We start from the raw sequence: 54,908 nt of genomic DNA on the forward strand, positions 1-54,908 counted from the left end.
ATGCTCGGCACTACAGGTGATCTATCGGTAATGCCTCTGCCGAGCGTGGCTCGGCACTACGGGTGATCTACCGGTAAGACCCTTGCCGAGCATGGCTCGGCACTACAGCGCGCGTAGCAGCAGCGCCACCATCGCCGGTACGGCCTGGACGTAGAAAATGCGCGGGCTGACGCTGTATGCGCCATAGGCGCCGGCCAGTACCACGCAGACCAGCGAGAACGTCACCAGCACCGGCTGCCCCAGCACCAGCCCGGCGACGATGCCGGCGGCAAGGAAGCCGTTGTAAAGCCCCTGATTTGCCGCCAACACCCGCGTGGCCTGTGCCTTCTCCGGCGTGTTGCGGAAGGTCTTCAAACCCAGCGGCTTGGTCCACAGGAACATTTCCAATACCAGGAAATACATATGCAACGCTGCCACCAGCAGCGTCACCAGCACTCCAGACAAAGCCAATACGCTCATCGGCATCTCTTCCTGAAAGCACAGCGGCAAACCCGCCGCAGGGAACAACTCAGCGATCGTGCGGCAGCTTCTTCTCTTCGCGCAATACGCCCAGCGCCGACAACGTCATCAGCACCGCCACGGCCGCACCGCCAACGAACACCGCTTTGGACCCAAACAGCGACAAGCCCTTGTGCACCCATGCAAAGGTCAGGTCAGCGCCGCGGTAAAGCACTGTATCGATGGCCGCACCCGCCTTGTAGCGCCATTGCCGGTCCACGCGTGTATAGATGGTCTCGCGTGCCGGCTTGCCTAGTGAGAACTCGCTGGCGCGCGTCAGCACCTGCACCACCGCCACCATCAGCGGAAACGGCGACGCCGCCAATACCGAGAACCCGACAATGATTGCCAACCCCGGGATCAGCAACGCTGGGGCCACGCCATAGCGTGACAGCAACCAGCGGGTCAGCCCCAGCTGGATAACCAGGGTCAGCGCGTTCACTGCCAGGTCGATGCGCGAATAGAACGCGGTGCTTGCGGCCGGGTCGGTGATCAGGCGGCGCGCGATAGCAGCCTGTTCGTTGTACAGCATGGTGCCTATGCCCACGCCGAACACCACCATCAGCGCCAGCCAACGCAGCAGCGGTTCGCGCGCGATCAGCCTCAGCCCATCGAACACACTGCCGCCCATCGGCTGTTCGCCGTCGACCAGTTGCTGCTCGCGTTCACGCTGCACCGCCCACGGCCGCAGCCGCCAGATGCAGAACAGGCAGATCGACAGGAAACCGGCCGACACCAGCATCAGATTGGCGATGCCCACCCGTTGCACCAGCGAGCTGGTGATGATCGGCCCGAGGAATGCACCTACCGTTCCGGCCGCACCGATGTAGCCGTAGTACGCCCGTGCCTGCGCATTGGAGAACACGTCAGCCATGAAGCTCCAGAACACCGCTACCGCGAACAGGTTGAAAACGGTGATCCAGAAGAAGAACGCCATGCCCCGCCCCGGCACGCCGGCATTGAACATCGCGTAGAAGACCAACAGGGTGAAAATGAAGAAGCCATATACCAGCGGCAGGAACACCCGTCGCGGGTAGCGGCTGACCAGCCAGCCATACAGCGGCTGCAGCACCAGCATGATCAGGAACACACAGGAAAACAGGAACTGCAGGGTGAAGTCCTTCAGCGGCATGCCGTGCGCTGCGAACCAGGCAATCAACCCGGGCGGGAACAAGGTGTCCATGTTGGACGAAGCCGCCATCGCCTCGCGCACCGGGCGCAGCACGTAGTAACCGCTGAGCAGGCAGAAGAAGTACAGGAACGACCACCACAGCGGCGGTGAGCCGCGCAGCGTGTGCAGCAGGGACCGTGCACCGGATCCGCGCGTAGCGGTCATGCGGCACCCCGGCACTGCGGGTGGCGAGAGGACGGCGGCATCGGAAACTCCGGGGGTTCGGCGGAGCGCGTACGTTATCTAATGCACTGCAACATCGCCAGTGCGCCAGGGCTTACTCCCACACAACGAGCCGTTCTATCCTCAAGTATGGGAAAGGGGAAAGCCGTGAAGGAATTTGACTACATCATCGTCGGCGCGGGCTCGGCCGGCTGCGTGCTGGCCAACCGGCTCAGTGCCGACCCGCAACTGCGAGTGCTGCTGATCGAAGCCGGGCCACGCGACTGGCACCCCTTCATCCATATGCCGGCCGGCATCGCCCGGCTGGTCAACAACCGCCGCGTCAACTGGAGCTACGACACCGAGCCCGAGCCGGCGCTGGGAAATCGGCGCCTGTGGTGGCCGCGCGGCAAGGTGCTTGGCGGTTCGAGCTCGATCAACGCGATGTGCTACGTGCGTGGCGTGCCCGGCGACTACGACCGTTGGGCGCAGGCCGGCGCCAGCGGCTGGAACTGGGACAGCGTGCTGCCGTGGTTCCGTCACAGCGAAGGCAACGCGCGCGGTGCCGATGCGCTGCACGGCGCCGCCGGTCCCTTGCAGGTGTCCGACCTGCGTTACGTCAATCCGCTCAGCCATGCCTTCATCGAGGCCGGGCAGCAGGCCGGCCATGCCCACAACAGCGACTTCAACGGCGTCCAGCACCAAGGTGTCGGCCTGTACCAGGTCACGCAGAAGAATGGTGCACGTTGCTCCTCAGCGGCCGCGTATCTCGCCCCAGTGCGCGCGCGTGCCAATCTGCAGGTACTCACCGGAGCCTTGGTGGAACGGCTGCAGATCGACGCAGGGCGCGTTAACGGCGTGCACCTGCGCGTGGGCGGCAAACGCGAGCAGTTCCGCGCCGCCGCCGAAGTACTGCTCAGTGCCGGCGCGATCAACTCACCGCAGTTGCTGATGCTGTCCGGCATTGGTCCGGCCGATGCGCTGCGCGCGCATGGCATCGACGTCCAGCTGGACCAACCCGGTGTCGGCGCCAACCTGCAGGACCATCTGGATATCTGCACGCTGTACCGCAGCGTGCCCGGCGTCAGCTATGACCGCGCCAGCGAAGTGATGATCGGCCTGAACTACTTCCTGCGCGGCCATCAGGGCGCCGGCAGCAGCAACGTGGCCGAGGCCGGTGGCTTCGCGCGCTCGCGCTTTGCGCCGGACGAACGTGCCGACATCCAGTTCCACTTCGTCCCGGCGATGCTGGACAACCATGGCCGCAACCGCCTGCCCGGCGACGGCTACACCTTGCACGCCTGCTACCTGCATCCGCGCAGCCGCGGCCATATCGGCCTGCACAGCGCCGACCCGGCCGCGCCGGCGCGCATCCACGCCAATTACCTGAGCGATGCCGAAGGCTTCGATATGAAGATGATGGTCGAGGCCGCGCGGTTGAGCCGCGACATCCTGCAGCAATCGGCATTTACCCACTGGCGCAAGGCACCGCTGTTCCCGGCCGATGAGCACCTGGACGACGCCGGTCTGGAAGCCTTCATCCGCGCCAAGGCCGAGACCATCTACCACCCGATCGGCAGCTGCCGGATGGGCAGTGACGATGCTGCGGTGGTCGACCCGCAGCTGCGGCTGCGCGGCATCGATGGCCTGCGGGTGGTCGACGCCTCGGTGATGCCCACCTTGGTCAGTGGCAACACCAATGCACCGACCATCATGATCGCCGAGCGTGCGGCGAGCTTGATCCTGGGCTAGACAACCGGCTTGCTGAGGCGGAAAAGCAATCAATCCCCACACGCAGCGCTGCTATGGGCTGCCCGCAGAGAAACAGGCGAAAGCGGGAACACCCCGGCCTCAGGCCACCTGCAGCATCGCTGGCAACGGGCAATGCAAGGTGGCGCAGATGGTGCGCAGCAACTCGGCCTCGGCGACATTGACGCGTTGATTGTGGCTGACCGTTGCGGTCACCGCTTCCACCAGCAGCTGCTTGGCCAAGGGATCCATCGAATCCAGTGGCCCCCACACCGCGTCCAGAGCCAGCACGCCGTTGACGGGCGGCGCGTAAGGCAGGTGGCCCTGCGGCAGGATCCGCTGCAGGCCGGCGAGGTAGGCACGGCGTGCGGAGGCTTCATCGCCGGGGTTGCCGGCGCGCGCAACCACGGCCAGCAGCGTGGCGAACTCCTTCTGCACGCTGGTGGTCTTGCGGCGTCCGAAGTGCAGATGGCGCGAAGGATCCAACGCCGCCTGCACCTGCACCAGCAACAGCCGCGACAGACAATATTCGAACAGTGAGATGCGGCCGTCCGCATGCGTCAGTGCTTCAATGCAGCGCATGAACGCATCCAGTTGCGGCCGCGGCAGGCTGCGCAGGGTCGGGAACGCCAGCGCCGCCAATGGCAGCCGCAGCGCCGCCTGCAGATCGCGCAACGGCCCCGCCGCCAGCTGCATCACGCTGTCGGCCATCGCCTCACCCAACTGCATACGCACGGCCTCGCGCTGCTGCGCGGCAACCGTTGCATCGGCATCCAGCAGCATCGCCAGCAACAAGGGCTGTGCCGCAGCACGGTCGCCGGCCAGCGCGCGCAGCGGCGCAGGCAGACTGCCGGCAAGGCGTACCGCCTGCTGGTAGTCATCGTCGGCCGGCGTGGCCACCTGCGCGGCCACCTGCGCCGGGTCCACGCGCAGCTGCCGCGGCGTCCCCGGCATGGACGGCAACAGCGCATCCACGCTGACCGCGTCATGCCCGGCCAGGCCCATGACGCGATCTTCGGACAGGCCATCCGGCGGTGCACTGAACCAGCTACCGCGCAGTGTCTGCAGCTGCTCGGCGCGGAACCCGGGCTGCAGGCGCTGGATGCGTTCCAGCAAGGGCGGATGCGTGGCGAACCAGCTGGACAGACGCAGCCCTTCGCCAAACAGCATATGGCTGACCTCCTCGGCACCGGCACGGTCGGCCAGGTGCGAGCCCTCGTCCAGCCCGCCGATCTTTTTCAACGCACCGGCCAAGCCTTCGGTCTGGCGGGTGAACTGTACCGCCGAGGCATCGGCCAGGATTTCGCGCTGACGCGACACCGCCGCCTTGATCAGGCGCCCGAAGAACACCCCGATGCTGCCGATGGCAATGCCTGCCAGCGCCATCGCCAGCACCACCAACACCGGCGCGCCGACGCGCCCAAGCCGCACCCGGCTGCCGCCGCCCATATGCATCAGCATCCGCTTGCCGATCACGCTGAGCATGAGGATGCCGAACAGCACGCCCATCAGGCGGATGTTCAAGCGCATGTCGCCATTGAGGATGTGGCTGAATTCATGTGCGATCACCCCCTGCAGCTCGTCGCGGTTGAGCCGCTGCAAGGCGCCGCGGGTCACCGCGATGGTCGCGTCGGCCGGCGAATAGCCGGCAGCGAAGGCGTTGATGCCGGCGTCCTGTTCCAATACATACAGGCGCGGCATAGGCACGCCGGAGGCGATGGCGATCTCCTCCACCACGTTGCGCAGGCGTCGCAAGGCAGGGTCGCGGGTATCGGCGGCAACTTCGGTTCCGCCCAGCTGCACGGCTACCACCTCGCCGCCAGCGCGCAGCGAACGGATGCGGTAAAGCGACGCCAAGCCGATCACCGCCAGCGTCAGCAGGCTGCTCCACAGCACCATGCGCGGGCTGCCGGTGCTGAACCACACCAGCACATCCACCATCACCACGATGGCGGTCACCGCCAACGCGAACAACAGCACCAGCCGCGCGGAATTACGCCGCGCCTGTGCCTGGTGTTCGAAGAAGTTCATCCCGCGCCCCCGGTTACGCCCGCGTCAGAGTCAGAACTGCACCTTGGGCGCCTCACGCACCTGCTCGCGCTTCTCCACCGGGATGTCCAGCAAGGCTGCGGTCGAGAAGTTGAACATGTCGGCAAATACATTGGCCGGGAAGGTCTCGCGGCGATTGTTGTAGCCCATCACCGCATCGTTGTAGGCCTGCCGCGCGAACGCCACCTTGTTCTCGGTGCTGGCGAGCTCTTCGCTGAGCTGCATCATGTTCTGGTTGGCTTTCAGCTCCGGGTAGGCCTCGGCCACCGCCATCAAGCGGCCCAACACGCCATTCAACTGCCCCTGCGAGGCAGCCAGCTGCGCCATTGCCGCCGCATCGCCCGGATCGGCCTTGGCTGCGGCCAAACCTGACTGCGCGGCACTGCGCGCGGCGATCACCGCCTCAAGCGTCTGCCGCTCATGGCCCATATAGGCCTTGGCGGTCTCCACCAGGTTCGGAATCAGGTCAAAACGCCGCTGCAACTGCACGTCGATCTGCGCAAATGCGTTCTTGTAGCCGTTGCGCGCCCGTACCAGCCCGTTGTAGATCCCCACGCCCGCCGCGACAACTGCGACAACCACCACAAGAAAGATCAGCAATATCAACGCGATGCCCATTCATTCTCTCCCCGTTTGTGCATTGATGAAAAGCGGCGCTAGAATCGCCGACAGCAGTAGCTTACAGGCACCGATCACGATGAAAGACAAGAGCACGCGCCGGTACATTCGTCCGGTGGCATCGGGATTGCTGGGGGTGTTGATGCCCTTCGCATTGTCGTCTACCGCGCAGACTCCAACCCACACCACCCTGCCAGCTGCCGCACCGGCCGCCGCAGCGTTGCCGGTGAACCTGGAGAACGCGCCCAGCCAGTCGCCGACGCAACCGATGCCTTATCGCACCGCGCTGCGCCCGGACCAGGTGCAAGCGTTGCCGGCCGACTTCAATGTCGCCGCCATCGAATCACTGGCCGAACAGCTGACCTACGGCAACCGCGTGCCCGGCATGGCGATGGCCATCGTCCAGAACGGGCGGGTGCTGTCGGCACGTGGCTATGGCGTTACCGACATCAGCAACCCGCAGGAAGTGGACGCGCATACCGTGTTCCGGCTTGCTTCGCTGTCCAAGGCCTTTGCCGGCACCATGGCCGGGCTGCTGGTCAACGATGGCACGCTGCGCTGGGACAGCAAGGTCACCGATTACGTGCCCGGCTTCCGCCTGTCCACCCCTGAAGCGACCGACAAACTCACCGTCGCCGACGTACTCAGCCAGCGTGTCGGCCTGACCAGCAATGCCTATGACCGCGATGTCGAGGCCAATGCCGACTATTACTCGCTGACCCAGAAGCTGGCCAGCGCGCCGCTCAAGTGTGCGCCGGGCGAATGCTATTCCTATCAGAACGTCGCCTTCAGCCTGGTCGGCGATGTGGTGTTCGCGGCCTCGGGCAGCTTCTATGAGCAGGCTGTCGAGAAGCGCATCCTCAAACCACTGGGCATGAATGACGCCAGCCTCGGCCTGGCCGGCATCCAGGCCAGCTCGCGCTGGGCGCGCCCGCATGTGCGCAGCCGCAACGGCTGGGTGTCGCTGACGCCCAAGCCCACCTACTACCGCGTCGCGCCTGCCGCCGGCGTCAACGCCAGCGCCAGCGACATGGCGCAATGGCTGCTGGCCCACACCGGCCATCGTCCGGATGTGTTGCCTGCTCCGTTGCTGGCAACGCTGCACGCGCCCTTGATCAACACCCCCGGCGAAATGCGTTCGGGCTGGCGCCACCAGCGCCTTGATTCGGCAGGCTACGCGCTGGGTTGGCGGGTGTTCGATTACTCCGGCCACCAGGTGGTCTTCCACGCCGGTGCGGTACAGGGCTATCGCGGCCTGGTGGCGCTGCTGCCGGAACGCGACCTGGGCATCGCCATCATGTGGAACGGCGAGAGCAGCCTGCCCAGCGGCATGATGCCGACCATCCTGGATCGTGCGATTGGTTTGCCGACGCAGCGCTGGCTGGATGTGGATACCGATTTTGGCAGCGACAACCTGATGGCCGAAGATGCCGCGCCGGCGCGCGGCGGCAAGAAGGGCGCGTCCTCCGACCGCGCGGTGGCCTCACCGCACTGAGTCGCAGCGCGGTTCTGCGCTAGCACCCGAAAGGCGGCCGATGGCCGCCTTTCTTTTTGCATTGGCCGCTGTGTAATGCGTGCAGCTCTGTAGTGCCGAGCCATGCTCGGCAAGGGCAGTCCCCGCCACCCCAAACCACCAGCACCAACCTTGTGGGAGCGGCATCAGCCGCGAAGCTGGCGATGCTTGAGCGGCCCTGATGATCTGGTCGCAGGGAATCGGGGCGAACAGGCCGGACCCTTCCACAAACAGATATCGACTGGTCGGATAAGCAATTGGCTTCGCGGCTTACGCCGCTCCCACAAAAGCGGCGGCGTTGCCTGGTCGGATGCTTGGTCGGCTTCGCGGCTTACGCCGCTCCTACAAAAGGCGGCGTTGCCTGGTCGGATGCTTGGGCGGCTTCGCGGCTTACACCGCTCCCACAAAAGAGGCGCCGCTGTTTGGTCGGATGCTTGGTCGGCTTCGCGGCTTACGCCGCTCCCACAAAAGGCGGTGGTGCCTGGTCGGATGCGCCACTGGCTTCGCGGCTTGCACCGCTCCTAACAAGGCGGTCTCGCAGCCGTGTAGTGCCGAGCCATGCTCGGCAAGGGCAGTACCCGTACCACCATGACGCCAGCACCGACCTTGTGGGAGCGGCGTCAGCCGCGAAGCTCGCGATGCTTGAGCGGCCCTGATGATCTGGTCGCAGGAATCGGGTCGAACAGGCAGGGCCTTCTACGAACAGATATCGCCTGGTCTGATTCGCCACTGGCTTCGCGGCTTACGCCGCTCCCACAAAAGAAGCGGCGGTGCCTGGTCGGATGCGCCGCTGGTTTCGCGGCTTACGCCGCTCCTACAAAAGAGGCGGCGTTGTTTGGTCGGATGCGCCACTGGCTTCGCGGCTTACGCCGCTCCCACAAAAGGCTGGCTTGCCTGGTCTGATGCGTGGGCGGCTTCGCGGCTTGCGCCGCTCCCATGTTGGTTGCCCCCCCGATTGGTGCCCTTCCCGCCCGGCGGGCGCGCATAAAAAAACTCCCTCCCCGCTGGGCAGTCGGGGAAGGAGTTTCAGGTACAGCTAGTGGAGCTGGATCAGATCAGCGGCGCCGGGGTGGCCGGCAGCGCAACCGGAGCGGCCTTCTTCTTACGAGCGGCCGGCTTCTTCTTCGCAGCAACCTTCTTGGCAGCCGGCTTCTTGGCGGCAACCTTCTTGGCAGTCTTCTTAACGACCTTCTTGGCAGTTGCCTTCTTGGCAACCTTCTTTACGGCCTTCTTGACTACCTTCTTGGCGGCTTTCTTGGCAGTTGCCTTTTTGGCAACCTTCTTTACGGCCTTCTTGGCAGTTGCCTTCTTGGCAACCTTCTTTACGGTCTTCTTGGCAGTTGCCTTCTTGGCAACCTTCTTCACGGCCTTCTTGGCAGTTGCCTTCTTGGCAACCTTCTTCACGGCCTTCTTGGCAGTTGCCTTCTTTGCAACCTTCTTCACTGCCTTCTTGGCGGTTGCCTTCTTGGCAACGGCCTTCTTGGCGACCTTCTTCACTGCCTTCTTGGCGGTTGCCTTCTTGGCAACCTTCTTCACGGCAGCCTTCTTGGCGACTTTCTTTACCGCCTTCTTGGCGGCCGGCTTTTTAGCAGCTTTCTTCGTAGCCATGGTTTGTTCCTCGTCAGTGATCTATGGAATTGAAATGCCCAGTTGAAGCAAATCCGCGGTGTTCGGCGGAGGACCGACGACGCGTCTAGCGCATCGTGACGGATACAGAAACACCCGCGACGGTTCCCGCTGCGGGTGCCTTATTGAAATCAGGGGGGTGTTTCGCGGAAGGAAGCGGCTCCTGCTCCACCATCAAGAGAATCCTGGCGGACGTCCAAGTTGTGCTTCGCGTCTGAATGTTGATCCGGCTCACTCGCTTCCGCAGGAAAGGTCTGCTGGGCGAAACCTAATCACGGTTTTTTTTACTGTCAACTATCTTTCCAAAATATTTTTCGGAAGCCTTCAGGCTTCTGCACCCGCGTGCTCGCCGCCGGCGCCGGTCTTTGCTCGCCGGCAACACAGCTGCAACGCCCGTCCAAAAAAACACAAAGTAAAAAAACATCGGTAAAAGCGCACTATTCTTTTCAACGCCTGCCACATGCCACCGTGTTGGCACTACACCAGGCGCATCTCAAAGCATGCGACCGACGACCACCAACGGCCGGTTCCGACACCCGAAAAAAAGTTTGCCAAAGGCTGCGCTTTGCATCGGCGTTGGATCAATTTGCGCAAACTTTTTGAACCGTTTCGCAGTTCGCAACGATGTCCACCGACACCACTTCGCACCCGCCGAGCAACTGTCGCGCCGCTCTCATGCCGTCCCTCATCACCGCCGATCATCACCTGATGCTGACATCGACACAAAAAAAAACGGCCGCTGATGGCGGCCGTTTTTCCGAAGACGACAGGACTCAGTGGTCCTCGTTCTCCAGCATCTCGGCGTAGTCGTCCGGGCCGAGCAGCTCGTTCAACTGTTCCGGTTCGGACAGCTCCACCACGTACAGCCAGCCGTCGCCGTAGGCATCTTCGTTGATGGTTTCCGGCTTGTCGGTCACCGCTTCGTTGACTTCGACAACGGTGCCGGACACCGGGCTGTAGACGTCGGAGGCAGCCTTCACCGACTCGACCACCGCTGCGCCAACGCCAGCCTGCACGCTGTCACCGACAGCCGGCAGTTCGACGTAGACCAGGTCACCCAGCAAACCTTGGGCATGGTCGGAAATACCAACGGTGACGCGGCCATTGCCTTCGACACGGGCCCATTCGTGGGACTTGAGGAACTTGAGGTCGCCAGGGATCTCGCTCATGGAACTACTCCGAAAAAAACGGTGGTCGGGAAGAAGCGCTAGTTTAACGAACCGGAAGCGAGGTCGCTTCCGGCCCGGTCGAGCAGGTCAAAGATTGATACCGGCCTGTGCCTGGCCGTCACGCACAAACGGAAACTTCACGATACGCACCGGCACTTCCTTGCCGCGGATATCCACGCGCACCTCGCCCGGTGCACCGGCGGGAACGCGTGCGAAGGCGATTGCCTTGCCCAGCGTCGGCGAAAAAGTGCCGGACAGGATCTCGCCCTCGCCATTGGCGGTGAGCACCTTCTGGCCGTGGCGCAGCACGCCCTTCTCGTCCATCACCAGGCCGATCATCTGCCGCGCATTGCCGGCAGCCTTCTGTGCCTCCAGTACCGGGCGACCAGTGAAGTCGCGCGCGGTGCCATCGGCCTGATCATCCAGGGCAACCGTCCACGCCAATGCCGCTTCGTACGGGGTGATGGTTTCGTCCATGTCCTGGCCGTAAAGATTCATGCCGGCTTCCAGGCGCAGCGTATCGCGCGCGCCCAGACCCGCCGGCTTTACACCGGCAGCCAGCAATGCATTCCAGAACGCGACCACGGCCGTCTGCGGCAGCAATACTTCGTAGCCGTCTTCGCCGGTGTAACCGGTGCGCGCAACAAACAGTGGCACGCCATCGGTGGAGGTCACATCCAGGCCGGCAAAGCGCGCCAGCTTGTCCAGCGCGGCACGATCATCGGCCGCCACCAGGCCGGCGACCAGCGCACGCGCCTGCGGACCCTGCACGGCGATGATGGCCAGGTCTTCGCGCTCGATCACTTCCACGCCGAAGGCTTCGGCATGCTGACGGATCCAGGCCAGGTCTTTTTCGCGGGTGGAGGCATTGACCACCATGCGGAACATGTCATCGGCCAGGAAGTAGACGATCAGGTCGTCGATCACCCCGCCCTGCGCATTGAGCATGCACGAGTACAGGGCCTTGCCCTTCACCTTGAGCTTGTCGATGGAGTTGGCCAGCAGCTGGCGCAGGAACTCGCGGGTACGCGCGCCCTTCAGATCGACCACAGTCATATGGCTGACGTCGAACATGCCGGCGGCATTGCGGACCAGATGATGCTCATCGATCTGCGAGCCGTAGTGGATCGGCATGTCCCAGCCGCCAAAGTCGACCATCTTGGCGCCGAGTGAGCGGTGGGTTTCGTTGAGCAGGGTTTTCAGGGTCATGGCCGTTCCACACAAAGGGGTCCGCCATTATCCCAGATGGTCACTTTTAAAACCTGCGGCACTGCCACAACGGCAGTGCCGCGCCGGCCTTCAGACCGGCTGCACCTTGAGCGTCATGCCGTCCACGGCGACCACCCGCACCGCACTGCCCTGCGGCAGATCCGGGCCGGCCACCACCCAGAACGCATCATCCACCTTGGCCCGGCCAATGCCGGCGTTGATGGCCTGGTCCAGCGTCACCACGCGCCCCACCAGTTGTTCGGCACGGCGGTTGAGCAGGGGTTGATCGCTGGGCCGCGCCCGCTGACGGAACCAGGTGCGGTAGACCTGAATTGAGACGAAACTCAGCACCACGAACAGAACCACCTGCAGCAGCAGGGTCATGCCATCGATGGCCCAGACGGTGAGGAACACCGCCGCGGCGGCGATGCCCATCCACAACATGAAGGCGCCCGGCACCAGCGCCTCGGCAGCGAACAGCAGCACCGCCAGCGCGGCCCAGATGATTACTTCCCAGCGCATGGCTCAGCGCCCAAGTGGCGGCGGGTTGCCGCGTGCGGGCTGCCTGGTCTCGCCTTGTTTGGCAAATGCTTCCTTGGCCAATTCAGCAATGCCGGCAATGGAGCCGATCACGGCACTGGTTTCCATCGGCATCAGCACCAGCTTCTGGTTGGGCGAGTTGGCCAGCTCACTGAAGGCTTCCACGTACTTCTGTGCGATGAAGTAGTTGATCGCCTGCACGCTGCCATTGGCGATGGCATCGGAGACCATGGTGGTCGCCCTGGCCTCGGCTTCGGCCAGCCGCTCACGGGCTTCGGCATCGCGGAACGCAGCTTCCTTGCGGCCCTCCGCTTCCAGCACCGCCGCCTGCTTCTGGCCCTCGGCACGCAGGATCTCCGATTGGCGGATGCCTTCGGATTCCAGCACTGCGGCGCGCTTGTTCTGCTCGGCCATTTTCTGCTGCTGCATCGACTGCACCAGGTTGGCCGGCGGCTGGATGTCCTTGATCTCGATGCGGGTGACCTTCACCCCCCACGGATTGGTCGCGTGGTCGACCACGTTGAGCAGCTTGGCGTTGATGGTTTCGCGCTGGCTCAGTGATTCGTCCAGGTCCATCGAGCCGATCACGGTGCGGATATTGGTCTGCACCAGCGCGATCATCGCCACTTCCAGGTTGGCCACTTCATAGGCCGCCTTGGCCGCGTCCAGTACCTGGAAGAACACCACGCCATCCACGCGCACGACCGCGTTGTCCTTGGTGATCACATCCTGGCTGGGCACCTCCAGCACCTGCTCCATCATGTTCACCTTGCGGCCGACGCCATACACAATCGGAAACAGGAAATGCAGGCCCGGGCTCATCGTATGCGTGTACTTGCCGAAGCGTTCCACCGTCCATTCGTAGCCCTGCGGCACCATCCGCACCGTCTTGAACAACACGATGACACCAGCGATGACCACCACCAGCGCCAACACCCCGGTTCCGCTGCCCATTGCCCACTCCTCGTGATGATGGATGGGCCGAGTATAGCCACAGCCCCGAGACGGCCAGGTGTGCGCCTACAGGCGCACCCGCCCACGCAGAATGTCGACGAACATCACCCAGTCGCCGGCAAATGAATAGAAGGGATGTCGGAAGGTGGCCGGCCGGTTCTTCTCGAAGAAAAAGTGCCCGACCCAGGCAAAGCCATAACCGCATACCAGCGCCAGCCACAACCAGCGGCCGTGGCCACTCCACAGCGCCATTGCCACGCAGGCCAGCACGCCCCAGCTACCGATGAAATGCAGGCGGCGGCTGATGTGGTTGCTGTGTTCGCTCAGGTAGTACGGATAGAACTGGCGGAAGCTGCTGAAACGCGACATGGCCGGCAACCTGGTGCGGATGCGGACAGCATAGGTGTTTCAGTTGCTGCGTGGGGCGAACATGATCACCGCCATGCCGAGCAGGCACAGGCCGCCGCCTAGCAGGTCCCAACGGGTGGGTTTGACCGAATCCACCAGCCACAACCACAACAGCGCCATGCACACGTACACGCCGCCGTAAGCGGCATAGACGCGGCCGCTGGCGGCGGGATGCAGGGTCAGCAACCATGCGAACAAGGCCAGGCTGGCGGCGGCCGGCAGCAGCAGCCACGGGCTGCCCTGCTGCCGCAGCCATAACCAGGGCAGGTAGCAGCCGACGATTTCCGCCAACGCGGTAAGCAGGAACAAGGCGAAGGTTTTCACCGCGCCGCGTCCTTTTCCTGCTGCTTCACCGCCTGCCAAAGTGCTTCCTGCGCGGCCAGATCCAGCGCCGGCATCGGCGTTGCCTGGGCCGCTGCCAAGGCTTCCATCGCACGGAAGCGACGCTCGAACTTGTGGTTGGCGTGGCGCAAGGCGGTGCCGACATCCACCTTGGCGTGACGCGCCAGGTTGGCGCAGACAAACAGCACATCGCCCAATTCTTCCTGCAGCCGCGCCTGGTTGTCCTGGCCATTGGCGGCGATCTCGAACTCGGCCTGCAGCTCGTCGATTTCCTCACGCAGCTTGGCCAGTACCGGCGCAGGGCTGGGCCAGTCAAAGCCGGTGCGCGCGGCGCGCGACTGCAGCTTGGTGGCACGCAGCCACTCCGGCAGACCGCGTGAGATACCCGCCAATGCCGAGCCGTCCTGCTCACCCTTGGCCGCACGTTCGCTGCGCTTGATCGCATCCCAGTTGGCCAGCACTTCGTCCGAATCGCTGACCTCGGTGTCGCCGAAGATATGCGGATGGCGGCGGATCATCTTGTTGCTGATCGACGCCACCACATCGCCGAAATCGAAGGCGCCCTGCTCGCTGGCCATCTGCGCATGGAACACCACCTGCAGCAGCAGGTCGCCGAGTTCGTCCTTCAACTCCGGCAGGTCGTTGCGATCGATCGCGTCGGCGACCTCGTAGGCCTCCTCCACCGTATACGGCGCAATGCTGGCGAAATCCTGCTCCAGGTCCCATGGGCAACCGCCCTGGGGATCGCGCAGCCGCGCCATGATCTGCAACAGCGTCTGGATATCGTTCAACTCGGACATGCGCACACCTTCTTCATGACGACGCCGGCAGACGCCGGCGTTGGGGGTTTGTTGATCAGCGGCTGAGCGCAGCCATTACAGCCCGGCCACCCAGTCCTGCCACGGCAGCGAGGCATCGCCCAGTGCGACAAAGTCGCCATTGAGCAGACGCGGCCGCTGGTTGTAGGCAAACGGCACACCGTCATCGGCAGCCAGCACCACCCCGCCTGCCGCTTCCAGCACACACTGGCCGGCAGCCGTATCCCATTCACTGGTTGGCCCAAGACGCGGGTACACGTCCAGCGTGCCCTCGGCGATGCGGCAGAACTTGAGCGACGAGCCCTGCGCAACCAGCTCGATCTCGCCCATGCGTGCCAGCAAGGCCGCGGTACGCGCACTGGCATGCGAGCGGCTGGCCGCCACCCGCAACGGCGACGCCGGCGGCACCCGGGTGCTGATCGCTTCCTGCTGCTGGCCCGTGCGACGCCATGCCTTGCCACCGCGCTCGGCGTGCCAGATGACCTCGGTCACCGGCGCCTGCACTACGCCAAACACCGACACGCCGTGCTCGATCAGCGCGATGTTGACGCTGAATTCGCCATTGCGCTTGATGAACTCGCGGGTGCCATCCAGCGGATCCACCAACCAGTAACGCTGCCACTTGCGCCGCGTCTCCCAGGGCAACTGCGCCGACTCTTCGGACAGCACCGGGATATCCGGGGTCAGCCCGGTCAGGCCGTGCACGATCAAACGATGCGCGGCCAGATCGGCGGTGGTCACCGGGCTGTCGTCGGCCTTGTGTTCGATATCGAAGCCGCTGGCGTAAACCTGCATGATCGCCGCGCCAGCCTGCCGGGCGATCTGCAGCACGCCTTCGCGCAGCGCCTCATCGATTGAAGCATTCATGCGCCACCTCGCAGCCACTCACGGGCAATGAACAGGGCCGCCAACGAGCGTCCTTCGGAGAAATCCTCGCGCAGCATCAGCTGGTCCAGCGCGGCCAGCTTCCATGGCACCACTTCCAGCTCCTCGGGCTCATCGCCGGGCAGGCGCTGAGGATACAGATCGCGCGCCACCACCAAGGTCGACTGGTGACTCATATAAGTAGGTGCCAAGGTCAGGCTGCGCAGCGCATCCAGTCTGCGCGCGCCATAACCGGCTTCTTCCTTGAGCTCGCGGTCGGCCGCTTCGATCGGCGTTTCGCCCTCATCGATACGGCCCTTGACCAGGCCCAGCTCGTAGCGATGCAGGCCGGCTGCGTATTCACGCACCAGCAGAACGGTCTCATCGTCGAGCATCGGCACCACCACCACCGCGCCGTGACCACCGCTGACCAGGCGCTGGAAGTGCCGGCGCTCGCCGTTGGAAAACTCCAGATCCAGCTGTTGTTGGCGGAACGGACCGATATGTTCTTCGACCACGTTGTGGATCTGTGGAAGCCGGCGACTCATGCGCCGCTCCGGGCAAAAGGACGGTAGACCGATAGAATGCGCATTGGCAGATACGTTTTCATGACGTTGAAATGCTAGCAGACCCAGCCGCCCCCCATGCGGCACCGCCTTTGCGAGATCACCGATGCGTCTTACCCGTTGCCCGATTGAACTGCCACTTGCCGCCGGCCAGACCCTGTCCCTCCCCGAAGAGGTGGCCAATCACCTGGTGCGGGTAATGCGCCTGCGCGAGGGTGACGGCTGCGTTCTTTTCAATGGCGATGGCCATGACTATGCGGCCACGCTCAGCGCCATCAGCAAGCGCGAGGTGCAGGTACATATCGACAGCGCGCAGGCCATCGACAATGAATCACCGCTGGCCATCACCTTGCTGCAGGGCATCGCCCGCGGCGAGAAAATGGACCTGATCCTGCAGAAAGCCACCGAACTGGGGGTCAGTCGCATCATCCCGGTCAATGCCGAGCGCACCGAAGTAAAGCTGGACGCGGCCCGTGCGGAGAAGCGCATCGCCCATTGGCGCAATGTCGTCGGCTCGGCCTGCGGGCAATCCGGGCGTGCCCGCATTCCGTCGATTGGCAGCCCGCAGGCGCTGGCCGCCGCTGTCGCCGCGCTGCCGGAGCAGACCCTGCGGCTGACCCTGGATCCATTGGGCGAACATCGCCTGGCCTCGTTGCCGGACGCACCTGCCAACGGCGTGGTCATCGCGATTGGCCCGGAAGGCGGCTGGTCACCACGCGACCGCCAGCAACTGGCCGAGGCGGGCTTCCAGGGCCTGCAGCTGGGCCCACGCATCCTGCGCACCGAGACCGCAGGCCTGGCCGCCATAGCCGCCCTGCAGGCGCGCCTGGGCGACCTATAGCGCCCAGCCATGCTTGGCTGGGGCGTTACCACGGCAACCCACAGAACCCACAGAACCCCCCGTGGGGGAGCGGCGTCAGCCGCGAGGCTGGGGATGGTTGCACCACCAAGATGCCTGCAATCTGATGGACTACGGGCTTCGCGGCTGACGCCGCTCCCACAACATGCAGCGCCGCCGGTTTCAGGACTGCCGGGAAGGCCTCTGCCGAGCATGGCTCGGCACTACCGGTGCATCTGCCACTGCGCGGGCCTGTAGCGCCGGGCATGGCTCGGCTCTACCGTGCAGGGTGGATCAGCCTGCGGCTTCGGCCAGGGCCAGGATCACTGCGCTTTCAACGGCGTCCAGATCCGGCAGCAGGGCGCTCTGCTCGCCCAGCAGCACGCGCATATGCACGCCTACCGGCAGGCTCTCTTCCGAGGCGTCGGCCAGCAGGCCGTCACGCGGTACCGCGATCAACTGCGGGAAGGACTGGGTCAGCAAGGCGAAATAAGGCAGGTCCGGGTTGCCACCCAGGGCCTTGAGCACCACCACCTTGTTGTTGCTGCCGACCATTTCGTGGCCGTGGCCACTGAGCCCGGCATAGGACAGCAACGGCACGCTCCAGCCGTGCCATGCGATCTGCCCGACCAGCCAGGCCGGCGCATTGGCAATCGGCTCGACCGCCACGCGGGACATCATTTCCGCCACCGTCGCGTTGGGCAACAGCACGCGCTCGGTACCGGCCTGTATCAGTACCCCACGGACTTCATCGTTGTTTGCGTAGCTCATCGTCAGTTCCTGGGTCGCGCTGCGGTCACGCCGCGCAATGCACAGCCAATTCGGCGGCGAGATATTCCGGATCACCGGCGCTCATGCCAGCAACAGCCAGCTGGCTGGCAGCGGCCGGGTCATAGCAACCCTCACCGATCTGCCCCGCCACCCAGCCACCCTTGCCGGCGAAGTCCAGCACCGGCGCGACCATCGCCACATCGGCACCACTGAGCATCAGCACCGCGCTGCGGTCCGCTTGCAGCGCCTGCAGCAGATCGTTGGCGTCGGCGCAGAAACGCAGGCCGCCAGCAGCTGATTCGACGCCAATGACATCGGGAAGAATATAGACCTCGCCCGGGTTCAGGCTCTGGCCGGGATCGGCCAGGCTGACCGGCAGCGGCGTTGCCCGTGCCATCTGCTTGACCAGGTTGGCGTAACGGCCACCGTCCAGTCGCAGCTGCACCAGCACCGGGCGCGAAAAATCTTCCGGCAGGCCGGCCAGCACGCGGCGCACCGCATCCGGGCCGCCAATACCGGCAATCAACAACACCGCGCCATTGCCCTCGGCAGCGCCCTCATCGAGGTCTACCAGCGACAGCTCGCTGTTGAGCAGACTGGCCAATGCCGGCGGCGGCTCAGCGGCTACCGGCGCGGCGGGCGCGGTCTCGTAGCCATCCTCGTCCAGCAAGGACCAGCTGCTGAAATCACCGATCGGCGCTGCGGCCGCCTTGCCCGCAGGCTCGACCGAAGCCGTAACCGGTTCCGGCGGCAGCGGCGGAGGCAGGGTTTCGACGGACGACGGCTGTGCGGCACCGGCAATCAGTTCCTCGAACGACAGCACTTCGGCATGCGGTTCACGCGCACTTGCCGGTGCCTCGTAGATTTCATCGGCGGGCAGGTCATAGGCCTGCACCTGCGCCTCATCCAGATGGAACTGCAGCGGCGCATCCACATGGCCATCGGCCGGACGCGGCGGCAGGCCGGGTTGCAGAGTGTTTGCCGGCTCGGCGTCTTCATGCTCAAGGCCCGGCGGCAGCACGTTGCCATGGCCCTGCAGCTTGGCGGCCAGGTGACGGATCCAACGCTGCGCCTCCCAGCCTTCGCGACGCGCGGCCAGTTCGGCTTCCTCGAACAACAAGGACAGTTCCGGGGTTTCCAGTACCGATTCCAGCCGTTCCAGCGCGTCCTCGACCGCCGGCTCCAGCGCGACCAGCACCACCTGCGGCGCAGCCGAGACCAGCGAAGCCGGCTCCAGCTGGTTGGGGTCTTCCTCCAGCACGATGCGGCCACCGGCAGCGATCAGTGCTTCGCGCAGGCGATCGCGGGCGGCGCCAGCACGGGCCAGCAGGGCAACGGGCTTGGCAGTGTCGTCAGTCGCGTGCACGGGCGATCCCCAGCAGGTCATAGACATTGCGCATCAAATCCAACTCCTGGTACGGCTTGCCGAGATAGCGTTGCACGCCGATCTCGAATGCGCGCTGGCGATGCTTGTCGCCACTGCGCGAGGTGATCATCACGATCGGGATGTCCTTGTAACGCGGATCGGCACGCATCGCGGTGGCCAGCTCGTAGCCGTCCATGCGCGGCATTTCGATATCCAGCAGCATCAGGTCCGGGATGCGTTCTTCCAGCTGCTCCAGCGCTTCCACGCCGTCGCGCGCGGCGACCACCTCCAGGTTGTGACGTTCCAGCACGCGGCTGGTGACCTTGCGCATGGTCAGCGAATCGTCGACCACCATCACCAGCGGCACATGGCGCTGGCTGCTGGCCTCGATCACTTCCACCGTCTGCTGCGGCTGGGTCAGATGACGACGCACCAGCGGTGCCACGTCCAGGATCACCACCACATTGCCTTCGCCGGTGATGGTGGCGCCGTAGATACCCGGCACCGACGCGATCTGCAGGCCGACCGGCTTGACCACGACTTCGCGGTTGCCCAGCACCTGGTCGATCGCCACCGCCGCACGCAGGTCGCCGGAGCGCACCAGCAGCAACGGAATCTCGGTCTGGCCTTCGGCCTTGGCCGCCACCTGACCCACCAGGTTGCCCAGGTTGTACAGGCTGAAGTCTTCGCCGTTGTAGTGGTAACCGCCCTGCCCTGATTCGAAACGCTGGCGGGAGATCCGGCCGATACCACTGACCGATGCCACCGGTACCGCATAGGTGGTTTCGCCGATACGCACGAACACCGCCTGGGTAACCGCCAACGTCTGCGGCAGGCGCAAAGTGAAGGTTGCGCCCTGGCCACGCACCGAGTGGATGTCCACCGAGCCGCCGAGCTGACGCACTTCATTGCGCACCACGTCCATGCCGACACCACGGCCGGACAGCTGGCTGACCTGCTCGCTGGTGCTGAAGCCCGATGCAAAGATCATCTGGTCCAGCTGGTTGTCGTCGATCTGCTCATCGCTGCCCAGCAGACCACGCTGCTCGGCACGGCGACGGATTGCCTCGCGGTCCAGGCCGGCACCGTCATCGCCGACTTCCAGCACGATTTCCGAACCTTCGCGGCGCAGACGCAGTGCGATTTCGCCTTCTTCCGGCTTGCCTGCAGCAGTACGTGCAGCCGGCTGCTCCAGACCATGGGCAACCGAGTTGCGCAGCATGTGCTCCAGCGGCGCGACCATGCGATCAAGCACGTTGCGATCGAGTTCGCCGTGGGTGCCTTCCAGCTTCAGGTGCACCTGCTTTTCGGTTTCCTGCGCGGCTTGGCGCACCACGCGACGCAGGCGCGGCACCAGGCCATCGAACGGCACCATGCGCGCACGCATCAGCCCGTCCTGCAGTTCCGAGCTGACACGCGACTGCTGTTGCAGCAGCGTGTCGTAGTTGCGCGACAGATCGTCCAGCACACCTTGCAGACCGCCCAAGTCGGCCGCCGATTCGTTCAGCGCACGGCTGAGCTGCTGCAGGGTGGAGAAACGGTCCAGTTCCAGCGGATCGAAGGTCTGGTCGGCCTGTTCGTGTTCGCGGCGGTAACGCGCCACGATCTGCGCTTCGGTTTCCAGATCCAGACGACGCAGCTGGTCGCGCAGACGGGCGTTGGTGCGATCCAGCTCGGCCATGGCGCCACGGAAGGCACCGAGCTGCTGCTCCAGGCGCGAACGGTAGATCGCCACTTCGCCGGCGTGGTTGACCAGGCTGTCGAGCAGGTCGGCGCGCACGCGCACCTGTTCCTGTCCGCGCGGTGCACCTTCTTCTTCGGCACCGGCCGGTTCTTCGCGCAACGGCGCAGACAAGGGCTCGATATGTGCCAGCGGCTGCGGCTGCACCGCGTCTTCCGCGACCTCGACCACAACGGTGTCGGTTGCAGTGACCGCCGCTTCGACCAGCGCCTGTGCGGCTTCGGCACGGCCATCGGTACGGGCTTCGAACGCTTCGATCAGGTCGCTCGGCATCTGCACCGCACGGTGCTCGCCGGTACGGATCAACAGCTGATGCAGACGGTCGAAACCGCGCTCCAGCAGCTGCACGTCGGCACGGGTGATCTCGGTACGGTTGGCCGCAACGGCTTCCAGCAGCGACTCGATGCCATGGCCGAGGTCGCCGATGGCGTTGATACCGGCCATGCGCGCGCCACCCTTGAGGGTGTGCAGATCACGCTGCAGGCCCGCCAGCGCTTCGCGATCTTCCGGCGCGGCGCGCATGTCATTGACCAGACCATCGCAATGGTCGAGCAGATCCTTGCCTTCCTCGACAAAGATATCGACCAGCTCACGATCCAGGTCGGCGAAGTCCAGCGGGCCAGCATCCAGTTCGTGGACTGCCACGGCGACGGCCGGCGCTTCTACCTGTTCCGGCAGTGCTGCGGTCAACGGGGCAAGCGTGGCCTTGGCGACGACGACAGACTCGAGCTCAACCGGCTCGGCAATCTCGACCGTTTCGACGGCTTCGACAACTTCGACGACTTCAATAGCGTCCACCGGGTCATTTCCGGCGACGTCTTCGAGCGATGCCGATTCTTCGGCTGCGGCGGCTTCGTCTGCCGTCTCGTCCTGTTCGATCTGCGTTGCGACAGTTGCGGACGCGTCCAGCGGATCAACGGATTCCAGCTCGGACACGGAATCATCCGCAGTCGCAACAACTGCATCTTCATCCACCGGCAAGGCATCTGCCGCTGCCTGCTCGGCATCGCCAGCAAGCACTTGCTCGTACTGTTCAGCGCCCTGTGCAGGCTCGACCATCTGCGCGGCCTCATCGGCCTGCGTCAGCGGCTGTGCGTCCTGTTCGCTCTGCGCAGCCAGCTCTGCTGCCTCAGTGTCAGCCTCGGCATCGGCTTCAGCCGTCGTGCCTGCGTAGACCACGCCTGCAGCCAGTGCGCCCGCACCGGTTGCGATGGCCAGGGCGCGCGCAATGACGCTGTCGTGATCATCCGCGTGCGCGGAACCTTCGGCAGCTGCCTGTGCGTCATCCTGGGTGTTTTCAGTCTGCGCGGCCACTGCATCCTCAAGTGCGTTATCGGCATCTGCAGCAATGAAGGACTCGGCAGCAGCCCCGGAAGCGTCGTCGGCCAGCGGCGCGTCGGTGCTTTCCATGGCCTGCGTCGGCTCAGCGGCATCGGAGGCATGGCCCCAGGTCGAAGCGCGGACTGCGTCGTAGCCATCTACCGCATCCACGGCCAGCTGCGCGTCGTCTGCCGCGCCGCCATCCAGTGGCGCTGCGACATCTTCCTGTGCGTGCACGTCGTCAGTGACGGCAGCCGTTGCCGGCTCGGCGTCAACAGCGGCATCGGCTGCGAACGCGATCGACGGCGCGTCAATTTCGACAGCTTCTGCGGGTTCCGGCGCTTCCGCCAGCATGTCCGCATCCGCACGCACGTCAACGCCGGTCGGCAGAACGATTTCCGGCTCAAACGCGGCAACCGGCAGTTCAGCGGCGGCCACCGGTACGGCGTCACCCGGGGTTTCATCCAACAAGCTGGAGTCGAAGTAAGCCGACAGGTCTTCGACACCGACCAGCTCAGCGCTTACGTCGTTGCCTGCCGACAGCGGACCCTGCACTGCATCGGCGTCAATGGAATCAACGATGGCCAGCTCATCCTCGGCGGCCATCGGCGGCCACTTGGCATCGGGCAAGGCGTCGACCAGCGACTGCAGGCGCTCGGCCACACCCGGGAATGCCGGAATGCGGGGCGAAGGTGCGCGCAGCGCGGTGATTGTGGTGTGCACGGCCGAGGCCATCTGCGCCAGCGCATCCACGCCTGCCGTGGTCGGCGTGACCGCCGCGGCCAACGAACGCTTGACGAAGGTTTCAGCCGGGCTGGTGATCTGGGTGATCACCGGCACGTCGGTCATGGCGAAAGCGCCACTCATGGTGTGTACGGCACGCAACAGGTCTTCGGAAACCGGCTGCGGCTGCGCCACGGATCCGGCCAGCCAGGTGTTGACCGTGTCCAGATGGGCGCCGATCTCGGCTTCCAGGATCTCGCGCAGCACCTCATCGACCGAGGCCGGGGTGCCGCCTGCATCGTTGTCCTGGTCTGCTGCGGCTAGTTCGGTTTCGACCGGCACAACCGCTTCAGCGACCTCGGCAGCCGGGGCGATATCCTGCGCTGCGGCGGCATCGGCAACTGCGCTGACACCGGCAACGTAGAACGCTTCTTCGCCTGCGGCGACGCGGTCCGCCACGTCCTGTATGCCCAGCAGATCGGAATGGATGCTGCCTGCACCACGCAGGGCGGCATTCAGTTCCGGCAACACGTCATAGGCCTGGGTCACTGCGGCAAGTACCGCAGGGCTGGCGGGACGGCTGCCATCAAGCACGCGGTTGAGCAGGCTCTCGATCTTCCAGCTGAACTCACCCAGGGTGCGTGCGCCAACCAGACGGCCGCTGCCCTTGAGCGTATGGAATACGCGACGCACCGGGCGCAGGCGCTCCATATTGGCCGGCGCCGCGCGCCATGCCGGCAACAGATTGCCCAGGTTTTCCAGTTCTTCGTCGAACTCCTCGATGAAGACTTCGCGGATGTCCTGATCGATGACGTCGCCGCCATCGATGAAGCCACCTTCGAGCTGGTGTACCGGCGCTGCGGCCTTCGCAGGCGTTGCACCGTGGATCGCAGCGTCGGCCACATCGGCGGTGACCAGCTCGGCCTGCAGGGATTCCGGCAATGCGAACGGATCGAACGCTTCGGCGGCGGCATCGAGCTGCGCCATGAACGCGGCGGTTTCCGTATCCAGCTTGGACACGGGTTCAACCAACATGGAAACCGGCTCGATCGAGGCGGCCTCCAGGCTGTCGGCCGGCGTTGCTTCCAGCGTCAGCGCATCGCCGGCAATGCCGGCGTCTGCGAGTGCTGCCGGCGCAGCGTCCAGCTCCCAGTTGTTGGCTACCTGCGCATCCATCGGTGCAGCAGCATCAAATGCCGGCGCAACCGCTTCCAACTCGGCGCTGAAGAACACATCGCCATCGGCAAGCGCGACCTTGGCCAGATCGGCGGACTGCAGCGGCGCTGCGTCAGTACCGTCCAGGGTCAGCAGGGAATCATCAAAACGGTAGGTGTCGCCAGCGTCAGCGACCGCGAAGTCCTCGGCGGCGACCGGATCGAACGCTGCGGCAAACGATGCCGGCGCAGCTTCGGACGCAGTGCTGGTTTCCTGCCCTTCAAGCGCCAGCGGCGCCAGCGCGAAGCTGCTGTCGTTCGACAACGCTCCCTCGGCGGCAACCGGATCAAACGCGGAAATCTCCGCCGCGGCTACCTCGGTCGGGACCAACGGCCCGGCCACGTTCGGCACCTGCAGCGTCTGCACCGGCGTGGCCACGGCATTGATGGCCGCACCAAACACCAACGGGTATTCGGCGGCTGCCTGCGGCTTGTCCTCCAGCTCAATCGGCGGCAGCGGCGGCGGCATTACCGGCGTGGCGCTGACCGGTGCCTGCTCGGCGACCGGAGCGGCCTCGGCAGCTACTGCGTCTTCTGCATGCTCGGCTTCCTCAACAATGGCGGTGACCGCCACCGGCGCCGGATCGGCGGCCAGCGATTCGTTTGCCGCAGCCGCCCATGGTGTTGCCGCAGTGGTGGCGTGCGCTGCCGGGGCTGCTTCACCCATGACCGTTGCCGCGCGGCCGTCGGTATTCGCCTGCAATGCCGGGATCGGCCAATAGCGCAGGGTTTCCAGGCTGGTGCGGGTGATGTCGAGGATTTCCTCGCGGCCGGGACGGCGATCGCGCAGGGCTTCCAGGAAGTATTCCAGGCTGGCCATCGCATCGGCCAGGGTGTCGAGCTGACGCCCGCTGGGAACGCGTTGGCGCGCAATCAGTTCGACGTCGATGTACTGACGCACGGCCTGCAGATAGTCTGCCGGCGCCGGCAGTTCCAGCATGCGCAGGGCACCGGAAACTTCGCTCAGCAGACGCGGCACTTCGGCCAGGCGTGCGTGGTCCCAATTGGTCTCGATGAAGGCCACGAAGGATTCGCGTGCGGCGGTGAAGTTGGCAATGGCTTCATGCGCCAGTACTTCCACCGTGCGGCGGGTTTCCACCGAGCCCGGATCGTCTTCACCGGTGACATTGGCGCCGAGGTGCGCCACCTGGTCATCCAGCGACGCGTCCACATAGAGCAGCGCACCGGCGATGTCCAGCAACAGGTTGTCGTCGATCTGACGCGTGCCGTTGACCACTTCGCGCAGCGAATCGCGCTGCTGCGCGACGATGCCACGGGCAACGCCCAGGCCCATCACACCCAGCGTGTCGGAAACGGCGCCCAGCTCGTTGACCTGTACCTGCAGGTCGGCCGGATTGCCATCCATGCGCATGTGCAGATCGAGCGCATCCTTGATGCGCATCAGTTCTTCCTTGACCGCACTGCCGACCGTGTCGAGCAGTTCGCGGTTGCGCCCGCTCAAGCTGCCGCGGGCGTGCTCCAGCTCATCGGCACTGGCGTTGCTGGCATCGGGGTTGAAGGCGAACAAGACGCTTTCGTTGATGCCTTCAGCGCCGCGTGCAGCGCGGATGTCATTGAGCAGCGGCAGCAGCACGATGGGAATATCGCGGTGGCCGTTCTGCAGGCGCTCCAGGTAATCGGGCAGCAGCACGGTGCCACGCATCAGCGTAGCGCAGGCTTCGTCGCGGTCCGGGATGGCACCGTCGCGCACTGCATTGGCGAGCAGCTCCAGCTCCTCGGCCACCATCGCCGGGGCATACAGCTCGACCATGCGCAGCGTGCCCTGCACCTGGTGCAGGTAGCCGGCACAGAAGCGCATGCGGCTGCTGTCGTTGGGTTCTTCGACGTAAGCCTCGACCTCATTGCGCACCTGGCGCAGGGTCTCGTCCAGCTCGGGTTTTACCCACCCCAGAGCTGCGTGGCTCATCGCATCGCGCAAGGTACTCATCGCACTCCCCCGTGCAGCATCAATTGCATGCCGTCCGGGCGGCCCTGCGTTGGTTTGTGACGAAACTTCATCTGCTGATTCCTTTGCATCCCCGCCCGATCAGTCCGTTCAGGCCGGCAACTTGAAGTCGGCCACCGAACGGCGCAGCTCTGCCGCCAACTGGTTCAACTGACCCAGCGAATCGGCGGTCTGCCCGGCGCCCTGCGAGGTCTGGCCGGTAATCTGCCGGATCACGCCCATCGTCTGGGTGATGTCGGTAGCTGCCGAGGCCTGCTGGTTGGCGGCGATGGAGATGCTTTTAATCAAATTGTTAAGCGCGTTGGACACGCGTTCGATTTCGGTCAGTGCGGTACCGGCGTCTTCGGCCAGACGTGCACCGGATACCACTTCGGCGGTGGTCTGTTCCATCGAGGTAACCGCTTCGTTGGTATCGGCCTGAATGGCCTGCACCAGACCTTCGATTCGACGCGTCGCGCCGGAGGTACGTTCTGCAAGCCGCTGCACTTCGTCGGCCACCACAGCGAAACCGCGGCCGGCCTCACCGGCCGAGGCTGCCTGCACGGCCGCGTTCAATGCCAGGATGTTGGTCTGCTCGGAAATGTCGTTGATCAGTTCCACGATCGAGCCGATTTCCTGCGAAGACTCACCCAGACGCTTGATGCGCTTGGAGGTTTCCTGGATCTGGTCGCGGATCTGGTCCATGCCCTGAATGGTCTGGCGCACCACGCCGGCACCTTCGGTGGCGATCACCACCGAGCGCTGTGCCACTTCGGCCGACTCGGTGGAGTTGCGCGAGACCTGTTCAATGGAGGTTGCGATTTCGCCGATACGGTCCGAGGCGCTGGTGATCTCGTCGGCCTGGTGGCCGGCGGCTTCGGCCAGCTGCATTGCCGTTGCCTGGGTTTCCTGTGCCGACACCGCCACCTTCGAGGAGATGTCGTTGATGGTGGTCACCAGGTGGCGCAGTTCGTCCACGGCGTAGTTGATAGCGTCGGCGATGGCGCCGGTCATGTCCTCGGTCACCGAGGCCTTTACCGTCAGGTCACCTTCACCGAGCGAGCTGATTTCGTCCAGCAGACGCATAATTGCCTGCTGGTTGCGGCTGTTGAATTCCACCTGGGTCTGGTAACGCACGTCCTGCTCGCGCGAACGGGTACGCACCGTGCTCCAGACGAAGCCGATGATCGAAAACACCGACAGGCCGCCGAAGATCACGCTCCACCAGAAGTTCGGGAAGATGCGGGTATCGCGGGCCGAGCCGAATGCCGAGAACGCGTCAAACAGCTTGCGGCTGCGCTCCAGCATCTTGTCCGAGCCGGTGGCCAGTGCGGCCGCCGAGGACTGTGCAGCAAACAGGTTGCGCGAGCTGGCCAGAATGGCGTCGGCATCCTTCTTCATCTTTGCCCACTGGTTGGCCGACTGTTCCAGCGCAACCTGTGCATTGGCATTGCGCACCGCGGCGATGCCCATTTCTTCGTTGCCGTTGCGCAGGCCTTCCAGCACCTGGGTGAACACCACCATGTCGCGCGCCAGCGCGTCACCGGCGCCGCTCGCGCCAGCACCACCGGCGCGGATTTCGGTTACGCGACGGGCCATGGTGCCAACCACCACCACCTGCTGCAGGCCGTTGTAGACCTGCGAGGACTGGGCGCCACCGGCGGTCATCGCCCGCACCACTTCATTCAACTGTGCCTGCAACTGCGGCACCGCGCCGACGAAGCTGTCAGCGTTACCGGCCAAGGCCAGTACCGCCGGCTCGGAGGCGACGATCTGCTCGGCGTTCTTGGACAGCGGCTTCCAGGTATCAACCAGTGCGCCCAACGGACCGGACACGCCGCTCTCGTTGCCGTAACGGCCCTGCAACTCGCTGACGGTACTTTCCACCTTGCTGCGCGTGTCCTTGAACGCTGCGTAGCTTTCGCGGCTACCGGCCACGGCTTCACGGCCCTGGTTGGCCAGCTGCTGTGACAGCACCTGCAAGTCGGCGGCGCCGGTACTGGCGCCGGCCAGACGGCTGCCCTGCCAGGTGGCCACGCCGGTGTTGGCACCGAACACGACCATCGAGAGCACCAACAAGCCCAACCAGAAGTTGGTGCTTACGTTGCCAAGCTTGCCAGCCTTGGCGGCTTCAGGAGCAGTACTCATCGTTCGACCTCGGTCTCAATACGAAGAGGCAAGCGCGCCAATCAGGCGGCCGCTTGCCGGAATTCAGGAGTGCGGGAAAGCAGCGACAGCGAGAACACGCCCCAGTCACGGCCTTCATCATGGAAGGCGCGTTCGACGAAATGCGCGTAGCGCCCTTGTGCGATGTCACCGGCAGGCACCTGCATCGGTGCCTCGAAGCTGCGCTGGCCGTACAACTCGTCAATCACCAGCGCAACGTCGCCGCCGCTCTGGCGCATGATCAACACGCGCTGGCCTTCCTGCGGCGCGGTGCGCTCGCCTTCCAGGAAGTTCTTCAGGTCCACCACCGGGAACAGGTTGCCGCGCAGGTTGCCCACGCCCAGCAACCAGGGCTGTGCGCCCGGTACCGGGGTAACCGGCGGCATGGGCACGATTTCCACCACTTCGCGGAAATCCGAGACCAGATGCCGGCTGCCAACGCGGTAACCCACGCCACGCCAGACATCCTGCGAAAAGCTCCGCTCCGGCAGCTGTACCGCGTGCGCCAGACTGCGACGTTCGTAGGCTTCAAGGATGTCGAATGGAGAACGCATCAACCCACCAGTTTGTTGATCCGCGCGATCAGATCATCCTCGCGCGGCGGCTTGACGATGTAGTCGCTGGCACCTTGCCGCATGCCCCAAGCCTTGTCGGTTTCCATGCCCTTGGTGCTGACGATCAACACCGGGATGTCACGCGTAGCCTCGTCACGCGACAGCGCGCGGGTTGCCTGGAAACCACTCATCCCCGGCAACACCACGTCCATCAGCACCAGCTGCGGGCCTTGCTCACGGGCAATCTGCAGGCCGTCCTCGGCGTTGTCTGCCGACAGCACCTCGTGCCCAGCCTTGAGCAACCATTGTGTAAACACCGCCCTGTCGGTCGGTGAGTCCTCGATCAAAAGAATTCGAGCCATTTTTGCCTTTCCCCCCTGGTCAGGCGTTGACGTATGTGCGGATGGCACCTAGTAGTTCGTCGCGGGTAAATGGCTTGGTGAGGTATTGCTCGGAACCGACGATGCGGCCACGGGCCTTATCGAACAGGCCATCCTTGGATGACAGCATGATCACCGGCGTCGACTTGAAGAGCTGGTTGCCCTTGATCAATGCACAGGTCTGATAGCCATCCAGACGAGGCATCATGATGTCGACAAAGATGATCTGCGGTTGCTGGTCGGCAATCTTGGCCAATGCCTCGAAACCGTCAGTGGCGGTCACGACCTCACAACCTTCACGCTTGAGCAGTGTTTCAGCTGTACGTCGGATGGTCTTCGAGTCATCGATGACCATCACCTTCAGCCCTGCGAGTTCCCCACCCGCAGCCATGTTTTCAACCATTTGTTGTTCCCCGAACGCGCGACCGGCATCGAACGCGATGCTGCCGCGAAAGCGCATCTATATCCCAGTCCTGCCGCAAACTGTCAAGTGATGCCTGCAGGACTAGGCTGATCATCAAGATAATGTGAGCCACTTCACATTAAAAGCGGCACGCCGTTCAGCCTCAGCGTTCCGATTTCCGCGCTGTGCGACCCCGCCGCGAACCGCTAACATCCTCCTCCAGATCTGCCGGATTCAAGTCATGCCTTTAGACGTCATCGTGGTGATGGACCCCATCGCCAACATCAAGATCGCCAAGGACACCACCTTTGCCATGCTGCTGGAAGCCCAGCGCCGTGGTCACCGGCTGCACTACGTGCGCCCCGGCGGGCTGTCGCTGCACGGCGGCCAGGCCCAGGCCGAAGTAGCCCCGCTGCAGGTCCGTGACGACAAGGCCGGCTGGTTCAGCTTGGGCGAGTTCGCGCCACTGGCATTTGGCCCTGGCCAGATCGTGCTGATGCGCAAGGACCCGCCCTTCGATGGCGAGTACCTGTACGACACCCACATCCTCAGCGTCGCCCAGCAGGCCGGGACCACCGTGGTCAACGATCCGCAGGGGCTGCGCGATTTCAACGAGAAGCTGGCCGCCCTGCTGTTCCCGCAATGCTGCCCGCCGACCCTGGTCAGCCGCAACGCGCGCGAGCTGAAGGCCTTCGTGCTCGAACATGGGCAGGCCGTACTCAAGCCGCTGGACGGCATGGGCGGGCGCTCGATCTTCCGCAGCGGTACCGGCGACCCCAACCTCAACGTGATCCTGGAAACCCTGACCGACGGCGGCCAGCACCTGGCGCTGGCACAGCGTTTCATCCCCGACATCACTGCCGGCGACAAGCGCATCCTGCTAATCGACGGTGTGCCGGTGGACTATTGCCTGGCGCGGATTCCGCAGGGCGATGAGTTCCGCGGCAACCTGGCCGCCGGTGGCCGTGGCGAAGGCCGCCCGCTGAGCGAGCGTGATCGCTGGATCGCCGCCCAGGTCGGCCCGGAGATGAAGCGCCGCGGCATGCGTTTCGTCGGCCTGGACGTGATTGGCGACTACCTCACCGAGGTCAACGTCACCAGCCCCACCTGCGTGCGCGAGCTGGATGCGCAGTTCGGCCTGAACATCGCCGGCCAGCTTTTCGATGCCATCGAGGCTGGCCTGGCCTGATGTATTCCCAGCCTGAGGTCCTGCCCGCCGCCCCGCGGGTTACCGAACAGCAACGCCTGACCGCCACGCTGGTGCTGTCCACGCTGGTGCATGGCCTGTTGATACTCGGGGTGGGTTTTGCGGTGAGCGACAACGCGCCGCTGGTACCCACGCTGGATGTGATCTTCAGCCAGACCAGCACGCCGCTTACGCCCAAGCAGGCCGATTTCCTGGCCCAGGCCAACCAGCAGGGCGGCGGCGACCACGACACCGCCCAGCGCCCGCGCGATGCGCAGGCCGGCATCGTGCCGCAGTTGCAGAACGGGCTGGCCCCCGTGCCGCTGCAGGCGCAGAGTGCGGCAGCACCGCCACCACCGCAGGCACGCATCATCACCAGCAGCCAGGGCAAGGACACGGTGGCCAGCGCGCAGACCCAGCCCTTGCCGGATCGTCCCGACACCAATGCGCCGATGAACGCCCGCGAGCAGCGCGATGCGGCAATGGCGCGACTGGCGGCCGAGGTGCATCTGCGCTCGGAGCAGTACGCCAAACGCCCGAACCGCAAGTTCGTCTCGGCCAGCACCCGCGAATACGCCTATGCCAACTACCTGCGCGCCTGGGTTGACCGCGCCGAGCGGGTGGGCAACCTCAACTACCCCGATGAAGCGCGCCAGCGCCGGCTCGGCGGCCAGGTAGTGATCACCGTTGGCGTGCGCCGCGACGGCAGCGTGGAAAGCAGCCGCATCCTGCGCAGCAGCGGCGTGCCCCTGCTGGATGCCACCGCACTGCGGGTAATCGAACAGGCCCAGCCATTCCCGGCCCTGCCCGAGACCAGCGACGACATCGACATCCTGCAGGTCACCCGCACCTGGATGTTCCTGCCCGGCGGGCAGCTGCACGATGATCGTTGAGCCGGACATTTGCGCATTTGTAGGAGCGGCGTAGGCCGCGAAGCTGGCGTTGCCTGAGCAACCAGCCTGATCGCAATCGGGGAATGTACGAGCTTCGCGGCTGACGCCGCTCCTACAAGGGGGTGGCGTTGCTGCTGTGTTGTTGTGGGAGCGGTGTAAACCGCGAATCTGGTGCTGTCTGAGCAACCAGCCTGATAGCAATCTGGGAATGTACGAGCTTCGCGGTTTACACCGCTCCCACAAAAGCTTCGAACCTTATCGCTGCTTCAGCGCTTGGAATCGCGCAGCGCCTGTTGTTCGACCAGGGTCAGGGCGACGTTGTCGCGCAGGTAGGCCGGCTGCACCAGCTCCGGAGCGATGGCCTCGCCACGCAGCATCGCCGGCACGGCGATCTTCAGCACGTCGGCGGCGCGCGGCAATGCCTGTGCATCCACGCTGCCCAGGCGCGATTGCAGGCGTGTGCTCAACACGCCCTCGCCCGCCGCAAAGCCGGTACCAACACCGGCCCAGACGCTGTCATCGGCCGGCAGCTGCACCGCATCGGGTGCCACCAGCAACTCGCGCTCCTGCAACTGCAGCTCGCCGTTGGCGTCACGCAGGTAGCGCGCTGCGTACAGCTCACCCATCCGCGCATCGATACAGGCCAGCACCCGCGCTGCATCTGCCGGTGCGCGCAGCGCCAAGGTCTGCAGGGTGGATACCGGCAGCAAGGGCCGATCCAGCGCCAGGGCGATGCCCTGCGCGATGGCGATGGCCAGGCGCACGCCAGTGAACGCACCCGGCCCACGGCTGAGCGCGATGGCGTCCAGCTGGCTGCGCGCGATACCGGCTTCGGCCAGCAACTGCTCGGCCCAGGGCAGGCTCAACTCGGCATGCCGGCGCGGCGCTACTTCAAACCGCTCCAATACCTGCCCATCCACATACAGGGCAACGGAACAGGCTTCGGTGGCGGTTTCAAAGGCAAGCAGCTTCATGGCGACAATCACGACAGGGAAAAGGGGGGCGCAGCGGTATCCGCATCAGCGGACGGCTCTTCAGCCGCTGGCGGCGGTCCGTGCTCCGGTGCCCATTGTCGCGCAAAGAACGCCTGCACATCGGCCAGCGCACGGGTACGCCGGAATGGCGGCAGTGAATCAAGGAAGACCCGCCCATAGCTGCGCGACAGCAGGCGCGGATCACACAGCACCAGCACGCCACGGTCGGTCTCGCTGCGGATCAGCCGGCCCACGCCCTGCTTGAGCGCGATCACCGCCTGCGGCAGCTGTTCGTCGCGGAACGGATTGCCACCCTGGCGACGGATCGCATCCAGCCGCGCTTCGAATACCGGGTCATCGGGGGCGGCGAACGGCAGCTTGTCGATCACCACCACGCTCAGCGCATCGCCGACCACGTCCACACCTTCGCGGAAGCTGGCCGCACCCAGCAGCACGCCATTGCCGGACTCACGGAAACGCTGCAGCAGACTGGCGCGCGGCGCCTCGCCCTGCACGAACAGCGGCCACGGCCCATCACGCAGCGCATCGGCGGCCTCGCGCAATGCACGGTGCGAGGCGAACAACAGGAATGCCCTGCCCTGCGAGGCCTCCAGTACCGGCCGCAGGGTCGCGATCAAGGCTGCGCCGTAGCCGCGCGCCGCCGGGTCGGGCAACTGCTGCGGCAGATAGCACAAGGCCTGCTGCTGCCAGTCGAAAGGACTGGGCTGGACCAAGGTATCCGGATCATCCAGGCCCAAGCGCTTGGCCAGATGCTCGAAGCCACCATCGACGGTCAAGGTGGCCGAGGTGAACACCCAGGCTGCCATCGAACGCAGGCGGTGCTCGCGCAGCGGGCCGGACACATCCATCGGCGTGCGCTGGCAACGGAAGCCGCGCGGGGTCAGTTCGTACCACAGCACATCATTGCCGTCGTCGGCAGGGAACAGCGAATCGCCAGCCGTTGATGCTGGCTCGGCGGCGGCATCGTCCGCTGCCACCGGCGCATCATCGATATCCCATGTATCGACGGCGCCAGCCTCGCCATCGTCGAGCCAGCGCGACAAGCGCGACACGCCTTCCAGCGCGCGGGCGTGGCAGGCATCAAGGCCGGGCGAGGTTTCGCGCACAAGGCTGAGTGCATCGCGCAGCTGCGCCATCGCCGCCGCGACCGCATCAAAGCCTTCGGCAACCGCCGGCACCGCCAGCGCGCGCCAACGGGTGCCGCGCTGCGGCAGTTTTTCCATCGCCTCACGCAGTTCCCGCAGGGCAATCTCAAGCGTCGCCACCGGCTGCTGCAGGCTTGCCTGCGCACCGGCAACGCTGCGGCATTCGGCCAAGCAATCGCGCGCCAGTTCCTGCCACGGACGCATGCCAAAGCCTTCACCGAAGAAATTGGCGGCAAGTTCGGGCAGCTGGTGGGCCTCGTCGATGACGAAGGCCTGCGCGCCCGGCAGGATCTCGCCGAAGCCTTCCTGTTTCAGCGCCAGGTCGGCGAGCAGCAGATGATGATTGACCACCACCAGGTCCGCTTCCTGCGCCCGCTGCCGCGCCTGCACCACGAAGCAATCGCCCCAGAACGGGCAATCGGTGCCCAGGCAGTTGTCTACCGTCGAGGTCACCATCGGCAGCAACGGCGAGTCATCAGCCAGGCCATCGAGTTCGGCCATGTCGCCGTACTGGGTGCGCCCGGACCAGGCGAGGATGCGCTGGAACTGCGCCACCTGTTCGGTCGAAGTGAAGCGGGGTTCGCCGCGCGCCTGGTCCAGCCGATAGCGACACAGATAGTTCGCCCGCCCCTTCAACAAGGCGGCGCGATGGCCAACACCGAGTGCGGCGCGCACCCGCGGCAGATCGCGGTGATAGAGCTGATCCTGCAGCGCGCGGGTGCCGGTGGAGACTATCGTCTTCAAGCCGGACAGCAGCGCCGGCACCAGATAGGCGTAGGTCTTGCCGGTGCCGGTACCGGCCTCGGCCAGCAGCACATCGCGCTGCTGGAAGGTCTCGGCAATGGCTCCGGTCAAGCGCAGCTGCGCCGGGCGCGGCACGAAGGCATCGAGCTGGCGCGCAAGCGCGCCGCCTTCACTCAATGCTTCGCAGCTGGCGGTGACGAGGGAGGACATGTTTCAGCGGCCGGGAACGGACAGTGGACAAGCGCATGGGCAGGCAATCACCGTAACTGATGCTCGCCCGGTAGCAACCCACCCTGCTTCACGCCACGCGCTGTTGTCGCGTTCGCGTTGCCGATTCCCTGCGCCCGATTCCCTGCTCACATCAAAAACGCTTGATCCCCGGCACCGTGCAGCCCTCGATCTGTGCATGGGCGGAGACGGCGTTCTGAGTTTCGGCACGCGCCAGGCGCGATTGCTCGATGGTCGCCCAATGGCGGCGGCACAGCGGGCCGGTGCGCGAGCCCAGCTCCAGAGCCTTTTTGGACAGCGTTTCGGCGCGTACCCAATCGGACTGCAGCAAGGCGATATCGGCACGCTCCTGCAGGATGCCCGGGTCATCGTTCACCAGCAGCAGGGCCTGGTTCAAGGCTTCGGCAGCGGCAGCCAGGTCACCGGCCTTGCGCTGGGCAATGGCGGTCTGGCGCAGATCGTCCACCTGCGCATCGCGCAGCGGCTGCACCGACAGCTCGGTGTCATCGGCACCGGCGATGGCATCCACAGCCGCCAATCGCTGCGCCGGCGTGGTGGTGTCAACGGCCGCGCGCGGCGCCGCCGGTGGTGAGCTGACACAGCCTGCAAGTGACAGAACGGCTGCAGCAGCAACCAGCGCGGAGCGGATCAAGGACGTGGTGTTCATGGCCCTGATTATCGCGCAGGCGTCTGCGCAGCGGGGGCAGCAGCCGGTTCAGGTTCCTTGCGGTCCAGGCCCAACCAACCACGCCAGCCACCGCCTGATTGCTCCTGCGTACCCTCGGCACCATCCTGTAGCGGCACTTCCGGCGGCAGTGCGCACGGCACGTACGGCGGTGCATAGCCCACCACGAACGGGAAACGGCGCGCGCCCGGGCAGGATTCATCGGTGGCATTGCTGCCTGCCGCTTCCACGTACTGCCAGTCCAGGCCCTTGTTGTTCACGTGCAAGGCCTTGCTGGGCAGGTTGCGGAAGATGCCCGACCACACCCGCATCGCACCGGAAGCACCAAACAAGCCGGTCTGCTCGTTCTGGTCGTTGCCCATCCAGATCACCGCCAGATGGTCGCCGGTGTAGCCGGCATACCAGCTGTCGCGGCCATCGTTGGAGGTACCGGTCTTGCCGGCCGCCTGCAGCCGCGACAAGCCGTCGGCGTTCAGCCCCGACGCCGTGCCACTGGACACCACCTGCTGCAGGCCAACGCTGATCAGGTTGGCGGCAATCGAATCGCCTTCCTGCGCCGGCGCCGGGCTCTTGTCGTAGCGCTTGAGCAGCTTGCCCTGCGCATCCACCACGCCACGCACCGCATGCAAGGGCTGGATTTCGCCGCCAGAGGCCAGGAACTGATACAGCTGGGCCATGCCATAAGGGCTCTGGTCGGTGGAACCCAGGATCACCGCCGGATTGGATTCGGCCTTGAGCCCGGCCAGCACATTCATCAACTGGGTCAGCCGTTCCGGCCCGACCTGCATGCCAACCCGCACCGTGGCCTGGTTGTAGGATCGCGCCAAGGCATCGATCAGCCGCACCGTGCCGTGACTGCGGTTGTCAGCATTGCCCGGCGTCCAGTTGCGGCCGCGGCTGAGCTTGACCGTCACCGGCGAGTCATCCACCCAGCTGGCCAGCGAGTAACGATCCGGCTGCGCCAACGCCAGCAGATAGACGAAGGGCTTGAGCAGCGAGCCGACCTGGCGGTGCGCCTCGATGGCACGGTTGAAGCCCGGCTCGGAAACATCGCGGCTGCCAACCACCGCCAGCACATCACCATTGTGTACGTCGGTCACCACCAGGCCGGTCTGCAGCTCCGGGCGGCGCTTGTTTTCCAGCGCCTTGATGGTGTGCGCCACCGCACCCTCGGCATAGGCCTGGGCCGAGGGCGACATGCCGGTGAACACATTCAAGCCCGCGCCCTGCAGCACGTTTTCCGGGTAATCATTGCCAAGCTGACGACGCACCAGGTCGACATAGGCCGGGAAGCGATTGGCGGCGGCGATACCGGCGGTCTTGGACACGCCCAGGGGTGCCTTGATCGCGCGTTGATATTCGGCTTCGTCGATCAGCTTGTTTTCAAGCAGCTTGCCCAGCACGAAATTGCGGCGGTCCAGCGCGTTCTCGGGATTGCGCCGGGGGTCGTAGTACGACGGCCCCTTGACCAGGCCGATCAGCAGGGCGATCTGCTCGCTGCTCAGCGAATTGAGGTCACGGCCAAACCAGAACTCGGCGCCGGACGACACCCCATGGATGGCCTGCTTGCCGCGCTGGCCCAGATAGACCTGGTTGAGATAGGCCTCCAGGATCGTGGCCTTGTCGTAGCGCGCCTCCATGATAAGCGCGTACAGCACCTCGTTGAATTTACGGGTGAAGGTCTGTTCCTTGCCGATGCCGAGCAGGCCGCTGCGGGCCAACTGCTGGGTCAAGGTGCTGGCGCCCTGGCGGGTTTCACCGCCGCTGCGCACGGTCACCCAGACCGCCCGCGCGATGCCGCTCAGGTCGATGCCGTGATGGCGCGCGAAATCCTTGTCCTCCACCGCCTGCAGGCCGGTGACCAGCAGTTCCGGCACTTCGCGCACCCGCACCAGCCGCCGTTCTTCCTGCTTCTGGCCATACAAGGTGGCGATACGCGCCGGATCCAGCCGCGCCGCTTTCAGCGCCTTGCGGCTGCCCGCCTCGCGCAACGAGGCCACCTGCCCACCAGACACCACCACATCGACCTTGCGCGGGGCAACGTTGCCGTCAACATCGACATAGCCGCGGCTGGAAATGGTGAAACTGCCGCCCTGCACGCGATAGGTGCCTAGGCTGCTGCCGGCACCGTCATCGCGGTAGCCGGAGGCCGCCAGCTCGGTCTTGAGCGTATTGGCGTTCATCGCCGTGCCTGCGCTGAGCACCAACGGCCGCGCGTACACCCGGGTCGGGATCTGCCAGCGCAGCTCACCGAAGCGCTGGCTGACCTGACTGTTCAGGTACAGCGTATAGGGGATCATGAAGCCCAGCCCCAATGCGGCTGCGGCCAATCCCCAGGTGATCAAGCGGCTGCGCCACACAGGGCTGTTGCCGTCGGTATCGTCGTCGAGCTCGTCGGAATCGTGGCGTCGTGGCACAGGGATGCGAGAATGTGAGTTGCACCGAGTCTAACGCAGCCGCATCCCGGCGGGCGTTGACTGCTTGTTCCCTGCTTAAGCTGGAGTTCCAAAGGAATGTCGATTTCGCTGGCCGATATGCGCTACGCCGTCAATCGCATCATCGGCCTGGCCCGTCGTGGCCTGGCTAGCCTGCGCACCCGCGGCTGGCGCGCCACCCTGCACCGGGTTGGTGTGCATACCCGGCGCCAGCCGCCTGCGCAGCGTGAGCCGCTGTATTTCCCCGACAACGGCCCGTTCGTTCCGTTCAGCGTGCCGCGCAGCGAGCAACCAGCAGCCAGCATCGTCATCCCCGTATACAACCACTGCGGCCACACCCTGGCCTGCCTGCGCGCCCTGGCCGCACATCCGCCTGCCAGCAGCTGCGAGATCCTGGTCATCGACGATGGCAGCAGCGACAGCACCCGCGAGTGGATGCAGCAGATCGATGGGCTGCGCTACCACCTGCGCGCAAGCAACGGCGGCTTCATCGCCGCCTGCAACGATGGCCTGCGGCTCAGCCGCGGCGACCACGTGGTGCTGCTGAACAACGACACCATCCCGCAGCCCGGCTGGCTGGATGCGTTGCTGGCCACCTTCGCGCAGGTTCCCGACGCCGGCCTGGTCGGCGCCCAGCTGTTGTATCCCGATGGCCGTTTGCAGGAGTCCGGCGGCGTGGTTTTCGCCGATGGCAGTTGCTGGAGCTATGGCCGCTTTGAATCGGCCGAAGATCCCCGCTACAGCGCATTGCGCGATGCCGATTACTGCTCCGGCGCCGCCTTGGCGATACCGCGGCTGTTGTTCGAGGAATTGGGCGGGTTGGACAGCCGCTATGCACCGGCCTACTACGAAGATACCGACCTGGCCTTCAAGGTGCGTGAGGCCGGGCGCCGCGTGCTGGTACAGCCGGCCAGCCGCGTCGTGCACGATGAAGGCACCAGCAACGGCACCGATACCAGCAGCGGGGTCAAGGCCTACCAGGTGCGCAACCAGGCTGTTTTCGCCAGCGCCTGGCAGGACGCGCTTGCCGCGCAGCCCGCAGCGGGCAGCGTGCCGTCGCCAGCCTTGCTGCATCGCCGGCAGCGGCAGATCCTGATCATCGACGAATGCGTGCCGCAGCCCGACCGCGACTCGGCCTCGCTGCGCCAGTTCAACCTGATCCGCATGTTGCTGGCTGAAGGCGCCCATGTGGTGTTTCTGCCTACCCGCGGCGAACCGGCCAGCCCTGCCACTGCGGCCTTGCAGGCGATCGGCGTGGAAGTCTGGCACGCGCCCTTCCTCGACCGCGTCGGCAGTTGGCTGCGTGACAACGGCAAGCGTTTCGCCGTCGTCATGCTGGTGCGTTACCACGTCGCCAACGAATGTCTGCCCTTGCTCAAGCAGTTCGCACCGCAGGCGCGCACTGTTTTTGACACTGTCGACCTGCACTATCTGCGTGAGCGCCGCGGCGCGGAGCTGGCCCGCGACCAACGCCTGCTGCGCAGCGCCGAACGCACCCGCGCCAGCGAACTGGCGGTGATGGCGGCAACCGATGTGACCTTGCTGGTCAGCGCAGCGGAAAAGGAACAACTCGCCACGGATGCACCGCAGGTACGGGTGGAACTGCTTTCAAACCTGCATGAAATCGCCGGCGCAGGTGAACCCTGGGCACAACGGCATGATCTTGTGTTCGTCGGCGGCTTCCGCCACCCACCGAATCTGGATGCGATGACCTGGTTCATCGGCGACGTGTTTCCGCTCATCCACGCGCAGCGCCCGGATATCTGTTTCCACTGCATCGGGGCCGATGTACCGGCCAGCATCCACGCCCTGGCTGCCACCCGGCCCGGCGTACAGGTGCATGGCTATGTACCGGATGTGGTGCCTTTCATGACCCGCATGCGCGTTGCCGTGGCCCCGCTTCGTTTCGGCGCAGGGGTCAAGGGCAAGGTCAACCTGAGCATGGCCCACGGCCAGCCGGTGGTAGCCACCACCTGTGGCGTGGAAGGCATGCACCTGCAGCACGGCCAGGACGTGCTGGTCGCCGACGGCCCGCAAGCCTTCGCCGACGCCGTGCTGCGCCTGTATGACGATGCCGAACTCTGGCAGCGTTTGTCCGACAACGGGCTGGCCAACATCACCAGGCATTTCTCTATGGACGCCGCACGCCAAGCCGTGCAGCGGGTGTTCTTCGCCAAATAGCAGCCGCTGCCTTCAAGCATGCACAGCACGGCATCCGCTCATGACCGGATCAGACGTAATCGTCTGATCCGGCAGCCTGCGCAAACCTCGCCCTTGTCAGCGATACACCGGGTGACGGCGGCATAGCGTGGACACCTGTGCCCGCACCTGGCCAAGGACCTGCTCCAACGCCCCGGCCTCCAGTCCGTCCAATACATCAGCAAGCAAGCCCGCCAGCTGTTCGCATTCGGCTATGCCAAAGCCCCGCGTCGTCACTGCCGGTGTGCCGATCCGCACCCCTGATGTCACGAACGGCGAGCGCGGGTCGTTGGGCACCGAGTTCTTGTTGGCGGTGATCCACGCGCGACTAAGCGCAGCGTCAGCATCCTTGCCGGTGAACGGCTTGCTGGACAGGTCGATCAGCATCAGGTGGTTGTCGGTGCCACCGGAAACGATGCGATAACCACGCTGCTGCAGCACCGTCGCCATCGCCCGTGCATTGTCGATCACCTGCCGCTGGTAGCGTTTGAATTCCGGCTGTAGCGCCTCTTTGAACGCGATCGCCTTGGCCGCGATCACCTGCATCAGCGGCCCGCCCTGGATACCCGGGAACACCGCCGAGTCCAACCGTTTGTTGAACGCCGCATCCTGCCCCTTGCTCAGGATGATGCCGCCGCGCGGCCCGCGCAGGGTCTTGTGGGTGGTACTGGTCACCACGTGCGCGTGCGGCAGTGGGTCCGGATATTCACCAGCCGCGACCAACCCCGCCACGTGTGCCATGTCCACCCAGAACACCGCCCCGACCTTGTCGGCGATCGCGCGCATGCGCGCCCAGTCCTTGTGTCGTGAATACGCCGAGAAGCCGCCGATCAGCAGTTTCGGCCGGGTTTCAAGCGCGATACGTTCCATCTGCTCGTAGTCGATCAATCCAGTCTGCGGATCAAGTCCGTAGGGCACGATCCGATAGTGGCGACCGGAAAAATTCGCTGGATTGCCGTGGGTCAGATGCCCGCCCTGCGCCAGGTTCATGCCCATCACCGTATCGCCCGGTTCGACCAAGGCCAGGAACACCGCGGCGTTGGCCTGCGCACCGGCATGTGGCTGCACGTTGGCGTAGTCGCAATCGAACAGCTGCTTCACCCGCTCGATAGCCAAGCGTTCGGCTACATCAACGTTCTCGCAGCCACTGTAATAACGTTTGCCCGGGTAACTCTCGGCATATTTGTTGGTGAACACCGAATCCTGGATCGCCATCACCAGCGGACTGGCATAGTTCTCCGAAGCGATCAGCTCAACGTGATCGTGCTGGCGTTGTTGTTCGGCCAGCAAGGCAGAGGCGAGCTCGGGATCGAAGTCGACGAGTGCGGGCGATGCGTCATACATGGCGGTGGCTCCTGGGTTGAAATTGTCTGTTGGCGGGGCGGCATCCGCTGCTGATCCGGCAGGCCGCATTGGCTGCGGTGGCAGCGCATCCAGCCAACCCGAATACCGCCTGCGCCGCCCGTGGCAATACCGACGCGGCGGCTTCTGCCTGCCTGCGCACTGCGCGCGGGTCGATACCGGCCTGAGCAAGCTCACAGGCATGGCCCAGCAGCCAGTGTTCGATCTGCTGCGGTTGCATTTCCAGATGGCACTGCAGTGCCAATACATGCAGGCCAAGACTGAAGGCCTGGTTTGCGCATAGCGGCGTTCCCGCCAAGTGGCGGGCACCGGCGGGAATGTCGAAACGATCGCCATGCCAGTGCAGCACAGCAACCTGCCCCAGCGCGGCCAGCGGTGATGCCTTGCCCTGCGCAGTCAACGTCAGCGGTGCGAAGCCTATTTCCTTGACCCCCATGCTGGTCACGCGCGCGCCCAGCGCGCGGGCAATCAACTGCGCGCCCAGACAGATACCAAGCAAAGGCAACTGCTGCCGCAGCTGCCGCTCAATCAGCGCCAGCACATCCAACAGATGGGGATGGGCCTGCTCATCGAAGGCTGCAATGGGCCCACCCAGCACCACCAGCAGATCCGCCGTGTCCACCGCGCGCAGATCATCGTTGGCCACATCCAGATAGCGCACGCGATAACCGCGCTGCTGCAGGAGCGGCTGCAGGCTGCCCAGGCCCTCGAAATACACCGTGCGGATGGCGACGGCGGTCTTCATCGTTTCGGCTCCGTCGCCGTGGCGTCGGCAGGCCAGTAGTGACTGTCCGGCAGCGGTCGTGCACCGAAGATTGCCTGTCCCACACGCACGACCGTGGCCCCCTCTTCGATTGCGATCTCGAAATCGCCCGACATGCCCATCGACAATTCATCCAGACCCACCGCCGCTGGCGCGTCCTGACGCAGCCTGTCGCGCAGCGCGCGCAAGCCGATGAAACAGCGTCGCACGCGTTCGGCCTCGGCCGAGAACACAGCCAAGGTCATAAGCCCCCGCACGCGCAACGCCGGGTAGGCGCCGAGCGCACGCAGATGCGCCAGGACAGCGTCCGGTGCCAACCCATATTTACTGGCTTCGCCGGAGGTGTTTACCTGCACATAGACATCCAGCGAACGGCCTTCAATCTGCAGCCTGCGCTCCAGTGCTTCGGCAACACGCAGACTGTCCAGTGCCTGGAACTCACTGGCCAAGCGCGCCACCTGCTTGGCCTTGTTGGTCTGCAGATGGCCGATGATCGACCATTGCAAACCGCCCAGGTCCTGCATTGCCTGCCACTTTCCGGCCGCCTCCTGCACCTTGTTCTCGCCAAACAGGCAACAGCCTGCGGCATGGGCCAGGCGCAGGCTGGCCTCCGGCTTGGTCTTGCTGACCGGCAGCAGGCGCACCTGCGCCGGGTCACGACCCGCACGCAGGCAGGCAGCATCCATGCGTGCCCTCACCGCAGCGAGGTTGTGGCGGAAATCGTCCACTGTCCGCGCCTGCGGATAGCGCCCGTGGCGCGCGTGCGAGGTCATCGTTTGTGATGACTCAGACATGGGCCTGCTCCCAGCTGTCGGCACTGACATCCAACCACGGCCGACACTGCAGCCGCCGGGCTGCAGATGGTCCAGTAACGACCCGCACGACGACGCGCAGGCAAGCAGGGGAAGAGAACATGGGAAATCACGACTCCTGGCGCGGCGTGGGGCGCTGGCTGAGTCTGTTTTTATAGGTCTAGAATGGACTGCCATTCCCATCCACTTTTTCGACATCTGGCAGACCAATTGTTCAAGCACGCCCAACTTGAGTCGGTGAAAGCCTGGATCCTGGACCCGGCGCAGCGCGGGCTGCCCTTGCACGTCCGCATCCAGCGCGCCGTGCGCCAGCTGATCCTCGACGGGGCGCTGGATGCCGGCAGCGCGTTGCCGGCTTCGCGAGCACTGGCGACGTCGCTGGGCGTGTCCCGCGACACAGTGGAGGCGGCCTACGGCCAGCTGCATGCCGAGGGCTTCATCGACCGCAGGAGTGGCAGTGGCAGCTTCGTTGCAGCGGGCGCCCGACGGCTGGGCGGGCGCGGCACCACACGCCGTTCCCCTGCCGCGCCGCAGCCGCTACGGCTGAGCCAGCGCGGCGCCAGCCTGTACCGCAACGGCGGGATACGTGATTTCCCGGCGCCGCGCCCGTTTGTCCCCGGGGTACCGGAAACGCGCAACTTCCCGCTGGCCACCTGGGAACGACTGCAGCGCCAGGTATTGAAGGAATGGGGCAGCGCCGCCCTGCTGCACAGCCCGGCGCAGGGCGTGGCGCCGCTGCGCAGCGCGATTGCCGACTACGTCAACCTGGAGCGCGGCGCCCACGCCAGCGCCGAGCGCGTGCTGGTGCTGACAAGTTCGCAGCAGGCCTTGTACCTGTGCGCGCACGTGTTGCTTGATGCCGGCGAACGCATCTTCGTGGAAGACCCTGCCTACCATGGCGCGCGCAAGGCGTTCGAGGCCGCCGGCCTGGAATGCGTGCCGGTTCCGGTAGACGCCGAAGGCATGCGTGTGGACCTGCTACGCAACGCTACTCCATCGGCACGGGCGGTATATCTCACGCCTTCGCACCAGTTCCCCAGCGGCGCAACCCTGGCCCTGCAGCGGCGGCTGGAAATCATCGAGTGGGCCCGGCAGAACCAAGCCTGGATCATCGAAGACGACTACGACAGCGAGTTCCACTACGCCGGCCGGCCGACCGCCTGCGTGCAGGGACTGGATCCCCACCAACGCACGATCTACATCGGCACTTTCACCAAATCCCTGTTTCCCGGCCTACGCATCGGCTTCATGCTGTTGCCGGCGCAACTGCTCGCGCCAATGACCACCGCGCGCACGTTGCTGGATGGGCATAGCGCTCCCATTCCGCAGTTGACCCTGGCCCGCTTCATGGAGGGCGGGCATTTCGGCGCATACGTGCGTGCGATGCGGGCGATCTATTGCGAACGCCGCGATGTATTGGCAACGCTGGTGCGCAGGCATCTGAAGGATTTCGTCGAACCACGCGTGCCCGACGGCGGCATGCAGATGCCCTGCGTTTTCATCCGCGACATTCCCGAGCAGGCAGCTATCGAAGCCGCGCGCCGGGCTGGCATCGAGCTGCTCGGGCTGAGCGGCCTGCACGCTCGCAGCAAACAGGCGAACGCCGGCTTCCTGATGGGATTCGCAGCGCATGCGCCGGCTGAGCTCGAGGTCGCGGTGAAAAAGCTCGCCCAGGTGCTGCGGGGATTGGCGCCCTGAAGGCCCATGTCTGCCGCATCTAATACGTTGCCGCAGTGCGCTTAAGTCATAGCGTCGGCGTAGGGCGCTGGGCTTTGCCGGGAAAGCTCCTGCCGAGCATGGCTCGGCACTACAGGAGCCGTGCAGGCCGGTCGATCATGCCGGGGCCGATCTGGCCGGCGGCGCGGTCAGCGCAGGGCGTTGCGCACGCGCTCATTGAAACTGGCGATTTCCGGTGTGGCCGGATCTATCTGCCGTGCCTGTGCCAGGGCCTGTTGGGCAAAGGTGGTATCGCCGCCACCCAGGCGTTCGCTGCCAACGGCGAGCCAACGCTGGGCCAGCCGGCGCCGCGCCGGGGCCAGCGCCGGATCGGTCGAGGCCAGTGCCTGCCAGGCATCCAGGCAGGTGCGTGCCGCGCGCAGCCGGTTGCCGCGCAGGTTGTCGTCCAGGCAACTGCGGGCCGCCGGAAGAATCCGTGCGGCCGCACGCTTGACCCGCGCGTCCTGCGGCGCCAGTGCCTGCGCTGCCTTGAAGCGGTCATAGGCGCTGCTGCCCGGTGGCAACAGCCATTCCTGCCGCGCTTCGGCCTCGTCCAGTTGTTTGAGCAGGGCCTTGAGGCGTCGCTCGCGCTCAACGCCGGTGCCCGGTGCTTCCATCGCCTGGCGGGCCTGACGGGTGCGTTGCAGTACCTGTTCGGCCGCACTGACTTCGGCACTGTCCGGGGCAAGTTCGCGCGCGTGCTGCAGGGCGCGTTCGGCCGGTTCAAACTGAAAATCCGCGGTCAACCGCAGCGCTTCCTGCACCTGCGCAAGGGCGATGCGCTGCAGGCCCTGGCGGGCCGCCGGGTCCTCGCCCGCCGCCAGCACCTGCTCGAACGCGTCGGCTGCGCGTTGCAGGCGACCACGCGCAAGATCGCGCTCACCCTGTTGCCGGCGCTGCTCCAATGCGGCGTTCATCACCGCCTTGACCGCCGGCAGGTTGGCGTGGCCGGCGTCATAGCGCTCAACCCGCTGCAACAAGGCCGCCGCGGCGGCCAGGTCGCCCCGGTCCGCTGCCCGCGTCGCCTGGGTCAGCAGGTCCGACAACACCTCGTCGCGTCCTTCCAGGGCCTGCATCTTGTCCGGCTGCAGCGCCAGCACACGCTGATACAACGGCAAGGCCGCGTCCGCCGCATCGTCCAGCCGACCCTGCGCCTGCGCCGCCTCGGCCTGCTGCAGCAGCTGTTCGATACCGTCCGGTCCGCGTACCGCCTGCTGCAGTTTGGCGGCGAGCGGGTCGATATCGGCCGACGGCGCCTGCAGCTGCCGGGCCAGCGCCAGACTGCGCGTGGCAGCCTCACGATCACCGGCCGCCAACTGCCTGCGCGCCTGCGCCAATGCCGCCTGCGCGGTTTGCGCCAAGGCGTTGCGGATGTCACTGCGATCCGGATCCAGCGCGGCGGCTGCCTCGAACAACTCGCGTGCGCCGCGACCATCGGCGGCACTCAAACGCCCGTCGCGCAGCGCCGAACGGCCATCATCGAGCAATTGTTGGATCTTGGTCTCCGGCCACAACCAATCGGCCAGCGGCTGCCGGAACAAGGCCAATACCAGCGCCAAAGCAGCCACACCGATGGCGATCGAACGCCAGGCGCGCGGGCTGTTCCAGCCACGCGCCACCCACCAGCGCCCGTACAGCCGCAGCTTGTCGCCGAATGTTTCCAATCCCTGTTGGCCGCGCTGACGCCAGTTCTCCATGCGCCAAGCTTACCTATCCCAGCCTTCGCGCATCGTCTACGCCGGGCAATGCATCAAGTTTTCCAAGCAGGGTGGACAGCTGGCCGTAGTCACTGACCTTCAAACGCAGGCGCAACTGCACGCGCCCGCTCTCACGCAGGTTGTCGCTGTTGATCTCCAGCACATAGGCATCTTCCTGCGCGATCAGGTTGGTGATGTCCTTCAACAACCAGCGCCGGTCCACCGCGCGCACCATCACATCCACCTCATAGCCGGAACCGGTACGGCCCCACTCCACCGGCAATACCCGCTCCGGGTGCGCCGCCGACAAACGCGCCAGCGCCGCGCAATCCATGCGATGCACGGTGACGCCACGGGTGCGGGTGAGATAGCCGGTGATCGGCTCGCCCGCCACCGGCTGGCAGCAGCGCGCAAGCTGCACCAGCAGGTTGCCCACGCCCTGCACGGTGAAATCGGATTTGCCGATGCTGCCGCGGCGGGCGGTCGGCCGCGGCAACACCGGCGTTGCCGGCTGCGATGCGGCTTTTTCCGCCTCCAGCAGAGCCCGGCTGACCTGGTTGGGCCCGGTATCGCCCAGCGCCACCTGGATGTACAGATCGTCCACGCTGTCGGCGTGGAATTTGCGCGCGGCCACCATCAGATCGGACTGCTGCAGGCCCAAGCGCTTCAGTTCGCGATCCAGCAGCTCGCGGCCCGCCTGCACATTGCGTGCCCGGTCCAGCTTGTGGAACCAGTTGCGCACCTTTTCGCGCGAGCGGCCGCTGGCCAGGAAGCCATTGGACAGCAACAACCAGTCGCGGCGGGGATCAGCTTCCTTGCCGGTGAGGATCTCGACGCGGTCGCCGCTGCGCAGGCGGTAGGTCAGCGGCACGATGCGGCCGTTGATCTTTGCGCCACGGCAGCGGTGTCCGACCATGGTGTGCACGTGGTAGGCGAAATCCAGCGGCGTGGCACCGGCAGGCAGGTCCATCACCTCGCCTTTTGGGCTCAGTGCATACACCCGGTCTTCGACCAGCTCGGCATCCAGCGCACCGGCCAGGTCGTCCGGGCTACCCGGGTCCTGGGCCTGCTCCAGCAGTTGCCGCATCCAGGTGATCTTGCGATCGAAGGCCTTCTCACCGCCCTTGCCGCCTTCCTTGTACTTCCAGTGCGCGGCCACGCCCAACTCGGCCTGGGCATGCATTTCGTGGGTACGGATCTGTACCTCGATGGTGCGCCCTTCCGGGCCGATCACCGCCGTATGCAGCGAGCGGTAGTCATTGGCCTTGGGCCGTGCGATGTAATCGTCGAACTCGCTGGGAATCGGCGTCCACAGCGCATGCACCACGCCCAGCGTGGCGTAGCAGGCGCCCACATCGTCGACCATCACCCGCACCGCGCGCAGGTCATACAGCTGCTCGAAGGCCAGCTGTTTTTTCTGCATTTTCCGCCAGATGCTGTAGATGTGCTTGGGCCGGCCGCTGACTTCGCCACGGATGCCCTGTTCGGCCAATGCCGCCGACAGCTTCTTCTTCACCGCCTCGACATAGCGTTCGCGGGCAATGCGGGTTTCGTCCACCTCGCGGGCGATATGGCGGTAGGTCTCCGGTTCCAGAAAGCGGAACGCCAGATCTTCCAGCTCCCACTTCAGCTGCCAGATGCCGAGCCGGTTGGCCAGCGGCGCGTGGATGTCACGGGTCAGCTGGGCCAGCGCGCGACGCTCTTCGTCCACCAGTCTGTCGGCCGCCCGCATGCAGGCCAGCTGCCGTGACAGCAGGATCGGCACCACCCGCAGGTCGTGGATGATCGCCAGCAGCAAGCGGCGCAGGCCTTCACTGTTGCGCCCGGCATCACGCCCGGCATGCAGCGCCCACACCTGGTCGGCAGCCTCCTGGCCGTCCAGTAACCCATTCACCGCCACCGCGGCCGCACCCAGCGGCAACGCAGCGATGTGGGCCCGCAGGCCGGGCAGGTCAAACAGCAGGGCGGCGACGATCACGCTTTCGTCCGCCGACAGCAGCGCCAGCGAATCCAGGGTATCGGCAAGCACCGGCCAGGGCAGGCGCGGTGACACATCCATGTCCGGCTGCTGCCAGCAGGCCAGCAGGGCCTGACGCAGCGGCGCGGACAGGGCACGGGTTGAGGAGCGCTGCAGCAGCGCATCCAGGCCGGGGGTGGGGGAACTGTTCACAGCATTCAATTACAGGCAGATGCCCCTACACTAGCGCCCACCCTCTCTGGGAACAATATTCATGAAGCTGCCTCGCCTTGCTGTCCTGCTTGCCGTCACCGCTTTGTCGTCGTACCCCTTCATCGATGCACACGCCCAGCGCGTGGTGCAGGGCGATCTGCAGCAGCAGATGTCCGCCGCCGAGTTCAACGCAGCCGGGCTGAACAAGCTCAGCCCGGAAGAACTGGTCACCCTCAACAACTGGCTGCAGGGCAAGGTGGCGCAGGCCGCCAGTGTTGCCGTGGAACAGGCGCGCGAAGAAGGCCGCCAGGAAGTGATCGTCAAGAACCGCGGCTTCTCCGACTTCGGCTCCAAGGATCCGATCGAAGCCACCCTGGAAGGCGAGTTCCGTGGCTTCAGCAAGGGCCGCCAGTACACGCTGGGCAACGGCCAGATCTGGGAACAGACCGATGACACCAGCGTCGGCGGCGTGCGCAAGCAGGCCCCCAGCGTGCGCATCACCCCCGGCCTGATGAACGTGTGGTACCTGCAGGTGGACGGGCTCAATACCCGCGCCAAGGTTCGCCGTACCAAGTAAGCGCGCACCACCGCGCCTGCCCTGCCCCGGTCATGAGCGCCGGGGCGGTTGCCTCCCGCCATCGAACTTGCGAGCCTGCTGCCCCATGCGTGTAATCGTCCTGCCCCTGTTGTTGCTGTTACTCCCGGCCAGCGCTGCCGCACAGGTCTACAAGTGCAAGGGCAAGTCCGGCGAAACCATGTATTCCGAACATCCCTGCGATGCCCGCGCCGAACCGATGAAGCTGCGCGAGCAGGCCGCCGCCACTCCCGCAAGCGCGGCCAGCAGCGCAGAAGGCCAACCGGCAACGGCTGCGGCTCCAGCAGCCAGCGGCAGCCCGGCTGAAGCGCTTGAAGCCGAACGCAGCTGCATCAGCACGGCTACCGCATCCATCTACGGTTCTTCCAATGACCGCGTCGGCACCCTGCAGCAGCAGATGAGCTCGCTCAGCGAACAACTGGCCCAGGCTACGGACGCCGAACGCAGCCAGGCACTGCGGCAGCGGATGGCAACCTTCCGCCAGGCCATCAGCCGCGAACACGCCTCGGCGCATACGCAGATGAACACCGCCCGCCGCGCCTGCATCCAGCAACACCGCCCGGAGGCGGCGATTACCCGCTGAGCGCAGCCCTCAGCTGCGCAGTGCCGCCACCCGCTGGGACAGCTTCTTGGCCGAAATGCCGGAACGGAAGCCCAGCTCCTGGGCGAACAGCGATACCCGCAGTTCTTCAATATCCCAGCGCAGCGCCGCCCATTGCGGGCGCTCGGCCAGGCCCTGCACGCGCGCTTCCTGCAAGGCATCGACGAAGGGTTTGAGTTCGAGCATGCGCGCCTGGTCACGCGGCGGATCACGCTTGGCCCGTTCGGCACGCAGGATCATCGCCTTCAGGTAGCGCGGGAACTGTGCCAGTGCGTCGGCCGGTGTCTCACGCAGGAAGCCGGCATGCACCAGACCGGCCAACTGCGCCTGCATATCGTCCAGATTGCCGCGCGCCCAGCCCATCAGCGGCGACTCCAGCTGCGGCTTCAGTTCGCCAACCAGACCGAGGATGCTTTCAGCCAGTTTGAGCCGCTCCATCGCCTCGCCAAACAAGCGTTTGCCGGCATCGGCGCAGCGTTGCTGGAATGCTTCCGGTGTGCGGATCGCGTCCAGGCCATCGGCCAGCACCGCGTTCAGCGCGGCATCGACAAGATCGCCACGCAGCCGCTCCTGTGACTCGATGGCTGCGTACAGCAGGCCGGTCTTGGGCGACACGGGCAGCTGCTTACGCGCATGTTTGAGTTTGTCGGCCAGGGCGATTTCCAGCAGCCGGCGCACGCCCTGTGGGTGTGCAAGCGCGGCTTCGTTGCGGTCGGCGAAGATGCGCAACGCGGCGGCATCGCCGGTATCCACCAGCGCCGGATAGGCCGGTACGCCCGCCTCACCCGGCACCTGCTCGGGAATGGCAATGGCCGGAAACTCCCGCAGCCCCTCGGCCGCCAGCGCTGCACCCGCCCGCGCGGCGAACGCACTGCCGGCGCGCTCGCCAAAGCGGGCGCGCAAGGCGTCCAGATCGCGCGACATCGCCAGCAGCTTCATGCCAGCCTTTTCGCTGGTGGCAGTTTCCTTGTCGCGCCGCGCCGCCTGTGTCACTTCGAACAGACGCAGGTTCATGCGCAGGTGCGGCTCCAGCGCGTCCACGTCGAAATCCGTGGCCGCGACCACCGCACCGGTGGCCTTGGACAGGAACCGCGCCAGCTCGCCGCGGATGTCATCGGCCGAAGGCTGCAGCCAGGCTTCGGCAAACGCGCGCCCGAAATCCGGGGCCGGCACATAGTTGCGGCGCATCGCCTTGGGCAGGCTGCGGATCAGCGCCGAGGCCTTGTCGGCGACAAAACCCGGTGCCAGCCACGACAGCCGCGCCGGATCCAGCGCATTGAGCAGATGCAGCGGCACATCGAGGGTGACGCCGTCCTCCTCGCTGCCCGGTTCGAAGCGGTAGTGCATGGCAAGCCGTGCATCGCCCAGCGGGAAATACTTCGGATAACGATCCTGCTCGCTGCCCTCGCCCGGCAGCAGATCGGTCAACGACCACTGCAGGCTGCGCCGTTGTTCCGGCGGCAAGGCCTTCCACCAGCCATCAAGCAGATTGGCCGAATGGATATGCGGCGGCACCCGGTCCAGGTACCAGCGCGCCTGCCAATCCTCGTCGGCCACGATACCGGCGCGGCGCAGCTTGGCTTCCTCTTCGCGCGCCTGTTCCAGCAGTTTGATGTTGTCGGCGACAAAGCCGGCACGGGTATTGATCTCGCCGGTCACCAAGGCCTGCCGCACGAAGATGTCGTGGGCCTCGCCCGGATTGATGCGGCCGTAATGCACCGGCTTCTTCGGCGCCAGCACCAGCCCGAACAGGCTGATCTGCTCCGAAGCCAGCACCTGGCCCTGCGCACGCGACCAATGCGGGTCGAAGTGCTTGCGCGCCAGCAGATGCTCCAGCTCGGCAATCACCCAGTCCGGCTCGATCGATGCATTGGTCATGCCCCAGACGCGCTGGGTATCCAGCAAGGTGGCGCTGAGCACCCACGGCGGCGGCCGCTTGGCCAGTGCCGAGCCCGGGAACAGATGGAAGCGACGCTGGCGCGGGGCCTGGAAATCGCCTTTCTCGGTGCGATGGCCAACCTGGGTGGGCAAGCCGGCCAGCACCGCCCGATGCAATGTCTGGTAAGCGGCGATGCGTACCTTGTCGGGAATGGCATTGGCTGCCGGAGCAGCGTCGGGTTTGCGCGCGTTTTTGCCAGCAGGCGGTGGCGCGGCGGCAGCGACCGCCGCCGGCGTTGCGCCCTCGCGGGCCAACCGCGCCGCCTTGTGCTGTTCGCCACGCGTGGCCTTGCGCTTGGCTTCGCTGTCGCCGCCCGCCGGCAGGGCTGGCGGTGCCGACAACAGCGCCTTGCCGAAATTCTCGTCCTCGCCCATTGCCCAGCCCAGCTCTTCGCACAGCAGCCGCAGCTGGCGATGCAGCTCGCGCCATTCGCGCATGCGCAGGAAGCCAAGGAAGTGCCGCCCGCACCAGTCGCGCAGCTTGGACTGGGTGAGTTCTTCGTGGGCGTCGCGGTAGGCATTCCACAGCCGCAGGATGCCGATGAATTCGGAGCGCGCATCGGCAAACAAGGTGTGTGCGTTGTCAGCCGCCTCGCGCGCCTCCGGTGGCCGCTCGCGCGGATCCTGGATGCCAAGGAAAGAAGCGATCACCAGCATTTCGCGCAGGCAACCGCTCTTCTGCGCGGCCACCAGCATGCGCGCCAGCTTCACATCCACCGGCAAACGCGCCATCTGCTTGCCGATGGCGGTGAGCTTGCGCTGCTCGTCAATCGCGCCGAGCTCGACCAGCTGCTGCCAGCCGTCGGCCACGGCACGCTCGTCCGGTGCTTCCAGGAACGGGAAGTCGTCGATGCTGCCCAGCCCAAGCTGCAACATGCGCAGGATCACGCCAGACAGCGAAGAACGGCGGATTTCCGGATCGGTGAATTCCGGCCGGCTCAGGAAGTCCGCCTCCGAATACAGCCGATAACACACGCCCTCGGAAATACGGCCGCAACGGCCCTTGCGCTGGTTGGCGCTGGCCTGCGATACCGGCTCGATATGCAGGCGGTCGAGCTTCTGCCGCGGGCTGTAACGCTTGACCCGCGCATAACCGGGATCCACCACGTAGCGGATACGCGGCACGGTCAGCGAGGTTTCGGCGACGTTGGTGGTCAGCACGATGCGGCGTTTCGGGCCGGGGTTGAATACCCGGTCCTGGTCCTTGGCCGACAGCCGCGCATACAGCGGCAGCACCTCGGTTTCGCGGTATTTGCGGCGTTCGAGCGCTTGGTGGGTATCGCGGATCTCGCGTTCACCGGGCAGGAAGATCAGCACGTCGCCGCGCGCATCGCTGCGGGTGATTTCATCAACGGCGGCAACAATGGCCGAAACCGGATCCATCGCCGATTCGCTGTCCGCTTCCACGCGCTTGCCACGTGCCGGTGCAGCGGCGCTTTCCGCGCTCTTCCCCATCTCATCCAGCGGCCGGTACCGCACTTCCACCGGATAGGTGCGGCCTTCGACATTGACCACCGGCGCATTGTCGAAGTGGCGCGAGAACCGTTCGGTATCGATGGTGGCCGAGGTCACGATCAGTTTCAGATCGGGGCGTTTGCGCAGCAGTTGCTTCAGGTAGCCGAGCAGGAAGTCGATGTTGAGGCTGCGTTCGTGCGCCTCGTCGATGATCAAGGTGTCATAGCGCGACAACCAGCGATCCGAGGCGATCTCGGCCAGCAGGATGCCGTCGGTCATGAACTTGATGCGGCTGTCTTCGCCGACCTTGTCGGTGAAACGCACCTGGTAACCGACCACCGTTCCCAGCTCGGTCTGCAGCTCCTCGGCCACGCGCGTGGCCACCGCGCGGGCGGCGATACGACGTGGCTGGGTGCAGCCGATCATGCCGGCTTCACCACGGCCTGCGGCCAGGCACAACTTGGGCAGCTGGGTAGTCTTGCCGGAGCCGGTTTCGCCGGCGATGACCACCACCTGGTGGGCCCGGATCAGCGCGCTGATCTGCTCGGCCTCGCGCGCGATGGGCAGCGCTTCGTCCATGCTGATCGCTATCGGCCGCGCAGCGCGCTGCTGCCGCTGCGCCCGCGAACGGTCCAGCAGCTGCTGGAAGGCCTGCTCGGCGGCGGCATCGGCCGGTTTGCCCTGCCAGCGCGACAGCAGCCCAAGCAGGCGGCCGCGGTCACGGCTCATCGCCCCGTCAACCGCCGCGCGGGCAGCGCGCAGGCGCGCCGATGGATCTTTTTCGATAGTGCTCATCAATCGTTCAACGTGAAAACTTGAAATGCAGGTAAGGTGCCCATAGCGCTATTGTGAAGCCATTCAACCCGCCACGGAGGAAAGCGTCATGGCCAAAGCCAAGAACAGCAACAAACCAGAAGCCGGAAAGAAGAAGCTGGCAGCCACAGCAACCGCCAGCAAGACGGAAATGGGGAAGAAGAAACTGGCCGCCGCCGCGCCTTCAGCGCCCGGTGTTGATATCGGGATCAAGGACACGGATCGCAAGAAGGTCGCCGATGGGCTTTCACACTTCCTGGCCGATGCCTACACGCTGTACCTGAAGACCCATAACTTCCATTGGAACGTCACCGGGTCGATGTTCAACTCGCTGCACAACATGTTCATGGACCAGTACACCGAGCAGTGGAACGCCCTGGATGAGATTGCCGAGCGTATCCGCGCCCTGGGCTTCAACGCCCCCGGTTCGTACCGCGAGTTCGCAGCGCTGACCTCGATCCCGGAAGAGCCGGGCCTGAACGACAGCGCCGATTGGCGTGAAATGGTGCGCCAGCTGGTGGTCGGCAACGAAGCGGTCTGCCGCACCGCACGCAAGGTGCTGGACCAGGCCGATGACGCCGACGACGCCCCCAGCGAGGACCTGCTGACCCAGCGCCTGCAGATCCATGAAAAGTACGCCTGGATGCTGCGTTCGCTGCTGCAGTAAGACCCCCGATCTTCGGCACGCCCCCTTGACTCAAGGGGGCGTTGCTCAAGAAGGATCGCAGCGTCTTCTGTAGTGCCGAGCCATGCTCGGCATGGGCTTTCCCGGGAAGGCCTCTGCCGAGCATGGCTCGGC

Annotated in this window: 41 protein-coding genes; 10 read left to right on the forward strand and 31 right to left on the reverse strand. The window is 65.3% G+C overall.

Annotated elements, in window-relative coordinates; genetic code table 11:
* Positions 1-102: 102 nt before the first annotated feature.
* A complete protein-coding gene (locus ACVOKO_RS13015; RefSeq protein WP_346499335.1) occupies positions 103-459 on the reverse strand; it encodes a DUF1304 domain-containing protein in 357 nt (118 codons plus the stop codon).
* Positions 460-508: 49 nt separating this feature from the next.
* Positions 509-1,834 (reverse strand): NTP/NDP exchange transporter, encoded by a 1,326-nt coding sequence (locus ACVOKO_RS13020; protein WP_346499336.1) that lies wholly within the window; start codon positions 1,832-1,834, stop codon positions 509-511.
* Between the two features lie 147 nt (positions 1,835-1,981).
* On the opposite strand from ACVOKO_RS13020, the gene ACVOKO_RS13025 reads away from it, so the two are divergent.
* Complete coding sequence (locus ACVOKO_RS13025) at positions 1,982-3,583, forward strand: GMC family oxidoreductase (protein WP_430980777.1); 1,602 nt, start codon at positions 1,982-1,984, stop codon at positions 3,581-3,583.
* A gap of 99 nt (positions 3,584-3,682) precedes the next feature.
* Here the strand turns inward: ACVOKO_RS13025 and ACVOKO_RS13030 are convergent, their stop codons facing one another.
* Positions 3,683-5,611 carry a M48 family metallopeptidase gene (locus tag ACVOKO_RS13030; protein WP_346499338.1) on the reverse strand — a complete coding sequence of 643 codons (1,929 nt, stop codon included), beginning with the start codon at positions 5,609-5,611 and terminating at the stop codon, positions 3,683-3,685.
* 30 nt (positions 5,612-5,641) lie between these two features.
* Complete coding sequence (locus ACVOKO_RS13035) at positions 5,642-6,247, reverse strand: LemA family protein (RefSeq protein ID WP_430980778.1); 606 nt, start codon at positions 6,245-6,247, stop codon at positions 5,642-5,644.
* Positions 6,248-6,326: 79 nt separating this feature from the next.
* On the opposite strand from ACVOKO_RS13035, the gene ACVOKO_RS13040 reads away from it, so the two are divergent.
* Positions 6,327-7,742: a serine hydrolase domain-containing protein gene (locus ACVOKO_RS13040; RefSeq protein ID WP_346499339.1), complete on the forward strand. Its 1,416-nt coding sequence runs from the start codon at positions 6,327-6,329 to the stop codon at positions 7,740-7,742.
* Positions 7,743-8,810: 1,068 nt separating this feature from the next.
* Here the strand turns inward: ACVOKO_RS13040 and ACVOKO_RS13045 are convergent.
* The 10 genes from ACVOKO_RS13045 to nudE form a co-directional block, all read right to left on the reverse strand.
* Entirely contained in the window at positions 8,811-9,257 is a 447-nt protein-coding gene (locus tag ACVOKO_RS13045) for a hypothetical protein (protein ID WP_346499340.1), read from the reverse strand.
* Positions 9,258-10,159: 902 nt separating this feature from the next.
* Positions 10,160-10,555 (reverse strand): glycine cleavage system protein GcvH, encoded by a 396-nt coding sequence (gene gcvH / locus ACVOKO_RS13050; RefSeq protein ID WP_057628834.1) that lies wholly within the window; start codon positions 10,553-10,555, stop codon positions 10,160-10,162.
* Between the two features lie 87 nt (positions 10,556-10,642).
* Positions 10,643-11,764, reverse strand: coding sequence for a glycine cleavage system aminomethyltransferase GcvT (gcvT, locus tag ACVOKO_RS13055; RefSeq protein WP_346499341.1), 1,122 nt, complete (start codon positions 11,762-11,764; stop codon positions 10,643-10,645).
* Positions 11,765-11,854: 90 nt separating this feature from the next.
* Positions 11,855-12,286 carry an NfeD family protein gene (locus ACVOKO_RS13060; protein WP_346499342.1) on the reverse strand — a complete coding sequence of 144 codons (432 nt, stop codon included), beginning with the start codon at positions 12,284-12,286 and terminating at the stop codon, positions 11,855-11,857.
* Between the two features lie 3 nt (positions 12,287-12,289).
* Positions 12,290-13,258, reverse strand: a complete 969-nt coding sequence (locus ACVOKO_RS13065) for an SPFH domain-containing protein (RefSeq protein ID WP_346499343.1) — start codon at positions 13,256-13,258, stop codon at positions 12,290-12,292.
* Positions 13,259-13,324: 66 nt separating this feature from the next.
* Positions 13,325-13,627, reverse strand: a complete 303-nt coding sequence (locus ACVOKO_RS13070) for an Mpo1-like protein (RefSeq protein ID WP_346499344.1) — start codon at positions 13,625-13,627, stop codon at positions 13,325-13,327.
* A gap of 39 nt (positions 13,628-13,666) precedes the next feature.
* Positions 13,667-13,990 carry a YnfA family protein gene (locus ACVOKO_RS13075; RefSeq protein WP_282270615.1) on the reverse strand — a complete coding sequence of 108 codons (324 nt, stop codon included), beginning with the start codon at positions 13,988-13,990 and terminating at the stop codon, positions 13,667-13,669.
* Complete coding sequence (gene mazG / locus ACVOKO_RS13080) at positions 13,987-14,808, reverse strand: nucleoside triphosphate pyrophosphohydrolase (RefSeq protein ID WP_346499345.1); 822 nt, start codon at positions 14,806-14,808, stop codon at positions 13,987-13,989. Before mazG ends, ACVOKO_RS13075 begins: the two co-directional genes overlap by 4 nt.
* Before the next feature lie 75 nt (positions 14,809-14,883).
* Positions 14,884-15,693: a 3'(2'),5'-bisphosphate nucleotidase CysQ gene (cysQ, locus tag ACVOKO_RS13085; RefSeq protein WP_346499346.1), complete on the reverse strand. Its 810-nt coding sequence runs from the start codon at positions 15,691-15,693 to the stop codon at positions 14,884-14,886.
* Complete coding sequence (nudE, locus tag ACVOKO_RS13090) at positions 15,690-16,238, reverse strand: ADP compounds hydrolase NudE (RefSeq protein ID WP_346499347.1); 549 nt, start codon at positions 16,236-16,238, stop codon at positions 15,690-15,692. The genes cysQ and nudE overlap by 4 nt, the downstream gene beginning before the upstream one ends.
* 124 nt (positions 16,239-16,362) lie before the next feature.
* Here nudE and ACVOKO_RS13095 point away from each other — a divergent pair, with 124 nt between their 5' ends.
* Entirely contained in the window at positions 16,363-17,097 is a 735-nt protein-coding gene (locus tag ACVOKO_RS13095; RefSeq protein ID WP_346499348.1) for a 16S rRNA (uracil(1498)-N(3))-methyltransferase, read from the forward strand.
* 291 nt (positions 17,098-17,388) lie between these two features.
* On the opposite strand, the gene ACVOKO_RS13100 is transcribed toward ACVOKO_RS13095, so the two are convergent.
* The 7 genes from ACVOKO_RS13100 to pilG all read right to left on the reverse strand — a co-directional run bounded on the left by ACVOKO_RS13100 (position 17,389) and on the right by pilG (position 29,677).
* Positions 17,389-17,865, reverse strand: coding sequence for a chemotaxis protein CheW (locus tag ACVOKO_RS13100; RefSeq protein ID WP_057628824.1), 477 nt, complete (start codon positions 17,863-17,865; stop codon positions 17,389-17,391).
* A 25-nt stretch (positions 17,866-17,890) separates the two neighbouring features.
* On the reverse strand, positions 17,891-19,231 hold the full coding sequence (locus tag ACVOKO_RS13105) for a chemotaxis protein CheB (protein ID WP_346499349.1): 1,341 nt from the start codon (positions 19,229-19,231) through the stop codon (positions 17,891-17,893).
* Positions 19,218-26,177, reverse strand: a complete 6,960-nt coding sequence (locus ACVOKO_RS13110) for a hybrid sensor histidine kinase/response regulator (RefSeq protein ID WP_346499350.1) — start codon at positions 26,175-26,177, stop codon at positions 19,218-19,220. The genes ACVOKO_RS13105 and ACVOKO_RS13110 overlap by 14 nt, the downstream gene beginning before the upstream one ends.
* A 108-nt stretch (positions 26,178-26,285) precedes the next feature.
* Complete coding sequence (locus tag ACVOKO_RS13115; RefSeq protein WP_346499351.1) at positions 26,286-28,322, reverse strand: methyl-accepting chemotaxis protein; 2,037 nt, start codon at positions 28,320-28,322, stop codon at positions 26,286-26,288.
* A 41-nt stretch (positions 28,323-28,363) separates the two neighbouring features.
* Positions 28,364-28,894, reverse strand: coding sequence for a chemotaxis protein CheW (locus ACVOKO_RS13120; protein ID WP_062166655.1), 531 nt, complete (start codon positions 28,892-28,894; stop codon positions 28,364-28,366).
* The gene (locus tag ACVOKO_RS13125; RefSeq protein WP_057628819.1) at positions 28,894-29,256 is read right to left on the reverse strand and encodes a response regulator; all 363 of its coding nucleotides are present in this window, start codon (positions 29,254-29,256) and stop codon (positions 28,894-28,896) included. The genes ACVOKO_RS13120 and ACVOKO_RS13125 overlap by 1 nt, the downstream gene beginning before the upstream one ends.
* A 19-nt stretch (positions 29,257-29,275) precedes the next feature.
* Entirely contained in the window at positions 29,276-29,677 is a 402-nt protein-coding gene (pilG, locus tag ACVOKO_RS13130) for a twitching motility response regulator PilG (protein WP_057628851.1), read from the reverse strand.
* Between the two features lie 241 nt (positions 29,678-29,918).
* On the opposite strand from pilG, the gene gshB reads away from it, so the two are divergent.
* A complete protein-coding gene (gene gshB / locus ACVOKO_RS13135) occupies positions 29,919-30,866 on the forward strand; it encodes a glutathione synthase (RefSeq protein ID WP_346499352.1) in 948 nt (315 codons plus the stop codon).
* Entirely contained in the window at positions 30,866-31,756 is an 891-nt protein-coding gene (locus ACVOKO_RS13140) for an energy transducer TonB family protein (protein ID WP_346499353.1), read from the forward strand. The genes gshB and ACVOKO_RS13140 overlap by 1 nt, the downstream gene beginning before the upstream one ends.
* Before the next feature lie 266 nt (positions 31,757-32,022).
* Here the strand turns inward: ACVOKO_RS13140 and tsaB are convergent, their stop codons facing one another.
* From tsaB to mrcB, 4 genes are all read right to left on the reverse strand, one after another.
* Positions 32,023-32,730 carry a tRNA (adenosine(37)-N6)-threonylcarbamoyltransferase complex dimerization subunit type 1 TsaB gene (gene tsaB / locus ACVOKO_RS13145; RefSeq protein WP_346499354.1) on the reverse strand — a complete coding sequence of 236 codons (708 nt, stop codon included), beginning with the start codon at positions 32,728-32,730 and terminating at the stop codon, positions 32,023-32,025.
* An 8-nt stretch (positions 32,731-32,738) separates the two neighbouring features.
* On the reverse strand, positions 32,739-34,850 hold the full coding sequence (gene yoaA, locus ACVOKO_RS13150) for a DNA repair helicase YoaA (RefSeq protein ID WP_346499355.1): 2,112 nt from the start codon (positions 34,848-34,850) through the stop codon (positions 32,739-32,741).
* A gap of 151 nt (positions 34,851-35,001) precedes the next feature.
* Positions 35,002-35,535: a hypothetical protein gene (locus ACVOKO_RS13155; protein WP_346499356.1), complete on the reverse strand. Its 534-nt coding sequence runs from the start codon at positions 35,533-35,535 to the stop codon at positions 35,002-35,004.
* An 8-nt stretch (positions 35,536-35,543) separates the two neighbouring features.
* Complete coding sequence (gene mrcB / locus ACVOKO_RS13160; RefSeq protein ID WP_346499357.1) at positions 35,544-37,970, reverse strand: penicillin-binding protein 1B; 2,427 nt, start codon at positions 37,968-37,970, stop codon at positions 35,544-35,546.
* A gap of 96 nt (positions 37,971-38,066) precedes the next feature.
* Here mrcB and ACVOKO_RS13165 point away from each other — a divergent pair, with 96 nt between their 5' ends.
* Complete coding sequence (locus tag ACVOKO_RS13165; protein WP_346499358.1) at positions 38,067-40,169, forward strand: glycosyltransferase; 2,103 nt, start codon at positions 38,067-38,069, stop codon at positions 40,167-40,169.
* A 96-nt stretch (positions 40,170-40,265) separates the two neighbouring features.
* On the opposite strand, the gene glyA is transcribed toward ACVOKO_RS13165, so the two are convergent.
* Genes glyA through ACVOKO_RS13180 form a run of 3 tightly spaced genes read right to left on the reverse strand, consistent with a single transcriptional unit; the run spans position 40,266 to position 43,106 of the window.
* The gene (glyA, locus tag ACVOKO_RS13170; protein ID WP_346499366.1) at positions 40,266-41,531 is read right to left on the reverse strand and encodes a serine hydroxymethyltransferase; all 1,266 of its coding nucleotides are present in this window, start codon (positions 41,529-41,531) and stop codon (positions 40,266-40,268) included.
* The gene (locus tag ACVOKO_RS13175; RefSeq protein ID WP_430980779.1) at positions 41,524-42,294 is read right to left on the reverse strand and encodes a glutamine amidotransferase; all 771 of its coding nucleotides are present in this window, start codon (positions 42,292-42,294) and stop codon (positions 41,524-41,526) included. Before ACVOKO_RS13175 ends, glyA begins: the two co-directional genes overlap by 8 nt.
* The gene (locus tag ACVOKO_RS13180) at positions 42,291-43,106 is read right to left on the reverse strand and encodes a YggS family pyridoxal phosphate-dependent enzyme (protein ID WP_430980780.1); all 816 of its coding nucleotides are present in this window, start codon (positions 43,104-43,106) and stop codon (positions 42,291-42,293) included. Before ACVOKO_RS13180 ends, ACVOKO_RS13175 begins: the two co-directional genes overlap by 4 nt.
* A 255-nt stretch (positions 43,107-43,361) precedes the next feature.
* On the opposite strand from ACVOKO_RS13180, the gene pdxR reads away from it, so the two are divergent.
* Positions 43,362-44,822: a MocR-like pyridoxine biosynthesis transcription factor PdxR gene (gene pdxR / locus ACVOKO_RS13185; protein ID WP_346499359.1), complete on the forward strand. Its 1,461-nt coding sequence runs from the start codon at positions 43,362-43,364 to the stop codon at positions 44,820-44,822.
* 167 nt (positions 44,823-44,989) lie between these two features.
* On the opposite strand, the gene ACVOKO_RS13190 is transcribed toward pdxR, so the two are convergent.
* The gene (locus ACVOKO_RS13190; protein ID WP_346499360.1) at positions 44,990-46,537 is read right to left on the reverse strand and encodes a hypothetical protein; all 1,548 of its coding nucleotides are present in this window, start codon (positions 46,535-46,537) and stop codon (positions 44,990-44,992) included.
* A gap of 13 nt (positions 46,538-46,550) precedes the next feature.
* A complete protein-coding gene (locus tag ACVOKO_RS13195; RefSeq protein ID WP_346499361.1) occupies positions 46,551-48,707 on the reverse strand; it encodes a RelA/SpoT family protein in 2,157 nt (718 codons plus the stop codon).
* A 61-nt stretch (positions 48,708-48,768) separates the two neighbouring features.
* On the opposite strand from ACVOKO_RS13195, the gene ACVOKO_RS13200 reads away from it, so the two are divergent.
* Both ACVOKO_RS13200 and ACVOKO_RS13205 read left to right on the forward strand, forming a co-directional pair.
* The gene (locus tag ACVOKO_RS13200; protein ID WP_346499362.1) at positions 48,769-49,284 is read left to right on the forward strand and encodes a hypothetical protein; all 516 of its coding nucleotides are present in this window, start codon (positions 48,769-48,771) and stop codon (positions 49,282-49,284) included.
* A gap of 85 nt (positions 49,285-49,369) precedes the next feature.
* The gene (locus ACVOKO_RS13205) at positions 49,370-49,885 is read left to right on the forward strand and encodes a DUF4124 domain-containing protein (RefSeq protein WP_346499363.1); all 516 of its coding nucleotides are present in this window, start codon (positions 49,370-49,372) and stop codon (positions 49,883-49,885) included.
* A gap of 9 nt (positions 49,886-49,894) precedes the next feature.
* Here ACVOKO_RS13205 and hrpA read toward each other — a convergent pair whose 3' ends face one another.
* Complete coding sequence (hrpA, locus tag ACVOKO_RS13210; protein WP_346499364.1) at positions 49,895-54,091, reverse strand: ATP-dependent RNA helicase HrpA; 4,197 nt, start codon at positions 54,089-54,091, stop codon at positions 49,895-49,897.
* 169 nt (positions 54,092-54,260) lie between these two features.
* On the opposite strand from hrpA, the gene ACVOKO_RS13215 reads away from it, so the two are divergent.
* The gene (locus ACVOKO_RS13215; protein WP_346499368.1) at positions 54,261-54,776 is read left to right on the forward strand and encodes a Dps family protein; all 516 of its coding nucleotides are present in this window, start codon (positions 54,261-54,263) and stop codon (positions 54,774-54,776) included.
* Positions 54,777-54,908: the final 132 nt, after the last annotated feature.

The sequence above is a fragment of the Stenotrophomonas sp. STEN240 genome (assembly GCF_056756175.1).

Coding starts and splice junctions, on each gene's coding strand:
- mazG (WP_346499345.1), bottom strand. CDS start 14,808: ATGTCCGAGTTGAACGATATCCAGACGCTGTTGCAGATCATGGCGCGG.
- ACVOKO_RS13035 (WP_430980778.1), bottom strand. CDS start 6,247: ATGGGCATCGCGTTGATATTGCTGATCTTTCTTGTGGTGGTTGTCGCA.
- tsaB (WP_346499354.1), bottom strand. CDS start 32,730: ATGAAGCTGCTTGCCTTTGAAACCGCCACCGAAGCCTGTTCCGTTGCC.
- ACVOKO_RS13100 (WP_057628824.1), bottom strand. CDS start 17,865: ATGAGCTACGCAAACAACGATGAAGTCCGTGGGGTACTGATACAGGCC.
- ACVOKO_RS13125 (WP_057628819.1), bottom strand. CDS start 29,256: ATGGCTCGAATTCTTTTGATCGAGGACTCACCGACCGACAGGGCGGTG.
- ACVOKO_RS13180 (WP_430980780.1), bottom strand. CDS start 43,106: ATGTCTGAGTCATCACAAACGATGACCTCGCACGCGCGCCACGGGCGC.
- ACVOKO_RS13200 (WP_346499362.1), top strand. CDS start 48,769: ATGAAGCTGCCTCGCCTTGCTGTCCTGCTTGCCGTCACCGCTTTGTCG.
- ACVOKO_RS13060 (WP_346499342.1), bottom strand. CDS start 12,286: ATGCGCTGGGAAGTAATCATCTGGGCCGCGCTGGCGGTGCTGCTGTTC.
- ACVOKO_RS13155 (WP_346499356.1), bottom strand. CDS start 35,535: ATGAACACCACGTCCTTGATCCGCTCCGCGCTGGTTGCTGCTGCAGCC.
- ACVOKO_RS13140 (WP_346499353.1), top strand. CDS start 30,866: ATGTATTCCCAGCCTGAGGTCCTGCCCGCCGCCCCGCGGGTTACCGAA.
- ACVOKO_RS13115 (WP_346499351.1), bottom strand. CDS start 28,322: ATGAGTACTGCTCCTGAAGCCGCCAAGGCTGGCAAGCTTGGCAACGTA.
- nudE (WP_346499347.1), bottom strand. CDS start 16,238: ATGAGTCGCCGGCTTCCACAGATCCACAACGTGGTCGAAGAACATATC.
- ACVOKO_RS13110 (WP_346499350.1), bottom strand. CDS start 26,177: ATGAGTACCTTGCGCGATGCGATGAGCCACGCAGCTCTGGGGTGGGTA.
- ACVOKO_RS13205 (WP_346499363.1), top strand. CDS start 49,370: ATGCGTGTAATCGTCCTGCCCCTGTTGTTGCTGTTACTCCCGGCCAGC.
- ACVOKO_RS13165 (WP_346499358.1), top strand. CDS start 38,067: ATGTCGATTTCGCTGGCCGATATGCGCTACGCCGTCAATCGCATCATC.
- glyA (WP_346499366.1), bottom strand. CDS start 41,531: ATGTATGACGCATCGCCCGCACTCGTCGACTTCGATCCCGAGCTCGCC.
- ACVOKO_RS13065 (WP_346499343.1), bottom strand. CDS start 13,258: ATGGGCAGCGGAACCGGGGTGTTGGCGCTGGTGGTGGTCATCGCTGGT.
- ACVOKO_RS13025 (WP_430980777.1), top strand. CDS start 1,982: ATGGGAAAGGGGAAAGCCGTGAAGGAATTTGACTACATCATCGTCGGC.
- gcvT (WP_346499341.1), bottom strand. CDS start 11,764: ATGACCCTGAAAACCCTGCTCAACGAAACCCACCGCTCACTCGGCGCC.
- pilG (WP_057628851.1), bottom strand. CDS start 29,677: ATGGTTGAAAACATGGCTGCGGGTGGGGAACTCGCAGGGCTGAAGGTG.
- ACVOKO_RS13120 (WP_062166655.1), bottom strand. CDS start 28,894: ATGCGTTCTCCATTCGACATCCTTGAAGCCTACGAACGTCGCAGTCTG.
- ACVOKO_RS13175 (WP_430980779.1), bottom strand. CDS start 42,294: ATGAAGACCGCCGTCGCCATCCGCACGGTGTATTTCGAGGGCCTGGGC.
- gcvH (WP_057628834.1), bottom strand. CDS start 10,555: ATGAGCGAGATCCCTGGCGACCTCAAGTTCCTCAAGTCCCACGAATGG.
- ACVOKO_RS13020 (WP_346499336.1), bottom strand. CDS start 1,834: ATGACCGCTACGCGCGGATCCGGTGCACGGTCCCTGCTGCACACGCTG.
- yoaA (WP_346499355.1), bottom strand. CDS start 34,850: ATGTCCTCCCTCGTCACCGCCAGCTGCGAAGCATTGAGTGAAGGCGGC.
- hrpA (WP_346499364.1), bottom strand. CDS start 54,091: ATGAGCACTATCGAAAAAGATCCATCGGCGCGCCTGCGCGCTGCCCGC.
- ACVOKO_RS13190 (WP_346499360.1), bottom strand. CDS start 46,537: ATGGAGAACTGGCGTCAGCGCGGCCAACAGGGATTGGAAACATTCGGC.
- ACVOKO_RS13015 (WP_346499335.1), bottom strand. CDS start 459: ATGAGCGTATTGGCTTTGTCTGGAGTGCTGGTGACGCTGCTGGTGGCA.
- cysQ (WP_346499346.1), bottom strand. CDS start 15,693: ATGAATGCTTCAATCGATGAGGCGCTGCGCGAAGGCGTGCTGCAGATC.
- ACVOKO_RS13215 (WP_346499368.1), top strand. CDS start 54,261: ATGGGGAAGAAGAAACTGGCCGCCGCCGCGCCTTCAGCGCCCGGTGTT.
- ACVOKO_RS13095 (WP_346499348.1), top strand. CDS start 16,363: ATGCGTCTTACCCGTTGCCCGATTGAACTGCCACTTGCCGCCGGCCAG.
- ACVOKO_RS13030 (WP_346499338.1), bottom strand. CDS start 5,611: ATGAACTTCTTCGAACACCAGGCACAGGCGCGGCGTAATTCCGCGCGG.
- gshB (WP_346499352.1), top strand. CDS start 29,919: ATGCCTTTAGACGTCATCGTGGTGATGGACCCCATCGCCAACATCAAG.
- ACVOKO_RS13040 (WP_346499339.1), top strand. CDS start 6,327: ATGAAAGACAAGAGCACGCGCCGGTACATTCGTCCGGTGGCATCGGGA.
- ACVOKO_RS13070 (WP_346499344.1), bottom strand. CDS start 13,627: ATGTCGCGTTTCAGCAGCTTCCGCCAGTTCTATCCGTACTACCTGAGC.